Annotated in this window: 49 protein-coding genes, 2 tRNA genes and 1 pseudogene; 29 read left to right on the forward strand and 23 right to left on the reverse strand. The window is 72.2% G+C overall.

The window, feature by feature from the left end; genetic code table 11:
- Positions 1-166: 166 nt before the first annotated feature.
- Complete coding sequence (locus tag PSD17_RS02885; protein ID WP_041763092.1) at positions 167-571, reverse strand: DUF5318 domain-containing protein; 405 nt, start codon at positions 569-571, stop codon at positions 167-169.
- Positions 572-799: 228 nt separating this feature from the next.
- Here PSD17_RS02885 and PSD17_RS02890 point away from each other — a divergent pair, with 228 nt between their 5' ends.
- The 5 genes from PSD17_RS02890 to PSD17_RS02910 all read left to right on the forward strand — a co-directional run bounded on the left by PSD17_RS02890 (position 800) and on the right by PSD17_RS02910 (position 4,850).
- The gene (locus PSD17_RS02890; RefSeq protein ID WP_013678633.1) at positions 800-1,381 is read left to right on the forward strand and encodes a PadR family transcriptional regulator; all 582 of its coding nucleotides are present in this window, start codon (positions 800-802) and stop codon (positions 1,379-1,381) included.
- 14 nt (positions 1,382-1,395) lie between these two features.
- Entirely contained in the window at positions 1,396-2,475 is a 1,080-nt protein-coding gene (locus PSD17_RS02895) for an inositol-3-phosphate synthase (protein WP_339121358.1), read from the forward strand.
- 502 nt (positions 2,476-2,977) lie between these two features.
- Entirely contained in the window at positions 2,978-3,532 is a 555-nt protein-coding gene (locus PSD17_RS35270) for a C40 family peptidase (protein WP_013678635.1), read from the forward strand.
- Positions 3,533-3,672: 140 nt separating this feature from the next.
- Positions 3,673-4,419 carry a UPF0158 family protein gene (locus PSD17_RS02905; protein WP_013678636.1) on the forward strand — a complete coding sequence of 249 codons (747 nt, stop codon included), beginning with the start codon at positions 3,673-3,675 and terminating at the stop codon, positions 4,417-4,419.
- Positions 4,416-4,850 carry a HEPN domain-containing protein gene (locus PSD17_RS02910; RefSeq protein WP_233899239.1) on the forward strand — a complete coding sequence of 145 codons (435 nt, stop codon included), beginning with the start codon at positions 4,416-4,418 and terminating at the stop codon, positions 4,848-4,850. Before PSD17_RS02905 ends, PSD17_RS02910 begins: the two co-directional genes overlap by 4 nt.
- Before the next feature lie 17 nt (positions 4,851-4,867).
- Here PSD17_RS02910 and leuS read toward each other — a convergent pair whose 3' ends face one another.
- Complete coding sequence (gene leuS, locus PSD17_RS02915; protein WP_339121361.1) at positions 4,868-7,738, reverse strand: leucine--tRNA ligase; 2,871 nt, start codon at positions 7,736-7,738, stop codon at positions 4,868-4,870.
- 225 nt (positions 7,739-7,963) lie between these two features.
- Here leuS and PSD17_RS02920 point away from each other — a divergent pair, with 225 nt between their 5' ends.
- Positions 7,964-8,419 carry an SdpI family protein gene (locus tag PSD17_RS02920; RefSeq protein WP_013678639.1) on the forward strand — a complete coding sequence of 152 codons (456 nt, stop codon included), beginning with the start codon at positions 7,964-7,966 and terminating at the stop codon, positions 8,417-8,419.
- Here the strand turns inward: PSD17_RS02920 and PSD17_RS02925 are convergent.
- Positions 8,412-9,017 carry a YqgE/AlgH family protein gene (locus tag PSD17_RS02925; protein WP_339121364.1) on the reverse strand — a complete coding sequence of 202 codons (606 nt, stop codon included), beginning with the start codon at positions 9,015-9,017 and terminating at the stop codon, positions 8,412-8,414. The two genes, PSD17_RS02920 and PSD17_RS02925, sit on opposite strands and share 8 nt — an antisense overlap.
- Positions 9,018-9,052: 35 nt before the next feature.
- Here PSD17_RS02925 and PSD17_RS02930 point away from each other — a divergent pair, with 35 nt between their 5' ends.
- The gene (locus PSD17_RS02930; RefSeq protein ID WP_013678641.1) at positions 9,053-10,411 is read left to right on the forward strand and encodes an MFS transporter; all 1,359 of its coding nucleotides are present in this window, start codon (positions 9,053-9,055) and stop codon (positions 10,409-10,411) included.
- Positions 10,412-10,417: 6 nt separating this feature from the next.
- On the opposite strand, the gene PSD17_RS02935 is transcribed toward PSD17_RS02930, so the two are convergent.
- Entirely contained in the window at positions 10,418-12,055 is a 1,638-nt protein-coding gene (locus PSD17_RS02935) for a CCA tRNA nucleotidyltransferase (RefSeq protein WP_013678642.1), read from the reverse strand.
- Between the two features lie 6 nt (positions 12,056-12,061).
- On the opposite strand from PSD17_RS02935, the gene PSD17_RS02940 reads away from it, so the two are divergent.
- From PSD17_RS02940 to PSD17_RS02975, 8 genes are all read left to right on the forward strand, one after another.
- The gene (locus PSD17_RS02940) at positions 12,062-12,556 is read left to right on the forward strand and encodes an NUDIX hydrolase (RefSeq protein WP_013678643.1); all 495 of its coding nucleotides are present in this window, start codon (positions 12,062-12,064) and stop codon (positions 12,554-12,556) included.
- A complete protein-coding gene (locus PSD17_RS02945; RefSeq protein WP_339121365.1) occupies positions 12,553-14,907 on the forward strand; it encodes a DUF6049 family protein in 2,355 nt (784 codons plus the stop codon). The genes PSD17_RS02940 and PSD17_RS02945 overlap by 4 nt, the downstream gene beginning before the upstream one ends.
- 139 nt (positions 14,908-15,046) lie before the next feature.
- Positions 15,047-16,753 (forward strand): protein kinase family protein, encoded by a 1,707-nt coding sequence (locus PSD17_RS02950; protein ID WP_339121367.1) that lies wholly within the window; start codon positions 15,047-15,049, stop codon positions 16,751-16,753.
- Positions 16,754-16,822: 69 nt separating this feature from the next.
- Positions 16,823-17,371 (forward strand): RNA polymerase sigma factor SigM, encoded by a 549-nt coding sequence (sigM, locus tag PSD17_RS02955; protein WP_013678646.1) that lies wholly within the window; start codon positions 16,823-16,825, stop codon positions 17,369-17,371.
- A 1,331-nt stretch (positions 17,372-18,702) separates the two neighbouring features.
- On the forward strand, positions 18,703-19,074 hold the full coding sequence (locus tag PSD17_RS02960) for a hypothetical protein (RefSeq protein WP_339121369.1): 372 nt from the start codon (positions 18,703-18,705) through the stop codon (positions 19,072-19,074).
- 115 nt (positions 19,075-19,189) lie between these two features.
- Positions 19,190-20,188, forward strand: a complete 999-nt coding sequence (gene trxB / locus PSD17_RS02965) for a thioredoxin-disulfide reductase (RefSeq protein WP_103383152.1) — start codon at positions 19,190-19,192, stop codon at positions 20,186-20,188.
- A 108-nt stretch (positions 20,189-20,296) separates the two neighbouring features.
- Entirely contained in the window at positions 20,297-20,626 is a 330-nt protein-coding gene (gene trxA / locus PSD17_RS02970; RefSeq protein WP_013678649.1) for a thioredoxin, read from the forward strand.
- Between the two features lie 216 nt (positions 20,627-20,842).
- The gene (locus PSD17_RS02975; protein ID WP_013678650.1) at positions 20,843-22,009 is read left to right on the forward strand and encodes an N-acetylmuramoyl-L-alanine amidase; all 1,167 of its coding nucleotides are present in this window, start codon (positions 20,843-20,845) and stop codon (positions 22,007-22,009) included.
- A 49-nt stretch (positions 22,010-22,058) separates the two neighbouring features.
- Here the strand turns inward: PSD17_RS02975 and PSD17_RS02980 are convergent, their stop codons facing one another.
- Positions 22,059-22,703 (reverse strand): GNAT family N-acetyltransferase, encoded by a 645-nt coding sequence (locus PSD17_RS02980; RefSeq protein WP_013678651.1) that lies wholly within the window; start codon positions 22,701-22,703, stop codon positions 22,059-22,061.
- Between the two features lie 29 nt (positions 22,704-22,732).
- Between PSD17_RS02980 and PSD17_RS02985 the strand changes: the two genes are divergently transcribed.
- Both PSD17_RS02985 and PSD17_RS02990 read left to right on the forward strand, forming a co-directional pair.
- A complete protein-coding gene (locus PSD17_RS02985; RefSeq protein ID WP_339121374.1) occupies positions 22,733-24,238 on the forward strand; it encodes an aminotransferase-like domain-containing protein in 1,506 nt (501 codons plus the stop codon).
- 52 nt (positions 24,239-24,290) lie between these two features.
- A complete protein-coding gene (locus tag PSD17_RS02990; RefSeq protein WP_339121376.1) occupies positions 24,291-25,238 on the forward strand; it encodes a D-alanine--D-alanine ligase family protein in 948 nt (315 codons plus the stop codon).
- A gap of 2,769 nt (positions 25,239-28,007) precedes the next feature.
- Here PSD17_RS02990 and PSD17_RS02995 read toward each other — a convergent pair.
- From PSD17_RS02995 to rpmH, 8 genes are all read right to left on the reverse strand, one after another.
- Positions 28,008-28,970: a ParB/RepB/Spo0J family partition protein gene (locus tag PSD17_RS02995; RefSeq protein ID WP_013678655.1), complete on the reverse strand. Its 963-nt coding sequence runs from the start codon at positions 28,968-28,970 to the stop codon at positions 28,008-28,010.
- A 3-nt stretch (positions 28,971-28,973) separates the two neighbouring features.
- A complete protein-coding gene (locus PSD17_RS03000; protein ID WP_013678656.1) occupies positions 28,974-29,834 on the reverse strand; it encodes a ParA family protein in 861 nt (286 codons plus the stop codon).
- Between the two features lie 92 nt (positions 29,835-29,926).
- The gene (rsmG, locus tag PSD17_RS03005; protein WP_041760213.1) at positions 29,927-30,625 is read right to left on the reverse strand and encodes a 16S rRNA (guanine(527)-N(7))-methyltransferase RsmG; all 699 of its coding nucleotides are present in this window, start codon (positions 30,623-30,625) and stop codon (positions 29,927-29,929) included.
- Positions 30,615-31,139 carry a Jag family protein gene (locus PSD17_RS03010; RefSeq protein ID WP_013678658.1) on the reverse strand — a complete coding sequence of 175 codons (525 nt, stop codon included), beginning with the start codon at positions 31,137-31,139 and terminating at the stop codon, positions 30,615-30,617. Before PSD17_RS03010 ends, rsmG begins: the two co-directional genes overlap by 11 nt.
- Before the next feature lie 103 nt (positions 31,140-31,242).
- Positions 31,243-32,340 (reverse strand): membrane protein insertase YidC, encoded by a 1,098-nt coding sequence (yidC, locus tag PSD17_RS03015; protein WP_013678659.1) that lies wholly within the window; start codon positions 32,338-32,340, stop codon positions 31,243-31,245.
- Complete coding sequence (gene yidD, locus PSD17_RS03020) at positions 32,334-32,720, reverse strand: membrane protein insertion efficiency factor YidD (RefSeq protein WP_013678660.1); 387 nt, start codon at positions 32,718-32,720, stop codon at positions 32,334-32,336. The genes yidC and yidD overlap by 7 nt, the downstream gene beginning before the upstream one ends.
- Positions 32,717-33,076 (reverse strand): ribonuclease P protein component, encoded by a 360-nt coding sequence (gene rnpA, locus PSD17_RS03025; protein ID WP_013678661.1) that lies wholly within the window; start codon positions 33,074-33,076, stop codon positions 32,717-32,719. Before rnpA ends, yidD begins: the two co-directional genes overlap by 4 nt.
- 12 nt (positions 33,077-33,088) lie before the next feature.
- Entirely contained in the window at positions 33,089-33,232 is a 144-nt protein-coding gene (gene rpmH / locus PSD17_RS03030; protein ID WP_013678662.1) for a 50S ribosomal protein L34, read from the reverse strand.
- A gap of 552 nt (positions 33,233-33,784) precedes the next feature.
- Here rpmH and dnaA point away from each other — a divergent pair.
- The 11 genes from dnaA (at position 33,785) to PSD17_RS03085 (ending at position 46,836) form a co-directional block, all read left to right on the forward strand.
- On the forward strand, positions 33,785-35,452 hold the full coding sequence (dnaA, locus tag PSD17_RS03035; protein WP_013672228.1) for a chromosomal replication initiator protein DnaA: 1,668 nt from the start codon (positions 33,785-33,787) through the stop codon (positions 35,450-35,452).
- A gap of 983 nt (positions 35,453-36,435) precedes the next feature.
- The gene (gene dnaN, locus PSD17_RS03040) at positions 36,436-37,566 is read left to right on the forward strand and encodes a DNA polymerase III subunit beta (RefSeq protein WP_013672229.1); all 1,131 of its coding nucleotides are present in this window, start codon (positions 36,436-36,438) and stop codon (positions 37,564-37,566) included.
- Between the two features lie 124 nt (positions 37,567-37,690).
- Positions 37,691-38,833: a DNA replication/repair protein RecF gene (recF, locus tag PSD17_RS03045; protein WP_339121385.1), complete on the forward strand. Its 1,143-nt coding sequence runs from the start codon at positions 37,691-37,693 to the stop codon at positions 38,831-38,833.
- Between the two features lie 142 nt (positions 38,834-38,975).
- Positions 38,976-39,572: a DciA family protein gene (locus PSD17_RS03050; RefSeq protein ID WP_013672231.1), complete on the forward strand. Its 597-nt coding sequence runs from the start codon at positions 38,976-38,978 to the stop codon at positions 39,570-39,572.
- Positions 39,573-39,921: 349 nt separating this feature from the next.
- A complete protein-coding gene (gene gyrB / locus PSD17_RS03055) occupies positions 39,922-41,904 on the forward strand; it encodes a DNA topoisomerase (ATP-hydrolyzing) subunit B (RefSeq protein ID WP_103383147.1) in 1,983 nt (660 codons plus the stop codon).
- A gap of 55 nt (positions 41,905-41,959) precedes the next feature.
- Positions 41,960-44,467 carry a DNA gyrase subunit A gene (gyrA, locus tag PSD17_RS03060; RefSeq protein ID WP_379653017.1) on the forward strand — a complete coding sequence of 836 codons (2,508 nt, stop codon included), beginning with the start codon at positions 41,960-41,962 and terminating at the stop codon, positions 44,465-44,467.
- Between the two features lie 58 nt (positions 44,468-44,525).
- Complete coding sequence (locus PSD17_RS35275) at positions 44,526-45,629, forward strand: DUF3566 domain-containing protein (RefSeq protein ID WP_013672234.1); 1,104 nt, start codon at positions 44,526-44,528, stop codon at positions 45,627-45,629.
- A 97-nt stretch (positions 45,630-45,726) separates the two neighbouring features.
- A tRNA-Ile gene (locus PSD17_RS03070) sits at positions 45,727-45,800 on the forward strand.
- A 38-nt stretch (positions 45,801-45,838) separates the two neighbouring features.
- Entirely contained in the window at positions 45,839-45,958 is a 120-nt protein-coding gene (locus PSD17_RS03075; RefSeq protein ID WP_013672235.1) for a DLW-39 family protein, read from the forward strand.
- Positions 45,959-45,999: 41 nt separating this feature from the next.
- Positions 46,000-46,075: transfer RNA gene (locus PSD17_RS03080), tRNA-Ala, on the forward strand.
- A gap of 89 nt (positions 46,076-46,164) precedes the next feature.
- On the forward strand, positions 46,165-46,836 hold the full coding sequence (locus tag PSD17_RS03085; protein ID WP_339121389.1) for a hypothetical protein: 672 nt from the start codon (positions 46,165-46,167) through the stop codon (positions 46,834-46,836).
- Here the strand turns inward: PSD17_RS03085 and PSD17_RS03090 are convergent.
- The 10 genes and pseudogenes from PSD17_RS03090 to PSD17_RS03130 form a co-directional block, all read right to left on the reverse strand.
- Positions 46,808-47,593, reverse strand: coding sequence for a GAF and ANTAR domain-containing protein (locus PSD17_RS03090; RefSeq protein ID WP_339121391.1), 786 nt, complete (start codon positions 47,591-47,593; stop codon positions 46,808-46,810). The genes PSD17_RS03085 and PSD17_RS03090 overlap by 29 nt on opposite strands.
- Positions 47,594-47,598: 5 nt before the next feature.
- Complete coding sequence (locus PSD17_RS03095) at positions 47,599-48,444, reverse strand: GAF and ANTAR domain-containing protein (RefSeq protein ID WP_339121393.1); 846 nt, start codon at positions 48,442-48,444, stop codon at positions 47,599-47,601.
- 264 nt (positions 48,445-48,708) lie between these two features.
- On the reverse strand, positions 48,709-48,843 hold the full coding sequence (locus PSD17_RS03100) for a hypothetical protein (protein ID WP_339121394.1): 135 nt from the start codon (positions 48,841-48,843) through the stop codon (positions 48,709-48,711).
- Positions 48,844-49,212: 369 nt separating this feature from the next.
- Positions 49,213-49,371 (reverse strand): annotated as a pseudogene (locus PSD17_RS35280) (alpha/beta fold hydrolase); the annotation flags it as partial.
- A gap of 207 nt (positions 49,372-49,578) precedes the next feature.
- Positions 49,579-49,857, reverse strand: coding sequence for an alpha/beta fold hydrolase (locus tag PSD17_RS03105; protein WP_339121395.1), 279 nt, complete (start codon positions 49,855-49,857; stop codon positions 49,579-49,581).
- Positions 49,858-49,999: 142 nt separating this feature from the next.
- Positions 50,000-50,938, reverse strand: a complete 939-nt coding sequence (locus tag PSD17_RS03110; protein WP_339121408.1) for an acyl-CoA desaturase — start codon at positions 50,936-50,938, stop codon at positions 50,000-50,002.
- A gap of 505 nt (positions 50,939-51,443) precedes the next feature.
- Positions 51,444-51,917, reverse strand: a complete 474-nt coding sequence (locus PSD17_RS03115) for a DUF6292 family protein (RefSeq protein ID WP_339121396.1) — start codon at positions 51,915-51,917, stop codon at positions 51,444-51,446.
- A gap of 60 nt (positions 51,918-51,977) precedes the next feature.
- On the reverse strand, positions 51,978-52,721 hold the full coding sequence (locus tag PSD17_RS03120; protein ID WP_339121397.1) for an HPF/RaiA family ribosome-associated protein: 744 nt from the start codon (positions 52,719-52,721) through the stop codon (positions 51,978-51,980).
- The gene (locus PSD17_RS03125; RefSeq protein WP_339121399.1) at positions 52,687-52,845 is read right to left on the reverse strand and encodes a DUF6307 family protein; all 159 of its coding nucleotides are present in this window, start codon (positions 52,843-52,845) and stop codon (positions 52,687-52,689) included. The genes PSD17_RS03120 and PSD17_RS03125 overlap by 35 nt, the downstream gene beginning before the upstream one ends.
- A gap of 51 nt (positions 52,846-52,896) precedes the next feature.
- Positions 52,897-53,427 carry a DUF5994 family protein gene (locus PSD17_RS03130; RefSeq protein WP_339121400.1) on the reverse strand — a complete coding sequence of 177 codons (531 nt, stop codon included), beginning with the start codon at positions 53,425-53,427 and terminating at the stop codon, positions 52,897-52,899.
- Between the two features lie 81 nt (positions 53,428-53,508).
- Here PSD17_RS03130 and PSD17_RS03135 point away from each other — a divergent pair.
- On the forward strand, positions 53,509-53,992 hold a 484-nt coding region (locus tag PSD17_RS03135), incomplete at its 3' end, for a hypothetical protein (protein ID WP_339121402.1).

Raw genomic sequence — 53,992 nt, forward strand, 5'->3', positions numbered from 1 at the left:
TCAATGGTCCGGCCCCGTCCGTACGGGTCCCGCTCGGGGGCGGGCGGGCGTCGGGGACATCCCCGTCGCACGTCGCCCGGGGAGCTGGCGACGCACGGACCGGTCACTTCGACTCGTTCGCGCGAGCTCACCGCTCGCTGACGCTCGCTCATCGGGGGGCGCGCGCTCATTCCCCCGCCGACCGCCGCCGGGCCGGCGGGCCGCTGCGGCCCCCGGTACCCAGGACGTACGACTGGACGAGATGGTTCCAGCTGCAGGTTCGGCACACCTCGACGACGTACACCGAGAACTCGGCGTACAGAGTCTCGAGGCGCTCGAGCTCCTCGGGTTTACGGGCGGATCCCGCCGCGTGCTTGAGCTCCTCGCCGAAGATCCACGAGACCAGGGTCAGCCGCTCCTTGCGGCACACCGGGCAGGTGACATCGCTGGGCTGCCCGTGGAAACGGGCCGCGCGCAGCAGGTAGGGACTCGCGTCGCAGACCTCGGCGACCCCGGTCCGGCCGGAGTGCACGTCGGCGAGCAGGGCCCGACGCTGCAGCGCGAAGTCGACGACCTGCCGCTGCGTGAGCACCCGACCAGGGTACGCGCGGACTCCGACGACTCCCGACCACCCGCGCCGACGCCGGTCCGCGGCGCCGCCTCCCGGACCCGCGACCTCGTACGACGCCGGCCGGACCGTGCCCCGGGACCAGGTGATGCCGCTCTCCATCACGAGCGCAGATGTATCGGACCGATATAGTGGTGCGAGTCGCCACCCTTCGCCGGTGTGGTGCGCGCGTCGTGGTCGGGGGGTGGTCCGGTGCTCGAACTCGCGATCCTCGGGCTGCTCAACGAGGCGTCGATGCACGGCTACGAGCTGCGCAAGCAGATCGGTCTGCGCCTCGGCGGCTTCCGCGCCTTCTCCTACGGTTCGCTCTACCCGGCACTGCGTCGGCTGACGCGGGCCGGGCTGATCGTCGAGGACAGCGACCAGCCGGCGGCCGAGACCGCCGCGGGCGCGTGGTCACGGCGGAGCCGGAAGGTCTACCGGATCACCGCCGAGGGTAAGGAGCGCTTCGCGGACCTGCTCGCGGACGCAGGCCCGCAGGCGTGGGACGACGAGACGTTCGGCGTGCACATGGCGTTCTTCTCGCGCACCCCGGCCGAGACCCGGATGCGCATCCTCGAGGGCCGCAGGCGCGCCGTCGAGGAGCGCCGGGAAGGCCTGCGCGCCGCACTCGGTCGTGCGGGCGAGCAGATCGACCGATACACCCGCGACCTGCACCAGCTCGGGCTCGACAGCACCGAGCGGGAGGTCCGGTGGCTCAACGAGCTGATCAGCCGCGAGCAGGCGGAACAACAGGATCCTCCGGCGACGCAGCCGGATCCACGTGAGGAATGAAGGAGGAGCCGGCCATGAGCCAGGTGCGTGTCGCCGTCGTCGGCGTCGGCAACTGTGCGGCGTCGCTGGTACAGGGTGTCCAGTACTACGCGGACGCCGACCCGTCCACCCGGGTCCCGGGCCTGATGCACGTCGACTTCGGCGGCTATCACGTCCGTGACATCACCTTCGTCGCGGCGTTCGACGTCGACGCCAAGAAGGTGGGTCGCGATCTCTCCGAGGCGATCTTCGCCAGCGAGAACAACACGATCAAGATCGCGGACGTGCCCCCGCTCGACGTCCCCGTCCAGCGTGGCCACACCCTCGACGGGCTGGGCCGCTTCTACCGCGAGACGATCACCGAGGCCGACGAGGAGCCGGTCGACGTCGCCCAGGTGCTGCGCGACGTCGAGGCCGACGTCCTGGTCTCCTACCTGCCCGTGGGCAGCGAGGCGGCCGACCGTTTCTACGCGCAGTGCGCCATCGACGCCGGCGTCGCGTTCGTCAACGCGCTGCCCGTCTTCATCGCCTCGGACCCGGTGTGGGCGGAGAAGTTCCGCGCCGCCGGCGTCCCGATCGTCGGGGACGACATCAAGTCGCAGGTGGGCGCGACGATCACGCACCGCGTCCTCGCGAAGCTCTTCGAGGACCGCGGCGTCCAGCTCGACCGCACGATGCAGCTCAACGTCGGCGGCAACATGGACTTCCTGAACATGAAGGAGCTCGAGCGTCTGGAGTCCAAGAAGGTCTCCAAGACACAGTCCGTGACGTCGCAGGTCGACCGGGACATGGGCAAGGACAACGTGCACATCGGCCCGTCGGACTACGTCGCGTGGCTCGACGACCGCAAGTGGGCCTACGTGCGGCTCGAGGGCCGCGCGTTCGGCGACGTGCCGCTGAACCTGGAGTACAAGCTCGAGGTCTGGGACTCGCCCAACTCCGCCGGCATCATCATCGACGCCGTGCGGGCCGCGAAGATCGCCAAGGACCGCGGCATCGAGGGCCCGATCCTGTCCGCGTCGAGCTACTTCATGAAGTCCCCGCCGGAGCAGTACGGCGACGACATCGCCCGTGACGCGGTCGAGCAGTTCATCCGCGGCGAGCGCCAGGACTGACCCGCACCCCGCTCCACCCCGGGAGCCCCGTTCCGCAGCCGCGGAACGGGGCTCCCGTCGTTTCCGGACCGAAACGGTTGGACTTGCTTCCGGACTGCAATTGTTGTCACCCGTCCGAACCAATAACGGGGCTATAACTCACCCTGATGTGACTGGTCACACACCGCTCCCCGGTTTACCACTGCGGAAAGCACCGAATTACACGGTCGCCATTCGACTGTTCGGGTTCCTTTCGGTGACAACGATCACCCGAATACGCGGTATTGAATGAGACATTGGTCATGACTACTTGTCGAAATCTGTTCGTAATTTGGCGAACGGCCGTGTGCGACCGACGCTCACCCGGAGCAGAGGGGCACGCGGTCATCGTCCGGACACACGGGCGGGACCCGGAACGGCCTGCAACCCCCAGCAGACCGCAGACCGGCCCGCCCCACGCTCCCCCCCGCCGTGGAGTGAGGGTCATGCGTGTCCGACGGTGCTACCCCCCGAAGGAACACCCGTGCCCACGCACACCGCCCGCTTCCTCACGATCCGGACGGCCGTCGTCGCGGTCACCGCCGCGGCCGCCGCGTTCGCCGTCGTTCCTGCGGGAACGACCCCCGCCGCCTCCGGAGCCGCGGTCCTGGACTCTCCGGCCGTCGCGACCGCCGAGGCCCCCGCCGTCGTCACCGGGCCGGCCCAGGTCGTGTCGACGCCCGTCGAGAACGTCGCCAGCAAGGCCTCGGTGCTGTCCATCGTCATGAGCAAGATCGGCGCCCCGTACCGCTACGGTGCGGCGGGCCCGAGCGCCTTCGACTGCTCCGGCCTCATGTACTGGGCCTTCAAGCAGGTCGGGATCACCCTGCCGCGCACGAGCCGAGCGCAGTCGACCTTCGGCACGCCGGTCGCCAAGAGCGCTCTGCAGCCCGGTGACCTGGTCTTCTTCTACAAGCCGGTCAGCCACGTCGCCATGTACATCGGCAATGGCCAGGTGGTCCACGCCAGCACCGCGGGCCAGCCGGTGAAGATCAGCAGCCTGGCGTCGATGCCGTTCTCGGGAGCCCGCCGCGTCTGACGCGGGTCGACCGCGGCTCCGGGGCCTCGCTCCCCGCGCAGGGTCCGGCCGGTGTCCCCGGCCGGACCTGCACGCGTCACGGGTGGGTGTCGTCTACATTCGCGACACCCACGGCGATCCGACGGCGTTAGCATCGCGGGATGCTCGACCCGGACGACGTGGACCTCGCCGAGCTCGGCGCTGCCCGCGACGACCGGACGCCCGGCTCGACGTGGTGGATCGATCCGGCGACCGGGCGCATCCGCGCCGTCCCGGCCCACGAGGACGAGCCGGCCGGTTGGCGGCGCATTCCGCCCATGGAGGCCGGCGAGGGCTACGGCGACATGCGCGACTTCGTCGAGGCGGTGCAGCACCGGCGGGCCGCCGAGCTGCTCGACCAGGCCATCGACGGGCGTGGCGCGTTCCGCCGGTTCAAGAACGCGCTGTTCGAGTTCCCCGAGGTCCGCGACGAGTGGTACCGCTTCCGTGACGCCCGCGCGCGCCGCGGGGCCGTCGACTGGCTCCTGGAGGAGGGGCTCATCGACGAGGCGGCGGCGAACCGGGCACGGGCGCGCTACCCCGATCCGTCACCCCGCAACGCCGACGTCCCCGCCGCCGTCGCGGCCGATCTCGCCGACCTCTACGGTCCGCGGCTGCACCGCGTCCTGCTCTACGGGTCGTGGGCCAGCGGTGAGGGCGGTGTGGAGTCCGATCTGGACCTGCTCGTCGTCCTGGACAAGGTGGACTCGACCTGGGCGGAGCTCGACCGGATGGACGCCGTCCTCTGGCAGCACACCGAACGCACCGGCCTGACGATCACCGCGTTGCCCGTCGCCGAGGCGGCCATGGGCCGGCCCACCGAACCCATGATCATCCGGGCCAAGGTCGGGTCGGTGCGGATCACGTGAACTCCGGGATGCAGCGGGCACACGAGGAGATCGACGCCGCGACCCTGTTGCTGGACAACGGTTTCACCACCCAGGCGCTCTCACGCGCGTTCCACGCCGCCTACCACGCGGCCGAGACCGCACTGCTGGTGCTGGGGGAGACGCGCGGCGACTACTCCGACGTCGTGTCGGCATTCGTGCGTCGTGTCGTGCGCGAGCGGGCGCTCGACCCGGAGGCGGGCCGGCTGCTGCGCGCGCTGTTCAACCAGACGCTGCTGGCCGACCACGGCTACGAGCCCGTCCCCGCCGACGAGGCGACCCGCGCCGTCGCGAATGCGTGCACTGTGGTCGCCGAGGTCGAGAAGTGGCTCGCCGATCCCGGGCGCAGTGCGGCGCGGCGCGGCGAGGCGACGCGGCTGCCTGCGAAGCCGCCGCGTCGCCGCCCGCACTGAGGCGCCCCTCGCCGGCGTCAGCCGACGATGTTGACCAGACGGCCCGGCACGACGATGACCTTGCGCGGCTCGCGCCCGTCGAGCAGCGCGGCGATCTTCTCGTCGGCCAGTGCGGCGGCCTGCACGGTCGCGACGTCGGCCGCCGCGGGGACCGTGATCCGGGAGCGCACCTTGCCGTTGAACTGGATCGGGTACTCCGCGGTCTCCGCGACCAGGTAGCGCGCGTCGGCCACCGGGAACGGCTCGTAGGCCAACGAGCCGTCGTGCCCCAGGATCGCCCACAGCTCCTCGGCCACGTGCGGAGCCAGCGGGGCCAGCATCAGCACCAGGGGCTCCGCCACCGCGCGCGGGACCCCCGCCCCGCCGTACACCTTGGTCAGGTGGTTGTTGAGCTCGATCAGCTTGGCCGCGGCGGTGTTGTAGTGCAGGGCCGGGAAGTCCTCGTGGACACCGGCGATCGCCTTGTGCAGGGCACGCAGCGTGTCCTCGTCCAGCGCGTCGTCGGTGACGCGGCACTCACCGGTCTCCTCGTCGACGATGTTGCGCCACACACGCTGCAGGAACCGCTGCGGACCGACCACGTCACGCGTCGACCACGGCCGCGACGCCTCCATCGGGCCCGTGTACATCTCGTACAGCCGGAACGTGTCGGCACCGTAGCGGTCGCACATCTCGTCGGGCGTCACGACGTTCTTCAGCGACTTGCCCATCTTCCCGTACTCACGGGTGACCGGCTCGCCGTTCCACGTGAAACCACCGTCGTCGCCCTCGACGACCTCCTCGGCCGGGACGTACAGCCCGCGCGCGTCGGTGTAGGCGTAGGCCTGGATGTAGCCCTGGTTGAACAGCGTGCGGAACGGCTCCTCGCTGCTCACGTGGCCCAGGTCGAACAGCACCTTGTGCCAGAACCGCGAGTAGAGCAGGTGCAGCACGGCGTGCTCGACGCCGCCGACGTACAGGTCGACACCGCCCGGGTCGGCCGCGGAGCGCTGCAGGTCCTTGCCGACCCAGTACTTCTCGGCCTCCTCGGACACGAACCGCTCGTGGTTGTCCGGGTCCAGATAACGCAGGTAGTACCAGCAGGAGCCGGCCCACTGCGGCATGGTGTTGGTCTCGCGACGGTAGGCGCGCGGCCCGTCGCCCAGGTCCAGCTCCGTCTCGACCCACTCGGTGGCACGCGACAGCGGCGGCTCGGGCTCGGTGTCGGCGTCGTCGGGGTCGTAGGTCTTGGGGGAGTAGTCGTCGACGTCGGGCAGCTCGACGGGCAGCTCCGAGTCGGGCAGGCCGACCGGACCGTGCTCGTCCCACACGATCGGGAACGGCTCACCCCAGTAGCGCTGCCGGGAGAACAGCCAGTCGCGCAGCTTGTACTGCACGACGCTCTCGCCGAACCCCTTGCCCGCCAACCAGTCGATGATCGTCCGCTTGGCGTCGGCGACACCGAGGCCGTTCAGGCTGACCTCGTCGTTGGCCGAGTTGATCGCCGGACCGTCGCCGGTGAACGCCTCGCCGTCCCAGCCCTCCCCGGGATCGACGGTGCGTACGATGGGCAGTCCGAAGGTCGTCGCGAACTCCCAGTCGCGGGTGTCCTGGGCCGGGACCGCCATGATCGCGCCGGTGCCGTAGCCCATGAGCACGTAGTCGGCGACGAAGACCGGGATGCGCTCGCCGTTGACCGGATTGGTCGCGTACGCGCCGGTGAAGACGCCGGTCTTCTCCTTGTTCTCCTGACGGTCCAGCTCCGACTTCCGGGCCGCGGCCTCGCGGTAGCCGGCGACGGCCTCGCCCGGGGTGGCGGCCCCACCGGTCCAGCGGGCGTCGACGTCGCCGGGCCAGCCGGCGGGCACGATCGCGTCGACCAGCGGGTGCTCGGGCGCCAGGACCATGTACGTGGCGCCGAACAGCGTGTCGGGACGAGTGGTGAAGACCTCGATCGGCTCGTCGGAACCCTCGACGGCGAACCGGACGCGGGCCCCCTCCGAGCGGCCGATCCAGTTGCGCTGCATGGCCTTCACCGACTCCGGCCAGTCGAGCCGGTCGAGGTCGGCCACCAGCCGGTCGGAGTAGGCGGTGATCCGCATCATCCACTGCTTGAGGTTGCGCCGGAAGACGGGGAAGTTGCCCCGCTCGCTGCGCCCGTCGGCGGTGACCTCCTCGTTGGCCAGCACCGTGCCCAGCCCCGGGCACCAGTTGACGGGCGCCTCGGAGATGTAGGCCAACCGGAACCCGTCGACGACCGCGCGGCGCTCGACCTCGGAGAGCTCACCCCAGGGCCGGCCGTCGGGGGTGGGACGCGAACCCGACTCGAACTGCGCGACCAGGTCCTCGACGGGGCGGGCGCGGTCGGCGTCGACGTCGTACCAGGAGTTGAAGATCTGCAGGAAGATCCACTGCGTCCAGCGGTAGAACTCGACGTCGGTGGTCGCGACCGACCGCCGGTCGTCGTGGGCCAGGCCCAGCTGGCGCAGCTGCTCGCGGTAGCGCGCGATGTTGGCCTCGGTCGTCGTGCGCGGGTGGGTTCCCGTCTGCACGGCGTACTGCTCCGCGGGCAGGCCGAACGCGTCGAAACCCATGGCGTGCAGCACGTTGTGCCCGGTCATCCGCAGGTAGCGGCCCAGGACGTCGGTGCCGATGAAGCCCAGCGGGTGGCCGACGTGCAGGCCGGCGCCCGAGGGGTAGGGGAACATGTCGAGCAGGTAGACCTTCTTGCGCTCCGACCCGGGCTCGCCGGGGTTGGGCGCGCGGAACGTGCCCTCGGCCTCCCAGCGGTCCTGCCACTTGCGCTCGATGCGGCCGGCGAGCGCCGCGCCGTACCGGAACGGCGGGGTGCCCGCCTCGGCGTCGGTGCGCTCGGCCGTGGTGGTCGCGCCGGTGGTCTCCGTGGTCATGTCCGTCCGCTCAGCTCGATCTCGGTGACGGCCACGGTGAGTCCCCCGCGGACCGGGATCGGTAGCCGCGGGCGAGACGTCGGAGACCCCGGCCGGTGGGACGGGGGCCCGGCGCGACGGCGCCGGATCGCCTCCGACGCGACCGCGTCGACGCGGGCCATCTGCGACGTCAAGCGTAACGCCGCTGGCGGGAGGGCCGCGAACGGGTTGGCTTAGGCTTGACCGGTGCCTGCCACCCTGACCGTCGTCCTCGGCGCCCTGCTGATCGTGAGCGGGGCGGGCCTCGGTGCGCTCGCCGTCGCGGGTGCCCGCGGGGTCCTGCGTCCCAACCGCTTCGCCGGGGTGCGCACCCTTGCCACGCTCTCGTCCGAGCGCGCGTTCGTCACGGCGAACCGCGTGGCCGCGCCGCTGGTCGGGGCCGCGGGCGCCGTCGCGGTCGCCGCCGGCGCCGGGCTCGTCGCGCGGCCGGCGGGTGCGGTCGGGATCGTCCTGCTCGTCGTCGCCGTCGTCGCGGTGCTCGCGCTCGCCGGCATCGGCGGCGCGCTGGGCGACCGGGCGGCGCGGCTCGTCGAGGAGGAGCCCTCGGCGTGCGCCGGGGCGTGTGCGGGGTGCTCGCTCGTCGAGGGCTGCCGGCCCGCGGGCGTGGCCGGCGCGACCGGCTCCGCCACCGGCGTCAGTTGAGGCCGACCTCCGCGGGGAACGTCGCCAGCAGCGCCAGCGGAGTGCCCTGCCGGCGCAGCACCCGGCCCCACAGGTCGGCGTGCCGTTCGGTGATGACGTCGTCGGGCAGCGCGGGCACGACGATCCAGTCGCCGCGCTCGATCTCCCCCGCGAGCTGGCCGGGGCCCCAGCCGGAGTAGCCCGCGAACACGCGCAGCCCCCGCAGCTTCGGGGCCAGCGCCGCCGGGTCGCTGTCGAGGTCGACCAGCGCGACCGGCGCCCGTACCGCGACCACGCCGTCGAGGCCCGATGTCGCGACGCCCGTGCGCAGGGCGGCGAGGCAGAGCGCGGTCCGGGCGTCGACCGGCCCGCCGACGAACACCGACCGTGGCTGTGAGGACAACGCCTCCCAGGCCGGCAGCACGTCGCGGACGTCCGCCTCGCTCGGCCGGTTGAGAACGACGCCGAGGCTGCCGTCGTCGCGGTGCTCGACGATGAACACGACGGTCCGGCGGAAGTTGGGGTCCGACAGCGCCGGCGACGCCACGAGCAGCGTGCCCGGCGCGACCGGCACGGAGGAGCCGGCGGTCCCGGTGCGGTCGTCCCTCACGTCACCCATCGTCGCACCCGCGCCGGGGCAGTAGCCTTCCGGTCGTGTCCTCCTCGTCCGCCGCCACGACGGGGGAGACGACCACCGTCGGCGCCCGCGAGAAGGCGGGGCTGTCGCGGCTGTTGCGGTCCCCCGGGTACGGCCGCCTGCTGGCCGTCCGCTTCGCCACCCAGTTCGGCGACGGGTTGTTCCAGGCCGCGCTCGGCGGGGCCGTCCTGTTCAACCCCGAGCGGCAGGCCGACCCGCTGGCCGTCGCCGCCGGGCTCGCGGTGATCCTGCTGCCGTACTCGGTGATCGGCCCGTTCACGGGCGCGCTGCTCGACCGCTGGGACCGCCGCCGGGTGCTCGTCGTCGCCAACCTGGTCCGCGTGCTGCTGATCGTCGCGGTCGCGGTGCTCGTCGGCACCGGCGCCGGCGGGGTCCCGCTGTACCTCGCCGCGCTCGCCGTGGCCGGGGCCAGCAGGTTCGTCCTCTCGGGGCTGTCGGCGGGGCTGCCGCACGTCGTCGAGCCCCGGCATCTCGTCGAGGCCAACACGATCGCCGCCACCGCCGGGGCCGCCACCGCCGCGCTGGGCGGGGCCACCGCGATCGGCCTGCGCGCCGTCATCGGCTCGGGCAACTCGGGGTCCGCACTGGTCACGGCAATCGCGCTGGCCGGTCCGCTGGTCGCCGCGCTCGTCGCCGCCGGGTTCCGCCGCGGCAGCCTCGGGCCCGACCGCGTCCCGGCCTCCGACGCGAGCGCTCCGGCCACCCCCGCGGCGGAGAGGTCGGCGACCCGCGTCGTGGTCCACGGCATGACCGACGGGCTGCGCGCCGTCGCCGCCACCCCGACCGTCGCGGCCTCGTTCGCCGCGCTGATGGCGCACCGGCTGGCGTTCGGCATCGGCACGCTGGTGTCGTTGCTGCTGTTCCGGTACGCCTTCGCCGACTCCGGCGTCCTGCGGGCGGGGATGACCGGCGTCGGCGAGGCCGTCGTGCTCGCGGCCGCGGGGCTCGGCGTCGCGGCGCTGCTCACGCCGTGGCTGGTGCACCGCATCGGCCGGGCCATGACGGTCCGGCTCGCCCTGGGCGCGTCCGTGCTCACCCAGATCGGGCTGGCCGCGTTCCTGGGCATGCCGGCGGTGCTCGCCGCCGCGTTCCTGCTCGGGGCCACCGGTCAGATCGTCAAGCTGTGCACCGACGCGGCCGTGCAGAGCGAGACCGGCGACGACGTCCGCGGCCGCGTCTTCGCGCTCTACGACGCGCTGTTCAACATCAGCTATGTCGTCGCCGTGGCCGCGGCGGCGCTGCTCAGCCCGCCCGACGGCTGGGCGCCCGGCCTGCTGGGCGCGGCGGCGGGGATCTACGTCATCGGGCTCGTGGCGCACGAGCTGCAGCTGCGCCGCCGCGCCTCCGGCAGCTGACCGGTCTCAGACGCCGTTCTCGGCCGCCCAGGCCCGCAGTTCGGCCTCGGCCTCCTCGTGCGACAGCGGGCCACGCTCCATCCGCAGCGCCAGCAGGTGCTTGTACGCCTTGCCGACGAGCGGCCCCGGCCGCAACCCGAGCAGCTGCATGATCGCGTTGCCGTCGAGGTCGGGCCGGATGGAGTCGAGCTCCTCCTGCTCGCGCAGCGCGGCGATCCGCTCCTCGAGGGAGTCGTAGCTGCGCTGCAGCGCGGCCGCGCGACGCCGGTTGCGCGTCGTGCAGTCGGAGCGGACGAGCTTGTGCAGCCGGTCGAGCAGCGGGCCCGCGTCGGTGACGTAGCGACGCACGGCCGAGTCGGTCCACTCGCCGTTGCCGTAGCCGTGGAAGCGCAGGTGCAGGAACACCAGCTGGGCCACCTCGTCGACGACGACCTTCGGGTAGCGCAGCTCCCGCAGCCGGCGGCGCACCATCTTGGCGCCGACCACCTCGTGGTGGTGGAAGCTCACCCTGCCGTCGGGCTCCTTGCGCCGCGTGTCGGGCTTGCCGACGTCGTGCAGCAGCGCCGCGAGCCGCAGCACCAGGTCGGGCCCGTCCTGCTCACGCTCGATCGCCTGCTCCAGCACCACGAGCGAGTGCGTGTAGACGTCCTTGTGCTGCATGTGCTCGTCGATCGCGAGGCGCATGGCCGGCACCTCCGGCACGACGAGCTCGGCCAACCCGGTGTCGACCATCAGCTCGATCGCCCGCCGCGGGTGCGCGCCCAGGATCAGCTTGGAGAACTCGGCCTGCACCCGCTCCTTGGTGATGCGCGCGAGCTCGCCCGCCATCGCCGTCATCGCCTCGACGACGCGCGGCGCCGGCGCGAAGCCGAGCTGCGAGACGAAGCGGGCTCCGCGCAGCATCCGCAGCGGGTCGTCGGCGAACGACTCCTGCGGGGTCGCGGGGGTGTCGAGGGTCCCGGCGGCCAGCGCGGCGAGACCGCCGTGCGGGTCGACGAAGCGGCGCTGGCCGTCGGGCGCGTGCACCTCGACCGCCATGGCGTTCACCGTGAAGTCGCGGCGGACCAGGTCGCCCTCGATCGAGTCGCCGAAGCGGACGATCGGGTTGCGCCCGACGCGGTCGTAGGCGTCGGCGCGGAACGTCGTGATCTCCAGGACGTGGTCGCCGCGGCGCGCGCCGATCGTGCCGAAGTCGATGCCGGTGTCCCAGACGGTGTCGGCCCAGCCCGCGAGCAGCTCCTGGATCCGCTCGGGGCGCGCGTCCGTCGTGAAGTCCAGGTCCCCGCCGGCAGCGGCACCGCGGCCGAGCAGCGCGTCACGGACGCTGCCGCCGACCAGGTAGAGCACATGGCCCGCCGCGCGGAAGCGCTCGCCGAGCTCGTCGGCGACCGCGGGGATGGCGAGCAGGTCCACGAGGACATTCTCCTGGGCGCGACGCAGGTCCGCGTCGTCCGAGGCGTCGCCCGGCCGGGCGGGCGTGCCCGGGGTCGCCTCGGCGGTCACCGAGGCGGCCGACGAGCCGGGGATCAACAACGGGGAAGACACGGCGGGCCAGTCTAGGCAACGCGTTCCGACGCCCGCGTCCGGATTCCGCTCACGGGCCGCGGCGAGTACCGGGCCGGCCGTGCCCTGGATCGTTACCATCGGGCCATGTCCACCTCGCGCGGTCGCTCAGGAGGGCGCCGCGCGGGTCGACCACCCGAGCGCAGGCGCCGGCTGCGCACCGTCGACGAGACGTCCGCGGGTGGGCTCGTCGTCGACCACGAGCGCGGCAGCGCGGCCATCATCGGCCGGCTCGACCGGCGCGGCCGGCTGCTCTGGTCGCTGCCCAAAGGGCACATCGAGGCTGGTGAGACGGCAGAACAGGCGGCGGTGCGCGAGGTCGAGGAGGAGACCGGCATCATCGGGCGGGTGGTCGCACCTCTGGGCACCATCGACTTCTGGTTCGTCGCCGAGGACCGCCGTGTGCACAAGACCGTGCACCACTTCCTCCTGCGCGCGCTCGGTGGTGAGCTGTCGGATCTCGACGTCGAGGTGTCCGAGGTGGCGTGGGTGCCGCTCGAGGAGCTGGAGTCGCGCCTCGCCTACGCGGACGAACGGCGGCTGATCCGCCGGGCCACCCAGTTGCTGGAGGAGTCGGCGTGAGAGCGGTCGCGACCCTGGTCGCGATCGCGCTGCTGATGCTCGCCGGCCCGCTCGCCGGCCAGGCACTCGCCGCGCCGGCGGAGCCGGACGCCGGGCCCGCCGTGTCGGTGGATCTGGCGCTCGACCAGCTGACCCCGCGGATCGCGACCCTCGACGGCCCCACATTCGTCACTGTGACGGGAACCATTCGCAACAGCGGTGCCCTGCCGGTGTCCCAGCTGGGTGTGCGACTGCAGCGCGGCGACGCCCTGCGCACGGCCTCCGACGTCGAGTCCGCACTCGCCGGCCGCGCGGGCACCGACACGGTCACGCCGGCGTTCGTCGACGTGCCGGGGACGCTCGCGCCCGGGGACACCGTGCACTTCAGCGTCGAGGCACCGCTGCGCGGCACCGGCGGCTCGGGCCTCGCGATCGACCGGCCCGGCACCTATCCGCTGCTGGTCAACGTCAACGGCGAGCCCGACGGTCAGCCGCGGGCCCGGCTCGCCGCGACCCGGATGCTGCTGCCGGTCCTCTCCCTGCCGGCCGACGCGGTCGACGGCGCGCTGGAGCCCGCCGTCCCGGCGACGACCACCGGCCCGGCCCGGCCCTTCACGATGCTCTACCCGATCGTCGACGTGCCGCACCGGCTGCCGGGCGTCCCCGGCGAGACCACCACGTTGACCGACGACGACCTCGCCCGCTCCTTCGCCCCGGGCGGGCGGCTCGACGGGCTCGTCAGCGCACTCGCCCAGCGCGCCCCGTCCGGCTCGGCGCTGCGCTCGGGGATCTGCGTCGCCGTCGACCCCGATCTGCTGCAGACGGCCGAGGCCATGGCCGAGGGCTACCAGGTCCGCGGTGCCGGCGGCGCGCTCACCCCCGGAAGCGGCGCCGACGCCGCCCGGCAGTGGCTCGCCGCGCTGACGTCGACGGTGCGCGGCAGCTGTGTCGTCGCGCTGCCGTTCGCCGACGCCGATCTCGTCGCCCTCGCCCGCGGCGGCCAGGGCACGACCGCGGCAGAGGCCGTCACCGGCGGGCGCGACGTCGCCGCCGACATCCTCGACACCCCGCTGCAGACCGGCATCCTCTGGCCCGCCGACGGGGTCGTCGACGACGAGACCGTCGACGCCCTGGCCGGGTCCGCCCGGCTCACCGGCCTCGTGCTCTCCGCCGACGGCATCGCCGGCTCCGGGCGGTCGGGTGTCGTGCCGCTGCGCGAGGGGCCGAGCGCGTTGCTCACCGACCCCCTGCTCACCGCCGCAGCCACCCCCGGCACCGATGTGCCGACCGGCTCGGGTGCGCCCGTCGCCAGCTCCGCGGTGCCCGTCTCGACGCCCCTGTCCACTCAGGACACCATCGGTACGCTCGCGTTCCGCGCCACCTCCGGCGGCAGCGCCTCGGCCGCAGGGACCTCCGGGACCTCGGGACAGGCGCCCCTGGTCCTCGCCCCGCCGCACCTGTGGGGCGCCGACGGCGCCGGGGCCGACGCGCTGCTGTCGGCGGCGTCGCTGCTCGTCGACAACGGCCTGCTCGTCCCGCGCCCGCTCTCGGCGACCGGCGCGACGGGCCGCGACGCGACGCTGCTCTACCCGCTGCAGGCGGGCGGCGACGAGATTCCGGCGACGACCGTCGATCGGGTCGGCGCGTTGATCGCCGACGTCGACTCGATGTCGGCGGCCGCGATCGAGGAGCCCGGTGCCGACGTCACCCCCGCGGCCGTGTTCGACCCGCTGCGCCGCTCGATGCTGCGGCCGGTGTCGGCGTCGTGGCGCGGCCGGCCCGCCCTCGCGGCGACCGCAGCCGACCTCTCCGCCATCAGGCTCGACGAGCTGCGCGGCACGGTGCGCGTCCTGGAGCCGCCCGGGCCCTACTCGCTGGGCACCTCGGACGCGCCGCTGCTGCTCACGGTGTCCAACGGGCTGCCCGTCGCGCTCGACGTCCGCGTCGTCATCGCGAGTACCGCCGGCCTGCAGGTCAGCCCGATCCCCGACCAGCGGGTGCCCCCGCTCGGCCGGATCCAGGTCCGCGTCAGCGCCCAGGTCGTGCGTGCTGGCCAGTTCGCCGTCGACGCGATCGTCCAGACACCGAAGGGCGACATCCTCGGCCCGCCGACGCGGCTGCAGGTCCGTTCTACGGCCTACGGCACCGTCACCGTGTGGCTGACGGTGATCGCGGGCGGCCTGCTCGTCCTGCTCGTGGCGCGCCGGATCCTGCGTCGCGTCAAGGGGGGCTCCGGACCGCCGTCGGGCCCGCGGACGGGAGCGCCGCCGGGACCCGGCGATCTTCCCGGCCCACCGGGACCCGTCGGCCGGACGCCCGTACGACCCGAGCACGCGGCGACCGCACCCACCGTTCCGATCAGGTCGGACTGACGAGAACCCTCTCACGTGGTCGTTCCCGTCCGACGCGCCCGCATCGTCCTGTCGTCGCGATGCCCGCCGCTGTCGTAGGCTTGCCCGGGGGAGTCGTAACCGGACGTGTGAGCTGCGTCCGCAGGGGGAGGCGGCGCTGGTGAGCGGGCAGACGGAGGAGCAGTCCGCGTCCGCGCGCACCGTGATGGCGACCGTCCCCGCCCAGCCGGGCCGGCCTGCCGCCCCACCGCCCGACGGGCAGCCCGCCACCGACGCGGGGACGACCCTGGCGGGCCGCTACCGCCTCACCGAGAAGCTCGGCACCGAGCCGGCCGCCGGCGCCGAGTTCTGGCTCGCCGAGGACACCGTCCTGCGCCGCGACGTGGCTGTGACCCTCTTGCGCCGGCTCGCCACCGATCCCGAGTCCGACGACCCCGACGGCACCGCCCGCGCCGGCGAGATGATCGTGCGCGCGCTGCGCACCGGCAGCTTCGAGCACCGCGGCGCCGCCCGGCTGCTCGACGTCCTCGCCCCCGGCGGCGCAGCCCTGCCCGCAGACGTGCTCGGCGCGGCCGTGAGCGAGTGGACGGGCGGCCGCAGCCTCGCCGAGGTCCTCGCCGACGGGATGCTGCGCCCGATGACCGCCGCCCGGATGGTCGAGCCGCTCGCCGACGCCGCCGCCGCCGCGCACCGGCACGGCCTCGTCCTCGGCTGCGACCATCCCCAGCGCATCCGCATCAGCTCCGACGGGCGCGCCCAGCTCACCTTCGTGCTCGCTCGCCCCGACGTCACCCCCGCCGACGACGTGCGCGGTATCGGCGCCGTCCTCTACGCACTGCTCACCGGCAGGTGGGCGCTCTCGGGTGCCGACGCGGCGCGCGCGGGCATGGAGGTCGCGGAACGATGCCGGCCGACCGGCTCCGCGGCCGCCACACAGGGCAAGGACGCCGAGCTCACGGGACCGGTCGTCCCGCCCTCCGACGTGCGGCCCGGTGTGCCGGTGGAGCTCGACGCGGTCGCGGTCGGCGCACTGGCTCCCGACTCCGACGGCGACACCACGAGCCTCAAACGTGTCCGGACCGCAGCGGCCGTGCACCGGATGCTGTCCGAGGTCGTCAGCGAGGACGACAAGAACGCCCTCTTCCCGCCGGTGCACGACGGGCTGCCGCCCGCGCCCGGCGACGTCTGGCAGGACTCGTCGCGCGCCCGGCGCCCCCCGGACCCCGACCGCCGCCGCAAGCTGATGATCGGGCTCGTCGTCCTCGGGGTCGGGGTGCTCGTGGTGCTCGGCTACCTCGGGCTGGTGCTCGGGTCTGTCTTCGGCGACTCGTCCGGGGCCCCGAAGATCGTCGTCAGCGCGCCGACGGCGCCCGGCGGCGGGGTCGTGGCCGGTGCTGCGCCGCAACAGGCGCCACCCGCCGCGACCAGCGCCGTCGCCCCCGCGGGCGTCGAGGTCTTCGACACGACGTCCGACCCGGACAACGCCGGCCGCATTTCTCGTGTCATCGACGGGAACCCCACGACGAGCTGGCGGACCTACGAGTACCGGCAGCAGTTCCCCGCGCTCAAGCCCGGGGTCGGCGTCATGGTGTCCTTCGCGTCGGCAGTGCAGCTGTCGAGCCTGTCGATCGAGTCGCCGAGCAACGGCACGATCGTGGAGATCCGGTCGGCCACCAGCGCCGACGCGGACCTCGCCGACACCGTGCCGATCGCGCGGGCGACCCTGCAGTCCGGCGTCACCCAGGTCTCGCTGGCCCAGAGCCAGCCCGTCCAGCACCTGCTGGTCTGGATCACCAAGCTCGGCGGCGACGGCGACACCCACGTCACCGAGATCGACGAGATGACCTTCCAGCGCGCGGGCGTCTGACCGCTCGCGCCTGCGAACACCTCGGCCGAACCCGCTCGACGGCGGGCTCCGCCGACCTAGCGTGCCCGCGTGTCCGCCCCCGCCCTCGACGACGTGGCCCTCGTCGCGGCACACCGCGCGGGGGACCCGCAGGCCTTCGACGAGCTGGTGCGCCGCCACGGCGACCGGCTGTGGGCGGTCGCGTTGGGGGTGCTGCGGGATCGGGAGGAAGCCCGTGACGCGGTGCAGGAATCCCTGCTCACAGCTTTTCGTCGGCTTGACGGTTTTCGCGGCGAGGCCGCACTGAGCACCTGGTTGCACCGGATCCTCGTCAACGTCTGCCTCGACCGGCTCCGGCGCGCGCAACGGCGGCGGACCGTCCCCCTGCCCGAGCACGACGTCCCCGACGGACGCCCCGATCCCGGCCGCGCCGTCGCCACCCGCCTCGACGTGACCCAGGCGCTCGCGACGTTGCCCGTCGACCAACGGCTCGCGATCGAGCTCGTCGACGTGCTGGGCCACCCGGTCGCCGAGGCGGCGCGGATCCTCGACGTGCCCACGGGCACCGTGAAGAGCCGTTGCGCGCGGGGCCGGCTGCGGCTCGCGACCCTGCTCGGCCACCTGCGCGAGGAGTCCTGATGACCTGGTCCGCGCACCTGCGCCTCGCCGAGCTCGACGCCGGATCGTGCTGCGACGGCGACTGCTCCTGCGACCTGCTCGCGGCTGCCGGTACCGACCCGGACGCCGCACGGGTCCTCTCCGCCCTCTCCGCGGTGCGGTCCGAGCTCGGCGCCGTCGTCCGCGACCCGATGCCGGACGACGTCCGCACCGGCATCCTCGACGCCGTTGCCGCGCTGCGAGCCGAGGGCGCGGAACCGTACCCGGCGCCGGCCGATGTCCTGCGGCACTCCGGACGTACACCCGCGGCGCTACGGGCCCCCGGCACCCACCCGGTGGTTCCCGGATCGGCACAGCCCGCGGTGTACGAGCCTGCGGGGTCCGACCCGACGACGCTCCAGCCCGCAGCGTCCACGCCCGCAGCGCCCCAACCCGCGGTGTCCACCCCGGCAACGCCCCAACCCGCAGCGTCCACGCCCGCAGCGCCCCAACCCGCAGCGTCCACCCCGGCAACGCCCCAACCCGCAGCGTCCACCCCCGCAGCGCCCCAACCCGCAGCGTCCACCCCCGCAGCGCCCCAACCCGACGGTTCGCAGCCCGCCGCGGCCCAGCCCGCCGCGTCCCAGCTCGCGGTGTCCCAACCCGGTGTGCCCGAGCCCACCGAGTCGCAGCCCACCGAGTCGCAGCCCACCGAGTCGCAGCCCACCGAGTCGCAGCCCGCGGCCAGGCCCGGACCCGCGGTCCCCAACCCGACACCCGCGGGCCCCACGGCCCGCAACCCGGCAGCGGCCCAACCCGTCGGGCCCCAACCCATCGGGCCCCAACCCGCCGGGCCCCAACCCGCCGCGCCCGCGCCTGCCGCGCCCCCGCCCGTCGTGTCGCAACCTGTCGTGTCGCCAGCCGGGGTGCCCGGGCCCGTCGCGTCCGACTCGGCAGCGCCCCGACCCGGGCTGTCCGACCCGGCGCCAACCCGACCCGCGGTGTCCGACCCAGCAGCGCCCCCACCCGCTCTCTCCCCGTCGGCGGCCTCCCAGCCCGTGGAGGGCCCTTCCGGACGCCCAGTACGCGCGACGACGCGTCCGGGGACGGTGCGGGATCGCGGCGGCCCGGCTCCGTCCGCCCCCGGGAACACACCTCCTGCCGACGGCAGGCCGGACACTCCGGTCGCGCATCGCGACCCGCGGCCGGGACCCGGCTCGACGATCACGACCGGGGCAGCCGCGCCGCGCATGCCGGGCTCGACACGAGCGGCGCGGTTCCTCGGCGGCCGGGGGCGACGTCGTCGGGAAGCCCCCGACCGACCCGGAGGACGCCCGTCGCACCGCGTCCGGGCCGGGACGGGGGTCGCCGCGGTGGTGCTGGCCGTCGTCGGAGGAGTGCTGTGGTGGTCGCCGAGCGGGACGCCGCGGGATCCGGACACGCTCCGGGCGGCCGCGGCGCCCTCGGCCGTACCCGAGGGACCGTTGTCCGACCCCGCACGGCAGGCTGCATGCCTGGCCGCGGTGGGCGTCGCGACGCCCCCGGTGCGCGCACCCTCGGCGTCCACCGCGAGCACGCCACCGGCACCCGCGCTCGCGACGCGCCGGGTGCTGGTCGACGGGGCTCCCGGGGTCCTGCTGGTCCTGCCGACCGGGGAGCTCGGCCGGTTCCGGCTGCTCGTCGTCGATCCGGAGTGCGGTTCCGGCGGCGGGCACGTGCTGGCCGACCGGGTCGTCGCGCGGTGACCACCCCGACGTGACCGGGGCCTCCACGGGGAATGACCACTTCTAGACTCGCGTTGACTCAACCGGATGGCGGGCCGACCGGCTCGCCCCGACGTACGGGGAAGGGACTGCTGCGGTGAGCACCGACGACGTCCGGGAACTGATCATCATCGGGTCGGGCCCGGCCGGCTACACGGCTGCCGTCTACGCCGCGCGCGCCCAGCTCGCGCCGCTCGTGTTCGAGGGGTCCCAGTTCGGCGGCGCCCTCATGACGACGACCGAGGTGGAGAACTACCCGGGCTTCACCGACGGGATCATGGGCCCGGAGCTCATGGAGCAGATGCGCAACCAGGCCAAGCGTTTCGGCGCGGAGCTGCGCTCCGAGGACGTCGACTCCGTCGACCTCACCGGCCCCGTCAAGAGCGTCACCGCTCACGGCGAGACCTACCGGGCCCGCGCCGTCATCCTCGCGATGGGTGCCGCTGCGCGCTACCTGGGCGTCCCCGGCGAGCAGGAGCTCCTCGGCCGCGGCGTCTCGGCCTGTGCCACGTGTGACGGGTTCTTCTTCCGCGAGCAGGACATCGCCGTCATCGGCGGCGGCGACTCCGCGATGGAGGAGGCCACCTTCCTCACCCGATTCGCCCGCTCGGTGACGATCGTGCACCGCCGGGAGGAGTTCCGGGCCTCGCGCATCATGCTCGAGCGCGCCCAGAACGACCCGAAGATCAAGTGGCGCACCAACGCCGAGGTCGTCCGCGTCGACGGCGACGGGTCGGTGGCGCACCTGCGCCTGCGCGACACCGTGACCGGCGAGGAGTCGACGCTCGACGTGACGGGGATGTTCGTCGCGATCGGACACGACCCGCGCAGCGAGCTGGTCCGTGATGTCCTCGACGTGGACGACGACGGGTACGTGAGGGTCGACTCCCCGTCGACGCGCACCGCCGTCGAGGGTGTCTTCGCATGTGGTGACCTCGTCGACCACACCTACCGGCAGGCGATCACGGCGGCGGGCTCGGGCTGTTCCGCGGCGATCGACGCCGAGCGCTGGCTCGCCGAGGCGCCGATCCCGGCCGAGCTGGCGGGCGGCGGCTACGGCACCGCGGCTCCCGAGGCAGCGGCTGCCGCGCACTGACGCGGCACTGACGCGGCACTGACGCGGCACTGACGCGGCACTGACGCGGGCGCCGCTCCCGACCGACAGACCACCTCCGTCGACCATCTCGTGAAGGGCAGAAACACGATGGGCAACAACACCGTGGACGTCACCGACGCCTCGTTCGAGGCGGACGTCCTGAAGAGCGACAAGACGGTCCTCGTGGACTTCTGGGCCACCTGGTGCGGTCCGTGCAAGATGGTCGCCCCGGTTCTCGACGAGATCGCCGGCGAGCACTCCGACAAGCTGACGGTCGCGAAGCTCGACATCGACGTCAACTCGAAGACCGCCGCGGCCTATCAGGTCATGTCGATCCCGACCATGATCCTCTTCAAGGACGGCAAGCCGGTGAAGACGATCGTCGGCGCCCGGCCCAAGGCCGCGCTGCTGTCCGATCTGGCCGATTACATCGGCTGAGGTTCGCGCCACTGTCGACCGAGTCCGGCCGGCCCGCATCGGTGGGCCGGCCGGACTCGTGCGTTGCGCCAGGTGGACGATGGTTGCCCCCACAGGTCACGAGTGGGACACGCCCGTTCACGCCCCGCTGTCCCTCGGTAGGGGTACCGCAGGGCACAATGGGCGCCGTCCGCACGCCGCCGGCGGCGGGGTCTGACGACGATCGAGCGAGGGTGCATGCAGCTGCTCCGCCGCGGAGACAGTGGTCCGGCGGTCGCCGAGATCCGGGGGATGCTGGCCCGCTACGGGCTTCCCGCCGGGCAGCAGGCGCCCCCCGGCGGTCCCGCGGAGCAGCTGTTCGACGAGCACGTCGAGCAGGCGGTACGCGCCTTCCAGCAGCGCCGCGGCCTCATCACCGACGGTGTCGTGGGGCCCGCCACCTACCGCGCGCTGCGCGAGGCCGGCTGGAAGCTCGGCGACCGCATGCTCGCACTCCTCATCTCCGCCCCGATGAGTGGCGACGATGTCGTCACGTTGCAGGAGCGTCTCCTCGAGCTGGGGTACGACGTCGGACGTCCCGGCGGTGTCTTCGACGACCAGACCGAGCGCGGCCTCAAGGGCTTCCAGCGCGACTACGGGCTCGTGCCCGACGGCGTGTGCGGGCCGCAGACGTTGCGCGCCCTGCGCCAGCTGGGCCGCAAGGTCACCGGCGGACGTCCGGGGCTGCTGCGTGAGCAGGAGCTGCTGCGCAGGGCCGGCCCTCGGATGCGCGGCAAACGCATCGTCGTCGACCCGGGTCACGGCGGGCCGGACACCGGTGTCGTCGTCAGCGGGGTCAACGAGGCCGACCTGATGTGGGACCTGGCCCGGCGGCTGGTGGGCCGGATGGCGGCGACGGGCATGGAGGCGATGCTCACGCGTCGCGAGGACACCTGCCCACCCGAGGCGGAGCGGGCCGCGTTCGCCAACAGCGCCAACGCCGATCTCGTGCTCTCCCTGCACACGGACGCGAACCGCAGCATGCACGCCCAGGGGCTCGCGACCTTCCATTTCGGCAGCGGGTCCGGGCCGACGTCGACCGTGGGGGAGGCCCTTGCCGGGCTGATCCAGCGCGAGCTGCTGAGCCGGACGTCGATGCTCGACTGCGGCAGCCAGGGACGGACGTGGGAGCTGCTGCGCCTCACGCGGATGCCGACGGTGCGCGTCGAGGTCGGCTACCTGTCCAACCTGGGCGACCGGCGCAAGCTCCTGCGGCCCGAGTTCCGCGACGTCGTCGCCGAGGGCATCCTCGTCGCGGTGAAGCGGCTCTACCTGTTGGGCCAGGACGACCAGCCGACCGGCACGTTCACCTTCTCCGACGTGCTGGCCCGCGAGATCGGCCGCAACGAGGCCAAGGCGATCTGAGCCGCCCAGGCGGCAGGCCGGCAGCGGGCCCGTCGGCGGTGCCCGGTGTCTAGCGCGCCGGGACGATCTGCTCGACCGGCGGCGCGGACTGCAGCGGGATCGTGACGCTGCCGAGGATCTGCTCGAGGGCGGCCTCGACGTCCTCCTTCCACTCCATCGCCGCGCGCAGCTCCATACGCAGCCGCGGCCACCGCGGGTGGGGACGGATCGTCTTGAAGCCGACGCCCCGCAGGAACTCCGCAGGGATGACGCAGCTCGGCTCGGTGCCGGGCCGGGCGTCGCCGAACACCTCGACGGCCTTGACCCCGCGCCGCGTCAGGTCCTTGACGACGGCCTGCGCCAACATCCGGCCGAGACCCTCGCCCGCGAACTCGGGTAGCACCTGCATGGTCGTGAGCAGGACGGCGTCGGCGCTGACCGGGCCCGTGGGCATCTCGGCCGCGCGGGGGACCGCCGACGGCGGCGCGTACATCACGTAGCCCGCGGGCGCGCCCTTGACGTGGACGATCTTGCCGCAGCTGCCCCATTCGAGCAGGACGCCGGACACCCAGGCCTCCTTCTCGAACTCCGTCGAGCCGAAGTCACGGGCCTGCTTGCCCAGGTGATCCGAGAGCTCCCAGAAGACGCACGTACGGCAGCGCTTGGGAAGCTCGTGCAGATTGTCCAGAGTGATGCTGGCGACGTGCCAGGACAAGTCAACCTCCGGCAGCAGGAGACGAGCGCATGGTGTGCGTCCGGACAGGCCGGGCGCTCCCGAGCTTAGATCGATCCAGTCGGTATCGACAGGGAATGTGCTGCGACCGGACCCCCAGCCTCGCCGAAGGGCAGGGCGTTCCCCCGTCCTGGTTACACTCGGCCGGTCCGATCGTGTTCCGACCCGCCTCCGGGAGGACCCAGGTGCTCGTCCCGTCCGCCGTTCCTGATCCGCGCGACCTCGGGACCGCCGCAGCAGCGGCAGCACCGACCGGTCGTTTCGCGGCACGGACCGCGGGCATGACGGCATCGGAGATCCGGGCCCTGTTCGCGGTCGCGAGCCGGCCGGAGGTCGTCTCGCTCGCCGGCGGGATGCCCAACCTCGCCGCGCTCCCGTTGGACGCCTTGGCCTCCGAGGTCGGCGAGCTCGTCGCGGCCGAGGGACAGACCGCGCTGCAGTACGGCTCGGCGCAGGGCACTCCCGCGCTGCGCGAGCAGATCTGCGAGGTCATGCGCCTCGAGGGCATCAACGCCGACCCGTCCGACGTCGTCGTCACCGTCGGTTCCCAGATGGCGCTCGACCTGATCACCCGGATCTACTGCGACCCGGGCGACGTGGTGCTGGCCGAGGGCCCGTCGTACGTGGGTGCGCTCGGCTCGTTCGCGGCCTACCAGGCGCGCGTCGTCCACATCGAGATGGACGCGCACGGACTCGTGCCCTCGCTCCTGCGGAGTGCGCTCGAATCCCTTGCGCGGCAAGGGATCACACCCAAGTTCCTGTACACGATCCCGAACTTCCACAACCCTGCGGGCGTCACGCTCGCCGTGGAGCGGCGCCCGGAGATCCTGGAGATCTGCGCCTCGTACGGGGTCGCCGTCGTCGAGGACAACCCCTACGGGCTGCTCGGTTTCTCCGGGACGATCTACCCGGCGCTGCGGTCGCTGGACCGCAACGTGGTGTACCTCGGGTCGTTCTCGAAGACCTTCGCCTCGGGTCTGCGGGTCGGCTGGGCGCTCGTGCCGCCGGCGGTGCGGGACCGGCTGGTCCTCGCCGCGGAGTCCGCCACCCTGTGCCCCCCGACGTTCAACCAGATGATCGTCAGCCGCTACCTGCAGACGCAGGACTGGCAGAGCCAGATCAAGACGTTCACCGAGGCCTACCGGGAGCGGCGCGACGCCATGCTCTCCGCCCTCGAGACGTACCTGCCCCCGGGCTGCAGTTGGAACGTGCCCGACGGCGGGTTCTACGTCTGGCTCACCGTGCCCGAGGGGGTGGACACGAAGGCGATGCTCCCGCGCGCCGTCACCGCCCGGGTTGCGTACGCGTCCGGGACCGGCTTCTACGCCGACGGCTACGGCAGCCGCCAGCTCCGGCTCTCGTTCTGCTACCCGACGCCCGAGCGCATCACCGAGGGTGTCCGGCGGCTGGCGGGCGTGCTGACCGCCGAGCTCGACGTCATGAGAACCTTCGGCGTACCGACCCGGGCCGCGAGCCTGAAGCCGGGACCGGGTGCACCGTCGCCCGACACCGCCTGAGGTTGTTTCACGTGAAACGTCGGCGCTCGCGCCCGACGATCGAGGAGCTGTCGTGACGGACCGGATCGTTGCCGTACTGGCCGGCGGGCTCTCGCACGAACGAGAAGTCTCGCTGCGGTCCGGCCGTCGCGTCGCGGGCTCACTGCGTGCCGCGGGGGCGACGGTCTTCGAATGGGACGTCGACTCCTCCCTCGTCGAGCGTCTGCGCGTCGAGCGGCCCGACGCGGTCGTCATCGCACTGCACGGCGGGGAAGGGGAGAACGGCGCGATCCAGGCGGTCCTCGAACTGCTCGGCGTCCCGTTCGTCGGTTCTCGCGCCCCCGCGTGCCGACGCGTCTGGGACAAGCCGACTGCCAAGTCGGAGCTCCGCCGCGCCGGCCTCGACACTCCCGACTGGGTCGCGCTGCCACACGCCACCTTCCGCGAGCTCGGAGCACGCAGCGTGCTCGACGCGATGGTCGACAAGCTCGGGCTGCCGCTCATGCTCAAGCCCGACCAGGGCGGCTCCGCACTCGGGGCACAGGTCGTCACGACGGTGGAAGACCTGCCCTCGGTGATGGTCAGCTGCCTGGCCTACAGCGACACCGTCCTCGCCGAGCGATTCATCGACGGCACCGAGGTCGCCGTCGCGGTCGTCGAGACCGACGGGGAGCCTCAGGTGCTCCCGCCGGTCGAGGTCGAGCCGCTGGGCGGTGTCTACGACTACACCGCTCGCTACACGCCGGGCAGCACCGACTTCCACTGCCCTGCGCGGCTGGCTCCCGACGTCCTCGCCCGGGTTCAGGACGCAGCCCTGGCCGCGCACCGCCTCCTCGGGCTCCGCGACCTGTCCCGCATGGATGCCGTCGTCGACGCCGACGGGAACGTCCAGATCCTCGAGCTGAACGTGTCGCCCGGCCTGACCGACACCTCGCTCCTCCCGATCGCAGCCGCCGCGGCCGACCTCGATCTCGGCGACCTCTTCGCCGCCCTGGTCGACGTCGCCGTCGCCCGCGCCTGATCCCGCGTACTCGGCAAACCCGGCGGGCCTGCGTCCGGGCAAAGCCGGCTGTGGGGGAGAAGGGGTCGCACGAACTGTCGACGCTACGACCGCGCGGCCCGCGGGACTACCGTGGCGAACGAGACCGTCGGGGCCATCTGTGCCTGGCGGCGGGTGCAGATCCATGCGGAGTCGGGGCGCTGCGCCACTCGACCGACGCCGACCTGCACGACGTCCGTCCGGACGTCGTGCTTCCCCCTCGCCGACGACCGGGTCGTCGACGGGTCCGCTGCGCGTGCGGAGATTTCCGCGGTCGCGGGCGGACCACGAGGACGACAGGGCCGCCCCCGCGCCCGTCCCGTGCCAGTCCGCTCTTGGCCGCCGCCGGCGGGTACGGACGCGCCGAGGCCGTCGCGGACCGGAGCCGGCCGATCGCGGCGGCGCTCGGCACCCTGGTCGAGGTCGCCGTCGCTCGCTCTTGGTCCCACGTGGCCGAGGCACCTGCTCAGCTTCCGGATCGCTTGTAGGCACCCGCGGCGCGGTCGTCATCCGCAGCGGCTCGGGGGACGTGTTCGACGAGTGCCCCCGACGGTCGGCTTGACGACGAGGTCGGTCGCAGCGAACCGTCGACGAACGCGGCACTGCGGCTGGCGCATGCAGGTCCGAGGAGGCGATGACGACGTGCGGACCTAGCGCGCTGGGGGACCCGAGGCGAAAGAGCGACTGAGCCGCCTCCGAGGCCAGGAACGCCACGTTTGTGTTTCACGTGAAACGCAGACCGACGTCAACGTTCCTGGCCCCAGAATGCCCCTCCTCACGACGGGGCCCGCGGCGATGCGGCCTTTGCGCGCCGGGGGGCCCGAGACGAAACGAGCGACTGAGCTGCGTCCGAGGCCAGGAGCGCCACGCCTCTGTTTCACGTGAAACGCGGCGGACCGACATCGACGTTGCTGGCCCCACAATGCCCCGCCTCAGGGTGCAGTGCGCTCTGCGCCGGCTGCCGGCACGGCGCGCGGCGGCAGGACCGCCTATCCGCACCGGGCTCCGCGACCGAGAAGCGCGGCTCCGTGTCTGCCGCCGTCGCTCGACCGTCTGCCGGGCGACGCCGTCGACAACGGCCACGGCGTTCGCCCCCAGCCGTCGAGTGCCGAGACCCACCACAGTGACGCGCCGATGCTCGTCCACCCGAACCAGGCGACGCGGTCTGGAAGTGCGGCGAGCGCCTTCTCACGGAGGCGACCGGCTGCGGTGTTTCACGTGAAACGGCGCGGCGTCGAGCAGCGGGTGCCCATTTCGCCACTGACACCGACGAGACCGCCTCGCGGGCCGGCCGCACGATGCCCATCTCCACGGCACGGCGACGACAAGCCGCGCCTGCAGCGAGCGCGTCGAGAGGGAAGGACGTCGGGAGTTCGAACTCCGAAACTCGTCCTCGTCGGCTACGTCGCCCCGCGAGAACACAAGTCTCTGCTCCTGCAGTCGAGTATCCCGTGCCGGCCGGCCTCACTGGTGAGTTCCGCCATCCTCGCCTCGTGCCCACGCTTCACGGCCGACCGGACATCACGTCGAGAAGCCACCCACCAACAGGCACCCCGTGTTTCACGTGAAACCGAGGCCGCCTCACACGCGGTTCGGCGGGCACTACCGAATCGGCGATGGGCTGGCCGGTCTCAACACGCCAGACCCGTCCGCAGCCAACAACGACGACCTCGGCCTCCGATCTGCTGTAGCCGTACTCCACGAAACGCGCTGCGCCAGGCTTCTCGAGTGCAGGAACGGCACTTTCCCGCAGCCCAGTTGCGGGAAGGTGCCGTTCCTGCAAAAGGGTGTCAGCGTGGCGGACCCCGGCGGAGCGCCGTCGGGGACGGCGAGGCCGCGCCTGAAGCGAGCGCGTCAAGAGGCACCGCTCCACGCTCCCCGCCCCGACCCGCCGCCGGGAATGCACCTCGAGGAGAGCGCGGCGACGTCGTCGGCAGCGGCCGTCGCCGCCCGCTGTCCAGGTCAGCATCGGCCCCGTGGTGGAGCCGGCAGGGGGCACCCGACCCATGCGCTGCCCCGGGTCACACCCCCAGGAACGGCGGACGGGAGCAGCGCGTCGCGCTGTCACCACTCCGGTCTCCACCCCGGACGCTGAGGCCCGTCCGGCGACCCGGTCGACTGCTGGGCAGGCACAGGCGTCGATCCCGCATCAGCTGCCGAACAACCCGGTCGTGTGGCCGCACGGTCGAGAGAGCCGCCCTTCGGCGGGCACAGGCGGCGATCACAGGCGAAGTCTCCGGTGGGCTGGTCCGCCTCGGTGGCGCGCCGTACCTCGACTGCACCGGTCATGTGGACCGGAAGCTCTTGAGCCGGCCGGACCCGACGATGGACGAGATCGCCGCCAACTCCACCGAGCGTCGGACCTCCTCTCGGCTGCGGCGCGGCGAGGCCACGTTCGCCAACGGCCCCACGGTCCGTCCGGTGGGCCGCCCGCACGGACCGGCCGGGCGCCATCTCGCTGGAGGGCGTCTTCACTCCCGCTCCTCGACCGCGGCGAGGACAGGGGCCGTAGTCCCGGCCGAGGTCGATCAGATAGACGGACGTTTGATCGACCTGCCCCGCGGCATACCGATTCGCCGAAGAGCCCACACACGGGTGGAACGTGGCCGTTGCTCGCCTCAGGCTCCGGCGCCGAGGCGCCTATCTGTTCGGTACCGCACAGACCATCTCGATCCCCGTGATAATCCGACAGTACGACGGCGATCTTCCGGAGTCCTGGGATGGCCCTTCGCCGACCCGGATCCGGTCACGTCAGCGCGCGTCGCCGGGGTTCATGAGATCGGCGATGCGCTCGAGATCCTCGACCGAGCCGAACTCGACGACGATGCGGCCCTTCCGCTGTCCCAGCTCGACACGGACCCGGGTGTCGAAGCGATCGGCCAGACGCTCGGCGAGACGCTCGGCGCCGGGCGCGTGGATCGTCTTTCGCTTCTTCCGCACGGGCGCGGGCGTCTCGTTGCGAGCGAGGACGACCGCCTCCTCGGTCGCGCGCACCGACATGCCCTCGGCGACGATCCGTGCGGCGAGCTCTTCCTGACGATCGGGGTCGTCGAGCCCGAGGAGCGCGCGGGCGTGCCCGGCGGTCAGGACACCGGCAGCGACGCGACGCTGGACGGCGACGGGCAGCCGCAACAGCCGGATCATGTTGGTGACGACGGGCCGGCTACGGCCGATCCGGTCGGCCAGCTCGCTGTGCGTCACGCCGAACTCGGCGAGCAGCTGCTCGTAGGCGGCGGCCTCCTCGAGTGGGTTGAGCTGCACGCGGTGGATGTTCTCCAGCAGCGCGTCGCGCAGAAGCGCATCGTCGGCCGTGGAACGCACGATCGCAGGGATGCGGTCGAGTCCGGCCCGCTGGGAGGCGCGCCAGCGCCGCTCGCCCATGATGAGCTGGAACCGGCCGGGCCCGGTCTCCCGCACGACGACCGGCTGCAGCAGCCCGAACTCGCGGATCGAGTGCTCGAGCTCGGCGAGGGCCTCGTCGTCGAACGCGGTCCGTGGCTGCTTGGGGTTGGGCTCGATGGCATCGACGTCGACCTCGCGGTACGTCGCGCCGGCGACGGGCATCGGCTCGTCGACCGGGGGCGCCGGGGGACGGGAGCTCCACGAGGTCGGCACGTTCGCCGCGGTCGGCGTCCCAGGCTCGGCCGGGGCCGGGGGGCCGGTCGGGATCAGCGCGGCGAGCCCACGCCCCAGTCCACCCTTGCGCTCGGCCATCGTCTACCGCCCGTTCGTCTCTGCGCCTGCCGTGCCGCCCGGACCCATCTGCGCACCCCGCAACGCGATCTCGCGTGCCGCGTCGACGTAGGACATCGAGCCGCGCGAGCCGGGGTCGTAGGCGAGGACGGTCTGGCTGTAGCCCGGCGCCTCGGAGACCTTCACGCTGCGGGGGATGACGGTCCGCAGCGCGACGTTGCCGAAGTGCTGGCGGACCTCCGACGTGACCTGGTCGGCGAGCTTCGTGCGCCCGTCGTACATCGTCAGCAGGATCGTCGAGACGTGCAGTCGCGGGTTGAGGTGCGACCGGACGAGGTCGATGTTGCTGAGCAGCTGCCCGAGGCCCTCCAGCGCGTAGTACTCACACTGGATCGGGATGAGCACCTCCTCCGCGGCCACCAGCGCGTTGACGGTCAGCAACCCCAGGGACGGCGGGCAGTCGATGAACACGTAGTCGACGCGCAGCTCGTCGAGCACCTCCGGGCTCAGCGCCTGCTTGAGCCGCTGCTCCCGCGCCACCATGCTGACGAGTTCGATCTCCGCGCCGGCCAGGTCGATCGTCGCCGGTACGCACAGCAGATCCGGCGACGCGGTGCTCGGGGCCGCCGCTTCCAGGAGGGAGATCTCCCCGAGCAGCGCCTCGTAGACCGAGGGCGTCCCCGCACGGTGCTCGACCCCGAGCGCCGTGCTCGCGTTGCCCTGCGGGTCGAGATCGACGACGAGCACGCGGACGCCGTGCAGCGCAAGGGCTGCGGCGAGGTTCACCGTGCTCGTCGTCTTGCCGACGCCGCCCTTCTGGTTCGCGACGGTCAGCACCCGGCGGTGTGCGGGTCGGGGCATCGAGTACCGGTCCGGGTGACGCATGCGTGCCGCGCGCTCGGCCTCCTCGGCGATCGGGGTCCAGTTCGGACTCGGCGCCGGACCGCCCGATGTTCTACGTGAAACGTCGGCCTCGGTCACGATCGCTGCTCCCTCCTCCGGCTCGAACGAGCCGCCCGCTGCCGGTCGACCCGTTCGACGAGCACGACCGTGCTCGGCACCTCGACGAGCCCTGCGCCGCAGGTCACGACGCGCGGCTCACCACCACCGGCCTTGCGGACGGCGACCACGTCGCGAGCGACCTCGCGTTCGGCCGAGGCGCCCTTGACGGCCACCAGCCTGCCACCTGTGCGCAGCAGCGGTAACGCCCATCCGGCGAGTCGGGCGAGCGGGGCCACGGCGCGGGCGGTCACCACGTCAGCACCTCCCCATCGCCGGCGGACGTCCGTCTCCTCGGCCCGTCCACGTTCCACCTCGATCGGCAGGCCCAGGTCGTCGAGGACCTCGTTGAGCCAGTCGACCCGCCTCGCGAGCGGCTCGACCAGGACGATCCGCAGGTCGGGCCGCGCCAGTGCCAACGGTATCCCGGGCAGGCCCGCTCCCGAACCCAGGTCGACCAGTCGGGACCCTTCCGGGATGGTTTCGTTCACGACCGCACAGTTGAGGATGTGCCGGTCCCACAGCCGACCCGTCTCACGCGGACCGATGAGGCCGCGATCGACGCCCGACGTCGCCAGGTGCTCCGCATAGCGAACCGCCGCCGGCAGCCGTTCGCCGAAGATCTCGGCGGCCACCGACGGCGGGGACGCGACGGGGGAAGCGGACTCAGCCTCCACTGCGGAAGATGACGACCTGACGGCGGGGCTCCTCGCCCTCGCTCTCGCTGTTGACGCCCTTGATCCGGGAGACGGCGTCGTGGACGACCTTGCGCTCGAACGGGGTCATGGGCCGCAGCTTGGCGGGCTGCCCGGAGTCGAGGACCTCCTTGGCGGTCCGGGTGCCCAGCTCCGTCAACTCGTCGCGACGCCCTTGGCGCCATTGCGCGATGTCGAGCATGAGCCGGCTGCGGTTGCCGGAGGCCTGCTGCACAGCGAGCCGGGTGAGCTCCTGCAACGACTCGAGGACCGCGCCCCGGTCGCCGACGAGCTTGTCCAGGTCCTCGCCGCCGTCGATGCTGACGATGGCGCGGCCGGCCTCGACGTCGAGGTCGATGTCGCCGTCGTAGTCGAGCAGGTCGAGCAGGCGCTCGAGATAGTCGCCCGCGATGTCGCCCTCGCGGATCAGCTGTTCCTCGGCCGACGCGGGCTTCGGGGCGGTGTCGGCAGAACCGTCCTCGGCGGTCTTCGGCACGGTGGGTCTCCCTTCCTGACGTCCGGGCGGCCCGGGACCGCAGCGGGGGAGCTGCGGCCGGACCTCCGGCGCCGGACCCCGACGGGCCCGGCCGTGGCTTCGGTCAGCGGCGCTTTCGGCCCTTGCGGGCCGCGGAGGGCCGTGAGCCTCCGCCTGTGGTGCGGCCGTTGCGCGCGTTGGGCGAGCCGTTGTTGGCCCCGCGCTGCTGGCCCGACGCCGACGGCTTCACCGGCTTCGCGCCCGGCTTCTTGGCCGGGGGAGCATCGGCGGGCGCCGCATCGGCGGAGTCCTTGGTGAGGTTCACCTCGTCCGAGCCGGCCTCGTCCTCGTCGGCGGCCTTCGACCCGTTGCGGACCGGCTTCTGGCCCGGCTTGGGCGCCAGGGCCTGCCGCGTGGCCGTGGCCTTGTCCTTCTTCGCGGCTTCCTCGGCGTCGATCTTCTTGTAGACGATGCGCTGCTGGGCGAGCGTCCAGAGGTTGTTCGACACCCAGTAGAAGAGAATGGCCAACGGCAGGAACGGCGCACCGACGACGACGCCGATGGGAAAGACGTACAGCATCAGCTTGTTCATGATCGCCGACTGCGGGTTCGCCGCCTGCACCTCGGTCTGGCGGGCCACCGAGTGCCGGGCGGTGATGTGCGTGAACACACCCGCCATGATCATCAGCGGGATCATGACGACGAGCATCTGCCCGACCGTCGTGCCGAGGCTCTCCAGGCTGGGTGCGCCCTGCAGCGGGACGATCGAGGCGCCGAGCTTGGCACCGAACAGGTCCGCGTCGACGAAGGACCGGACGTCCTCGGCGTTGAAGATGTAGTTCTCGGTCTTGCCCGGCTTGAACTCACGCAGGACGTGGAACAGGCCGATGAAGACCGGGACCTGGATCAGGACGGGGAGGCAGCCGCCGACAGGGTTGACACCCTGCTCGCTCTGCAGGCGCTGCATCTCCTGCGTCATCTTCTGCTTGTCGTTCGCGTACTTCTTCCGGAGCTTCTGGATCTCCGGCTGGAACTCCTGCATCTTGCGCATCGACCGCACCTGGCCGACGAACGGCTTGTACAGGATCGCGCGCAGCGTGAAGACCAGGAAGACGACCGCCAGCGCCCACGCCACCCCGCTCGTCGGCGAGAACACGAAGCCGAAAGCCTTGTGCCAGAACCACAGGATGGCCGAGACCGGGTAGTAGATGAAGTTCAGCACCGGACTTGCTCCTCGTGGTTCTCACCGTCGTCGGCGCCGTGACGGGCGTCCGCGTCCTCGGCCGGGCGTCGGTCGTCGTCGTGGCGTGGGGGCCGGCGCGGTGGCACCGGGTCCAGTCCGCCAGGGTGCCACGGTCCGCAGCGGAGAAGCCGACGAACCGTCAGAAAACTCCCACGCATCACACCGTGGACCTGCAACGCCTCCACCGCGTAGGCACTGCACGTGGGATGGAAGCGGCACACCGGGGGGAAGGCCGGCGAGATCCACTTCTGGTAGAAGCGCAGGACTGCGATCAGTGCGCGAGCGATCGGCGACGGCCGCGCGTCGGGAACCGTCGCGTCGTCCGGCGTCTCGTCCGGAGAGTGGCTGTGCTCGCTCACCGGCGGGCCGCCGGTTCGGCCAGCCGACGGACCGCGGTGCGCAGGGCGCCGTCGAGATCGGCCGCCAGCTCCGCCGACGACGCGGTCGCCGATGCGGGCAGGGCCCGGACAACGAGCCGTGCGCCGGCGGGCAGCGCGCCGAGCCGCGGGGCCACGACATGGCGAAGCCGCCGGCTCACCCGGTGGCGGACCACCGCGTTGCCGACGGCCTTGCTGACGACGAAACCGGCGCGGGGCGCGTCGGAACCCGACACGTCGAGGTGGACGACCAGCCGCGAGCGACCGCTACGACGGCCGTGCCGCATCGTCGTCGTGAACTCGTCCCGACGGGTGAGCCGGGCCCCGGCCGGCAACACTCCGCAGCCTGATCAGGCCGAGAGCTTGTCGCGCCCCTTGCTGCGGCGCGCAGCGAGGATGGCGCGACCGGCGCGAGTGCGCATACGCAGCCGGAAACCGTGCTTGCGCGCCCGACGGCGGTTGTTCGGCTGGAAGGTGCGCTTGCCCTTGCTCACTTGTCGGCTCTCCTGCTCGACGTCGCCGGAGTCCCGGGCCGTCGTGTCGCTATGGACGTCTGATCGGGTGGTGCGGTCGTGCTGGTTCGCTGGTGGGCCGCCGAGCGGACTGATCCGCCCCGCAGCCTCGCGACCGTGCGACGGCACGCAGAACGTGCCGATCCTCGGACGCGGTTCCGTCAAGCGTACGCAGCGGCCGAAGAGGGGGTCAAACCGCCCCCGACGGCCCGTCGCGAGGACGCGCGCAAGCCGACACGCCGGGCCGACCGGGTAGGTCCCGCGGCCACCTTGTGGCGGCGGCCCGGAGATTGTTACTTTCCCCCTTCACAGTTCGATCCGGGGGGATCGGGAACACCCGCTCCGACACACCGACGTGGGCCCGCCAGGCGCCCACCGATGGCCCCTGCGTACCGTCTTACGCACATGTGTGGATAACTCTGGGGATCGACTGCGGGGATCCACGGGTCCCGGAGTGCGACATCCGGCGACGACCGTCGCGCCCATGCATGGAGAGGCCGGCACGGGCAGGAACTGCAGAGGGGGCGGGGACCGGTGACCGACCAACCAGGGGATCTGGGAGCGGTCTGGAACCGGGTCATCGGCGATCTCTCGGGGTCCTCCGGCGACGGGGACACGCCGCCGCTCTCCGCTCAGCAGCGGGCGTTCCTCCGGCTGACGCGACCGCTCGGGCTCCTCGACGGCACCGCGCTGCTCGCCGCGCCGAGCGAGTTCGCGAAGGACGCGATCGAGCGAATCCTCCGCAAGCCGATCAGCGACGCCCTCGGTCGCCATCTCGGCGTCCAGGTCAACCTCGCCGTCGTCGTCGACGCGTCCGCCGCGTCCGGGGGCACCGAGGTTCCCGACCCGCCCGATCCCCGCGCCGCTGCGCGGGTCGCTCCCGCCGAGCGGTCCGCCGGCCCGTCGGGCCTCGCCGCGTCGGTCGACGTGGTCGGCGATGCGGAGCCGCTGTCCGCCAACGGCTCACACTCGGATCTCGGATCGCTGGGCGAGGCCGCGCCGATCGACGACAGTGCCGGCCGGTTCCGGTCCGGACCCGCTGCCGCCCAGGCGGATCTCCTTCCGCCGCCGGCCTCCGGGATTCCGGGGCCCGACTCGCGCCCCGGCCAGGACGGCTGGCCCACCTATTCCGCGCCGGCGCCGGATGCCCCGCCTGCCGCGCGCTCGCGCTCGATGCTCAACGAGAAGTACACCTTCGACACCTTCGTCATCGGGGCGTCGAACAGGTTCAGCCACGCCGCGGCGGTCGCCGTGGCGGAGGCACCCGCCCGCGCCTACAACCCCTTGTTCATCTGGGGCGAGTCCGGACTGGGCAAGACGCACCTGCTGCATGCCGTCGGGCACTACGCACAGCGGCTCTTCCCGGGCATGCGGGTGCGCTACGTCAGCACCGAGGAGTTCACCAACGACTTCATCAACAGCCTGCGCGACGACCGGAAGGTGGCGTTCCAACGTCGCTACCGCGACGTCGACGTGCTGCTGGTGGACGACGTGCAGTTCTTGGAGGGCAAGGAAGGCACCCAGGAGGAGTTCTTCCACACCTTCAACACCCTCCACAACTCCAACAAGCAGATCGTCGTCTCCTCCGACCGGCCGCCGAAGCGCCTCGAGACCCTCGAGGACCGCATGCGCACCCGGTTCGAGTGGGGCCTGATTACCGACATCCAGCCGCCGGAGCTGGAGACGCGCATCGCCATTCTGCGCAAGAAGGCCGCGCAGGACCGCCTCGCCGTCCCCGGCGACGTCCTCGAGTTCATCGCGGCCCGCATCGAGCGCAACATCCGCGAGCTCGAGGGCGCGCTGATCCGGGTGACGGCGTTCGCGTCGCTCAACCGGCAGCCCGTCGACACCCAGCTCGCCGAGATCGTGTTGCGCGACCTCATCCCCGACTCCGCGGCGTCGGAGATCACCGCGCCGACGATCATGGCCGTCACGGCCGAGTTCTTCGACGTGACGATGGACGAGCTGTGCGGTCCCGGGAAGACCAAGGCGCTCGCGCAGGCCCGGCAGATCGCGATGTACCTGTGTCGCGAGCTGACCGATCTGTCCTTGCCGCGCATCGGCCAGACCTTCGGCGGCCGCGACCACACGACCGTCATGCACGCGGACAAGAAGATCCGCAACGAGATCTCGCTGCGGCGCAAGACGTTCGAACAGGTTCAGGAGCTCACCGCCCGTATCAAGCAGCGCGCCCGGCACTGACCGCGTCCGGAGCACGGAGCTCCGTCGAGGAGCCGTGGTGCCGCACCGGGATGCGCCCCGGACTCGCGCGGCGCACCTCTTCTCCTGGCGCGCCGCCGTCACGAGACGCGTCCTCCATGACGGCGGACGCACGAGCGCGCGCGGGGCGAGCCGGCGCGTGGACCGTGGGGACGTGGACCGTGGGGACGCCGCCCAGGGGCCGACCGGGTGCACGTCACACCTTCCGGTGGTACCGACCGCCGATGCGTGTCGCTCGCCGATGAACCGTTCGGCGTCAGCTAGGTCACGTTCGGCGCAGGCGAAGATCGCGCAGGGGTGGCGGCCGCATCCTCCGCCGTCACGCTCCGTTGACAGTGGTGTGCCGCGCGGGACAAGAGTGGGTTTCGCGCCACTCCCCGCCCCCGCCGCGACCGCGCCGACCGGTCGCGCTGCGTCGGCGCATGGCCTGCTTTTCACCCACATCTGGGGACAACTCTGTGGATTGACGCCCGGGGGGCGGTGGATCGTTGCCGTCGGATCCGTGGACAACCCGCTCGCGGGGCGGGGACGGATCCGGGACAGCGGGGGCGGATCCGGGGTTGTCCACGGCCGGCCGGATCCGTTCACCGGCCGTCCCCGGACGCCGTCCCCACGACGCCGCGCCGTCGGACCTGCGACGACGCGCTCCATCCACACCATCCACAGGCCCTACTCCTACTGCTGGATCTCTCTTCTTCGAAGAACACGAAGAGAAGAGGTGGGTGGACAACCGCGACGCGGTCGCCTCCACGGAGCGCCACCGGGGGACGCACGGCCCGGCGTGACACCCGGGCCGATGAGGCTCTACGGTGGTCCGACCGTCCTGGTCGTCCCCGGCTCTCGTCCGCGCTTCGGTTCTGCTCCGACCGCGAACAGCTCGGAAGGTCCGGTCGGTGCCTGCACGTCCCCGGGTGCCCCGCCATCCGGTCGCAGTCTCGTGACCGTCGGTGAAAGGTCCTCACGTCATGAAGTTCCGGGTCGAACGCGACGTCCTGGCCGATGCCGCGGCCTGGGTGGCCCGCAGCCTGCCTGCGCGGCCGCCGGTCCCGGTCCTGGGCGGCGTCCTGATCGAGGGTGGCGGCGACCCCGGCGCGGAGACGCTCACGGTGTCGGGCTTCGACTACGAGACGTCGGCCCGGGTCGAGCTCGACGCGACGGTCGGCGACCCGGGCCAGGTGCTCGTCTCCGGCCGCCTGCTCGCCGACATCACCCGCGCGCTGCCGTCGAAGCCGGTCGACCTGGTGGTGGACGGGTCCCGCGCGACGATCAACTGCGGCAACAGCCGGTTCAGCCTCCCGACCATGCCGGTCGAGGACTACCCGCAGCTGCCGGCGATGCCGCAGCGGGCGGGCTCGGTCGCGGCCGATGTGTTGGCCTCGGCCGTCGCGCAGGTCGCCGTCGCGGCCGGCCGCGACGACACGCTGCCGATGCTCACCGGCGTGCGACTGGAGATCGAGGGCTCGCGGCTCACGCTCGCGGCGACCGACCGCTTCCGGCTCGCCGTCCGCGAACTCGACTGGGAGCCGGAGGACCCCTCGGCGTCGACCGCCGTGCTGATCCCGGCCCGGACGCTCGCCGACGTCGCCAAGGCGCTCTCCGGCTCCGGCACCGTGGAGATCGCGCTGTCGGCCGGGGACGGCATGCTCGGGATGACCGGCAGCGGCCGGCGGGCGACCACTCGGCTGCTCGACGCGGAGTTCCCGCGCTTCCGCCAGCTGATCCCGGCCGAGAGCACCACGAACGCCGAGATCGAGGTGGCCACGCTCGTCGAGGCGATCAAGCGCGTCGCGCTGGTGGCCGACCGGGTCGCCCAGATCCGGCTCGAGTTCGGCGAGGACGGCCTGCGGCTGGCGGCGGGCGGCGACGACGTCGGAAGCGCCGAGGAGGAGATTCCCTGTGCGCTGCAAGGGGAGCCGCTGACCATCGCGTTCAACCCGTCCTACCTGCTCGACGCGCTCGGCGCGCTGCACACCGAGCGCGTGCAGCTCTCCTTCACCACGCCGAACCGGCCGGCGCTGGCGCGTCCCGTCGTGGCGGACGACGCCGCGAACCCCGGGTACCTGCACCTGCTGATGCCGGTGCGGCTGCCCGGCTGAGGCCGGCGCCGACCGCCGACGGCGCCCGAGGACGTCCTGCGCGACGGCGGCGCCGCGGCACCGTCGTACCCCGCAGCTAGCCTGAAGAGGTTCCGCCGCAGCGATCGACAGGAGTCCGGCCGCCGTGCACCTGCGCCGTCTCGCGGTCACCGACTTCCGTTCCTGGGAGCAGGCCGACCTCGACCTCGACCCGGGCGTGACGGTCCTCGTCGGCTCGAACGGCGAGGGGAAGACGAACCTCGTCGAGGCAGTCGGCTACATCGCGACGCTGGGCTCGCACCGCGTCGCCACCGACGCCCCGCTGATCCGGCGCGGGGCGTCCCGGGCGGTGGTGCGCGGCGTCGTCGTCAACCAGCGGCGCGAGCTGGCTGTCGAGCTGGAGATCACGGCGGGCAAGGCGAACCGAGCGCGGGTCAACCGCTCGCCGGTGCCGCGCACGCGCGACGTGCTGGGCATCCTGCGCACCGTCCTGTTCGCCCCCGAGGACCTCGCACTGGTGCGGGGTGACCCGGGGGAGCGCCGCCGGTTCCTCGACGACCTGCTCGTCGCCCGCTATCCGCGCTACGCCGGCGTGCGGGCCGACTACGAGCGGGTCCTGCGGCAGCGCTCGGCGCTGCTGAAGACTGCCCGCGCGGGCGGCGATCTGCGCACGCTCGACGTCTGGGACGGGCACCTGGCGCGGCACGGCTCGGAGCTGCTCGCGGGCCGGCTGGACCTCGTCGCGGGGCTCGCCCCGCCGGCCACGGCTGCGTTCGCCGACGTCGCGCCGAGCTCGGATCCCGCTGCGCTGCAGTACCGCTCGAGCCTCGAGGGCGAACTGCCGGCCGACGCCGCGGCGCTCGAGGAGCTGCTGCTCGAGGCGCTCGGTCGCGTCCGCAGACAGGAGGTCGACCGGGGGGTGTGCCTGGTCGGCCCGCATCGTGACGACCTGGAGATCCGGCTCGGCGACGGTCCGGCCAAGGGATATGCCAGCCACGGCGAGTCGTGGGCGCTGGCGCTCGCGCTGCGGCTCGGGTCCTACCGGCTGCTGCAGGCCGACGACGTCGAGCCCGTCCTGATCCTCGACGACGTGTTCGCCGAGCTCGACACGCGGCGCCGGCGTGCGCTCGCCGCCGTTGCGCTGCAGGCGGAACAGGTGCTGGTCACCGCGGCGGTCGCCGAGGACGTCCCGGCGGAGCTCGGGGGCGCGCGGATCACGATGAGCGGTGGTACGGCGGTGCGCACGGCAGGGTCGCCCGCGGTCGATCATCCGGTGACGGCGACATGACCTGCGCGGGAACAGTCGATGCCGGAGGACACCGCCGATCACCGGACCTGTGGACAACGCTGTGGATACTGTGGATAACTCGCGGAGATCTGGTGACAGTCGTCGGATTCGGCCGTCTGTCGATGCGAAGGGACCGCCGATCGTGAGTGACGACGGCCACTCTGTCCCCAGCCCTGGGGATGACGGCGACGGTGCCGCTCGTCGCGACGCAGGAGCCGAGGACGGTCTGCGCGGCCCGGATCTCGCCCGCGAGGCGCTGCGCGCCGCGCGCGAGGCCTCGGCTCAGCGCGCGGCCGAGCGCGCCGGCAAGGACGACCCGCGGCGGCGCCGGGGCGCGGGCCGGCGCGGCAGCCGGCGTCGCTGGTCCGGCCCCGGACCCGACGAGCGCGACCCGCAGCCGTTCGGCCGGCTCGTCGCACGGGTCTCGATGGACCGCGGCTGGTCGCCGCGGCTGACCGACGCGACGGTCCTCGGACGTTGGCCGCAGCTCGTCGGGCCCGACATCGCCGACCACTGCACGCCGGTGTCGTTGCGCGACGGCGAGCTCACGCTGCAGGCCGAGTCGACCGCCTGGGCCACCCAGCTGCGGACGCTGCAGCGCCAGCTGCTCGCCCGGCTCGCCGTGGCGGTCGGCAACGACGTCGTGCGCCGGATCCGCGTCGTCGGACCGTCGGGGCCGAGCTGGCGGCACGGCCCACGCCACGTTCGCGGCCGGGGTCCGCGCGACACGTACGGCTGACCGGCCGTTCCGCCCGCGTAGGGAGGAACCGGGCATCCTCGTCGGGCAGCCGTCGTTGAGAGGGTGAACGGTGCGGGATCCACCGTTCGACGCGTTCTCGTGCCGTTCAGCGCGACGTGACTCGCCGAGAGCCTCCCGGAGACCCCGGTTCCGCCGTCGCGACCCGACTTGTGACGCGTTCGTCGTTCTCTGGCGCTTTCAGGGGTGTCCTAGCCGCGTTCCTGTGGGTGCAGACCAGTAGAATCAAGAGTGGTGCTTCGGGCGGACCCCGAATCCGCCCGCTCGACCGTCACCCCGTGTGCACCGAGCACGCGAGGGGCGTGACCTTGTACGAGGAGACCTACAGCCCGTGGCAGCGGAGAAGAAGAACGGCTACAGCGCGTCGTCCATCACCGTCCTCGAAGGCCTGGAAGCCGTCCGCAAGCGCCCCGGCATGTACATCGGCTCCACCGGTGAGCGCGGCCTACACCACCTCATCTGGGAGGTGGTGGACAACGCCGTCGACGAGGCGATGGCCGGCTACGCCGACCGCGTCGAGGTCGTCCTGCGCCCCGACGGCGGCGTCACGGTCGTCGACAACGGGCGCGGCATCCCCGTCGGCATGCACCCGGTGGAGAAGAAGCCCGCCGTCGAGATGGTGCTGACGATGCTGCACGCGGGCGGCAAGTTCGACAGCGACTCCTACGCGGTGTCCGGCGGCTTGCACGGCGTCGGTGTCTCGGTGGTCAACGCGCTGTCGAGCCGGCTCGACGTCGACATCGACACCGACGGCTTCCACTGGTCGCAGAAGTACACGCGGTCGGTGCCCGGCCCGCTGGTCAAGGGCGCCCCCACCCGCGCCACCGGCACCACCGTCACGTTCTGGGCCGACCCCGACATCTTCGAGACGACCACGTACAACGTGGAGACGGTCCGCCGCCGGCTGCAGGAGATGGCCTTCCTCAACAAGGGGTTGACCATCGTGCTGCGCGACGAGCGCAACGGCGACAACGGTGAGGCCGAGGAGCCGGATGCCGAGGGGTACGTCGCCAAGATCAAGGAGTACACCTTCCACTACCCGAACGGGCTGGAGGACTTCGTCGCGCACCTGAACAAGACGAAGGACCCGATCCACAAGAAGCTCGTCTCGTTCTCCGGGGAGGCCCCCGGACACGCGCTCGAGGTCGCGATGCAGTGGAACTCCGGCTACACGGAGTCGGTGTACACGTTCGCGAACACGATCAACACCCACGAGGGCGGCACTCACGAGGAGGGCTTCCGCGCGGCGCTGACCAGCACGGTCAACCGCTACGCGCGCGACAAGAAGCTCCTCAAGGAGAAGGACCCGGCGCTGTCGGGCGACGACATCCGCGAGGGCCTGGCCGCGATCGTCTCGGTCAAGGTCAAGGAGCCCCAGTTCGAGGGCCAGACCAAGACGAAGCTGGGCAACACCGAGGTCAAGTCGTTCGTGCAGCGCGTCAGCAACGAGTGGCTGGCCGACTGGTTCGAGCGCAACCCCACCGAGGCGCGCACGATCGTCAACAAGGCGGTGCAGTCGGCGCAGGCGCGGATGGCGGCCCGCAAGGCGCGAGAGCTGGTGCGCCGCAAGAGCGCCGGCGACATCGGGGGCCTGCCCGGCAAGCTGGCCGACTGCCGCTCGACCGACCCGTCGCGCTCCGAGGTCTACATCGTCGAGGGCGACTCGGCGGGCGGCTCGGCCAAGTCCGGCCGTGACTCGATGTTCCAGGCCATCCTGCCCATCCGCGGCAAGATCATCAACGTCGAGAAGGCCCGGATCGACCGCGTCCTCAAGAACACCGAGGTCCAGTCGATCATCACGGCCCTGGGCACGGGAATCCACGACGAGTTCGACCTGGCCAAGCTGCGCTACCACAAGATCGTGCTGATGGCCGACGCCGACGTCGACGGCCAGCACATCCGCACGCTGCTGCTCACACTGCTGTTCCGCTTCATGCGCCCGCTCGTGGAGCACGGCCACGTCTTCCTCGCGCAGCCTCCGCTGTACAAGATCAAGTGGGGCGGCCGGGGCGCCGAGCCGGAGTTCGCGTACTCCGACGCCGAGCGCGACGGGCTGATCGCCGCGGGCCGCGAGGCCGGGAAGAAGTTGCCCAAGGAGGAAGGCGTCCAGCGCTACAAGGGCCTCGGCGAGATGAACGCCAAGGAGCTCTGGGAGACGACGATGGACCCGGCGCACCGGGTCCTGCTGCGTGTCACGCTGGACGACGCCGCCACGGCCGACGAGCTGTTCTCGGTCCTCATGGGCGAGGACGTCGAGTCCCGCCGCTCCTTCATCACCCGCAACGCGAAGGACGTGCGCTTCCTGGACGTGTGATCCACACATCCGTTCCAGACGCACGTATGGATAAGAGGACCTCGTGACAGACACCTTGGACCCCACGGTCCCGCCCACCGGCGGTGCGGGCGGTGGCGACCGGATCGAGCCGGTCGACATCCAGCAGGAGATGCAGCGCTCCTACATCGACTACGCGATGAGCGTCATCGTCGGGCGCGCGCTGCCGCTCGTCGAGGACGGCCTGAAGCCCGTCCACCGCCGCGTCCTTTACTCGATGGGGGAGAACGGGTTCCGGCCCGACCGCTCCTACGTCAAGTGCGCCCGCGTCGTCGGCGAGGTGATGGGTAACTACCACCCGCACGGCGACTCCGCGATCTACGACGCGCTCGTCCGGCTCGCCCAGCCGTGGTCGATGCGCTACCCGCTGATCGACGGCCAGGGCAACTTCGGCTCGCGCGGCAACGATCCCGCCGCGGCCATGCGCTACACCGAGTGCCGGCTCTCGCCGCTGGCCATGGCGATGCTGCAGGACATCGAGGAAGAGACCGTCGACTTCCTCGACAACTACGACGGCAAGACGCAGGAGCCCGTCGTCCTGCCGTCGCGGGTGCCCAACCTGCTGATCAACGGCAGCGTCGGCATCGCCGTCGGCATGGCCACGAACATCCCGCCGCACAACCTGCGCGAGGTCGGCGCGGGCGTCGTGTGGGCGCTGGAGAACCACGAGGCCTCCGACGAGGAGCTCCTCGAGGCCCTCATGGCCCGCATCCCGGGCCCCGACTTCCCGACGGCCGGCCTCATCGTCGGCCGCGACGGCATCGAGTCCGCCTACCGCACGGGCCGCGGCTCGATCCGCATGCGCTCGGTCGTCGAGGTCGAGGAGGACGCCAAGGGGCGCACCATCCTCGTCGTCACGGAGCTGCCCTACCAGGTCAACCCGGACAACCTCATCGAGTCGATCGCGTCGATGGTCCGCGACGGCAAGCTCACGGGCATCGCCGAGATCAACGACGAGTCGTCCGACCGCATCGGCATGCGCATCGTGTTCACGCTCAAGCGCGACGCGGTGGCCAAGGTCGTCCTCAACAACCTCTACAAGCACACGCAGCTGCAGACCAGCTTCGGCGTGAACATGCTGGCGATCGTCGACGGCGTGCCGCGCACGCTGCGGCTCGACCAGGTGGTGCGCAACTACATCCGCCACCAGATCGAGGTCATCGTCCGGCGCACCCGCTACCGGCTGCGCAAGGCCGAGGAGCGGGCCCACATCCTGCGCGGTCTGGTCAAGGCGCTCGACGCGCTCGACGAGGTCATCGCGCTGATCCGGGCCTCCGAGACGGTCGACGTCGCCCGGCAGGGCCTGATCGACCTGCTCGACGTCGACGACATCCAGGCCCAGGCCATCCTCGACATGCAGCTCCGCCGGCTCGCGGCCCTGGAGCGGCAGAAGATCATCGACGAGCTCGCGGAGATCGAGCGCGAGATCGCCGACTACCAGGACATCCTGGCGCGCCCGGAGCGGCAGCGGCAGATCGTGCGCGACGAGCTGACCGAGATCGTCGACAAGCACGGCGACGAGCGCCGCAGCCGGCTCGTCGCCGACGACGGGGACGTCACCAACGAGGACCTCATCGCCGTCGAGGACGTCGTCGTCACGATCACCGAGACCGGCTACGCCAAGCGCACCAAGACCGATCTGTACCGGGCGCAGAAGCGCGGCGGCAAGGGCGTGCAGGGCGCGACGTTGAAGCAGGACGACATCGTCGCCCACTTCTTCGTGTGCTCCACGCACGACTGGATGCTGTTCTTCACCAACAAGGGACGCGTCTACCGGCTCAAGGCCTACGAGCTCCCCGAGGCCAACCGCAACGCCCGCGGGCAGCACGTCGCGAACCTCCTCGCACTGCAGCCCGACGAGCACATCGCCCAGGTCATGCAGATCAAGGACTACCAGGCGGCGCCGTACCTCGTGCTGGCCACCAGGAGCGGCCTGGTCAAGAAGTCCCGGCTGGAGGACTTCGACTCCAACCGCTCCGGTGGTCTGATCGGCATCAACCTGCGCGACGAGGACGAGCTCGTCGGAGCCGTGCTCTGCTCCGCCGACGACGACCTGCTGCTCGTCTCGGCCGAGGGCCAGTCGATCCGGTTCACCGCCGACGACGCCGCGCTTCGGCCGATGGGCCGGGCGACGTCCGGTGTGCTGGGCATGCGCTTCAACGACGGCGACCGGCTGCTGTCGATCGGCGTGGTGCAGGACGACAAGTTCGTCCTGGTCGCCACCGCGGGCGGCTACGCCAAGCGGACCCCGATCGAGGACTACCCGGTGCAGGGTCGTGGCGGAAAGGGCGTGCTGACCCTTCAGTACGACCGTCGTCGTGGCACGCTGGTCGGCGCACTCATCGTCGGCATCGACGACGAGCTGTACGCGATCACCTCGACCGGAGGGGTGATCCGGACATCGGCCCGCGAAGTGCGCAAGGCCGGCCGGCAGACGAAGGGGGTTCGGCTCATGAACCTTGGCGACAACGCCACTCTGCAGGCCGTCGCGCGCAACGCCGAGGACGATGCCGACGACTCCGAGCTGAACGGTTCGTCGAGCTGATCCCCCCGGGGACCTGCGCGCCGAGCACTCAGCCGAGCACCGAGGAGAGCGTCACCTCGTGAGCGAGAACAGCAAGCAGGCCGACGACAGCGGTCGGGTCGCCACCGGCGGGACGCCCGCCGGGGCCCCGGGGACCAACGGCGACGGAGCCGCACCGGGCCCGGCCGACCCGAACGGGCTCCCCGCCTCCAACGGGGCCGCCGCTGAGAGCGGTGGCCCCGCGGCGAGCGGTGACCCCGGCGAGAAGGGGAGTCCGGGCGGGAACGGGAGTCCTGCCGACGCGACGCCGTCGGCGGTCCCGGGCGACGCGGCGGCCGCGACCGTCCCCGCCACGGGGCCGGTGGCCGGCGGTGCTGCCAACGGAACCCCGCCTGCCGCCGGAGCCGTGAACGGTGCGGTCGCCGGTGCCGACGCCCCGCCGGAGACGGTCGCGGTCGACAAGCCGTCCCCCCGGCCGTCGCCCACCCCGGTCGGCGGCTCCGCATCGGCAGGCAACGGGGCCGCGCGGCCTGCGGAGGCGGCGGCGCGGCCGGTCCCGACGCCCCGGCCCGCCGGGGAGACCCGCCCCGCCGGCGAACCGGTGCCCGCACCCGGGCCGCTCGCCGAGACCCCGCCGCCCTGGCAGCGGATGCCGGGGGCGGAGCCGCCCGTCGCGCGCACCACCGCCGCGCAGGACCGGCCGGTGGGCGGTCTGTTCGACGGCCCGACGACCTACCTCGACCCGGCCGGTGACGACCGCACCGCCGACGGCGCACCCCAGACCGGGGCCGCTGCCGCCGTCACCGCTCGGCCCCGGCGCCCGCGCCAGGCCGCGCTGCAGCTCAAGCGGCTCGATCCCTGGTCGGTGCTCAAGCTGGCGCTCGTACTCGCCGTGGTCATCTTCTTCATCTGGATGGTCGCGATCGGCGTGCTCTACGGCGTCCTCGACGGCATGGGCGTCTGGGACCGGCTCAACGGGACCTACAACGACCTCGTGTCCGGCGAGTCCGCGTCCGGTGGCAGCGCCCTCATCAGTGCCGGCCGGGTGTTCGGGCTGGCCGCTGTCGTCGGGGCGATCAACAGCCTGCTGTTCGCCGTCGCGATGACGATCGGGGCCTTCGTCTACAACGTGTCCGCCGACCTCGTCGGCGGCGTCGAGGTCACGCTCTCGGAGCGCGACTGACCTGCGACGACGTCCGTCGCACCGGGCCGGCAAGGGTGAGGCCGGGCCGGTGCGAGGGTGGTGGTGGGGCTGATGTAGGGTCGTGTCACCGCCGCAGGGGCCTATAGCTCAGTTGGTTAGAGCGCGTCGCTGATAACGACGAGGTCGCTGGTTCAAATCCAGCTAGGCCCACTCCCACGGTTCCTGGTCACACATCTCCTGTCGAGGACGTGATCTCGTTGAAGAAGCTCATCGCACTTGTTGTCGTCGCCGGCGCGGCGCTGCTGGTCGTCACCAAGCTGCGCGGCCGCAACGAGGACGACCTCTGGCATGAGGCCACCACGAACTGACCGGCCTGCTCGGAGCGGGGTACCGTCGTCCCTGCCCGTCCGGGGACGTAGCTCAATTGGCAGAGCACCGCCTTTGCAAGGCGGGGGTTAGGGGTTCGATTCCCCTCGTCTCCACCACCGCTGACCTGCGAAAACGCTTAGGCCTTCCAGGCGGATTCCGGTGACGTGACGCAAAGTGTGACACGAACGCCGTAGCTTCCCGCCCCATGGCGAAGGCGGTCAATCCGCGGAAGCGTCAGCAGGGGAGCATCGATGAGCTGCCGGGCGGTGCTCTGCGCGTGCGCGTCTACGCGGGCGTCGACCCGATCACGAAGCGCCGACACGACCTCGTCGAGGCGGTCTCGCCGGGCCCGAAGGCGTGGGACCGGGCCGGGGAGATCCGGCTCCGCTTCGTGGCCGAGGTCAAGCAGCGCCGCAGTCCGCGCACGACGGCCACCGTCGACCAGCTGCTCGACCGCTACCTGGACCAGCACCAGGGCGGCAGGCGGACCGCCACCGGGTATCGCGAGTATGTCGACAAGCACGTCCGGCCGTTAATTGGTGACCGGAAGGTCGGGAGCGTCGACGCCGACGTCCTGGACTCCCTCTACGCAGAGCTCAGACGGTGCCGGGAGCACTGCACGACGAATCGTGGGACAGATCATCGGGCCCCGCGTCCGCACGACTGCGATGACCGTTGCCGGCCGCACAGGTGCCGGCCGCTGGGCAACGCGACGATCCGGAAGATCCACTACGTCCTCAGCGGCGCGCACAAGACGGCGATCCGCTGGCGATGGGTGGCGACAAGCCCCATGGATCAGCCCGGGTCGGTACCGGACGGCGTCGGTGCTGTCGAATCCGGTGGTGCGGTCAGCGCCGCCGGGCGCCTGCCTCCGTGATCACGGTCCGGGGGTCGAGCCTCCCGTTCACGACGTTGCGCGCGACTTCGGCCAGCCGCAGGTTGTGACGACGGGAGTAGCCGCGGAGCCGCTCGAAGGCCTGGTCCATCGGGACGCCCCCGTACTGGGCGATGACACCCTTGGCCTGCTCGATGATGACCCGGCTGTTCAGCGCCGTCTGCAGCTGCTCGGCGACGACCTCGGTGCGGCGGACCGTGCGCTCGGCGAGGATGCCGATCGTGGCCACGTCGGCCAGGGCCTGCCCCAGTGCCAGGTCGTCCTCGGGCAGCGGGCCCGGGACGCTATGCAGGAGGTTCATCGCCCCGATCGCCTGTCCCCGCAGCCGCAACGGCAGCGCGTGCACGGACCGGAACTCGGTCCGGGCGGCCACCGCGGCCACGAAGCGGGGCCACCGGTCGGTGTCGGACAGGTCGACCACCGCGACCGGGGCCGACGTCCGCACACACTCGACGCACGGCCCCTCTCCGGCCTGGAGCTGCAGCAGCTCCATCAGCTCGGCGTCCTCGCTCGACGCCGCGACCGTGCGCAGCCCGCCGTTCGCGTCGACGAGCATGATCGCCGCGGCGTCGGCGGCGAGGAGCAGCACGCTGTGTGCGACGAGCCGGTCGAGCATGTCGATCATGTCGTAGTCGTCGACCAGGGTGTCCGCGAGCTGCACGAACGCCCGCGAGATCTGCCGCTCCCGCCCGTCCCTGTCGGCGGGGCGCACCGCCGGTACCTCGGCCTCTGAGTGCATCGGTACTACCTCATCTCCTCGGTGAATACCAATCGCCGCTCGACCACGTCCCGGGCGACGTCGATGAGCATCCGTTGTTCGAAGAACGCCCACGCCCGCATCCTGGCCAGCGCGTCCTCCGGGCCGATACCCAGCTGTACCAGCACCATGCCGACGGCCTGGTGGATCTCGGGCCGCCCGAACAGGGCATCGCTCAGCGCCGCGTCCCGGACGCCACTGTCGTCTTGGTGGCCGTCCCCGTGAAGTGCGGGGTTCCCACGACCGTCGCTGTCGACACCGGCTGTACCGCAGCGTCCGCCGTGGCGGGCCTCGTCGTCCCCGACCCCCGTGTCCGAGCGAGGCGGTCCAGGCCGGGTCCGTAGCCGGAGCAGCAGCAGCGCGGCGACTTCCGCGACTCCGATCAGGTCCTGCCACTGCACCGCGGTGAACTCACCCGCCCGGAGCCGGTAGAGGTCCAGCACACCGATCGTCAACGCCCCCCAGTGCAGGGGGAGGGCGTACAGGGCCTTCACCGGCGTCCGCTCGGCCACCTCCGCGGCGAACACCGGCCACCGCGAGTGCTCGCTGGTCCTCGCCAGGTCCGACACGAGTACGGGCTTCCCGCTCGTCGCGGCCTCGACACAGACGCCCTCGTTGAGGGTGAACTGGAGGTCCTCGAGGGCGAGGGCGGTGGCGTCGCTGGCCCACAGCGTGCGTCGTGACGGGTTGGCGGGCAGGACCGAGATCGCCGCGCCGTCGACGTCGAGTTCCTCGACGCACGCCTGACACACCTTGCGCGCGAGCGCCTCCTCGTCCAGGTCCTCGGCGATGAGCGCCGCGATCTGCTTGGTGACTTCGCCGCGTTCAGCCACCGCGGCACCGCGTGCTCCGACGAGCTGATCCGGTACGGCTCACTGGCCTCCCACCTCGACGCGGAGTGGGTGCGGCGGGAACCAGGCCTGACACCGACTTGCTGGCGAACGTACCCGCCCGCGCGCCTCCGCAACCGCCCGGACGCGCCCACATCGCGACCGCGTGGATCCGACGGACCGGATCGGGGCGGGGCCGGGCCGGGCGGTCGTGGTCGGGCGGCAGCGCCGCCGGAGCGGTCGCGTCGCCAGGGTTGCGCGCCGCTGTCACGCGCTCGACAGATCGGCGTCGCCGATGGTGCCGTCGGCGGGCCGGCGCAGATGGCGGCGGAGGGATTCGCCGTCGGTGTGCGTCGGGGGGCTGGTCCGGATGAAATCGAGCACGATGGCGGCGAACCGCACGGGGTGTTCGGAGTGGGGGAAGTGCCCCGTGTCGTCGAAGACCTCCAGCCGGCTGCCCGGCAACCGTCGTGCGCAGCGAGCGTGTGGGAGAACGGGATGACGGAGTCCGCGGCGCCACCGATGAACAGCACGGGGACGTCGGCGAGGAGGTAGAGCCGGTTGGTGCCGTCGAGTCGTTGGCCGGACCAGCTCACGGTGCTGCGGACGGTCTGCACGAACGCGTGCCGGGCGTCCTCGTCGGTGAAGGAGGCCAGTGCAGCGGACACGCCGTCGATGTCGGACGCCGGGATTCCCGGGACCGCGAGGGCGACGCGGCGCAGAACGTCGACCAGCCGTGGCCGCCGGGGCGCTCATGTGCGGGCAGTGGCCGGTGGCGTCGACGGTCACCATGGCACTGCCCGCGATGTGCCGGTGGACGTACTTGCCCATCGCAGGCGGCGCGATCACGTCCCGCGCGCTCTGGATCACCAACGTCGGCACGCTCACCTTCGCGAGGTTCCGCCCGGTTGTCGGCCGGGAACGTCGCACGGGCGACCACCCTTGCCACCAGTGGATCGGTCCGGCAGAAGCTGGCGGTGAGCTCCTGGGTGAGCTCGGGCCGGTCGGGCGCGCCCATGATGACCGGGGCCATGGCGCCCGACCAGCCGAGATACTTGCTGTCGAGCGACTCGAGCAGCTCGTGGACGTCGGCGGCGCTGAACCCGCCGCGGTAGTCGATGTAGCGGGGCGAGGGGGTCAGGAGGACCACACCGGCGAACAGCTCCGGGCCCGGACCGCGGCGAGCACGCCGATCGACGCGCTGACGGACTGCCCCACGAGGACCACGGGACCGCGGTCGAGGGCACGGCAGAGGCCGAGCACGTCCGAGAGGTCCGACCGGCCGGCGCCCACGTGGTCGAACAGCACGACCGCGCACCGGGCGGCCAGGTCGTCGAGGACGAACCGCCACACGTTCTGGTCGCAGCCGAAGCCGTGCGCGAGGACGACCAAGGGTCCCTCGTCGAGGCCCGTCACCACGACGTTGTGGGCGGACGACCTCGGCGGCGTCGTCGGACATCTGCTCGGTTCCCCTCTGCGTGGTCCGAGGTCGCCGCATTCGCGGTGACGGGCGGACGTCGAGCGACCGGACCGCCCGGCGCCGGAGTCCCGACGGCCTTCAGCCGCGGGCCGTGAGCCGCGCGATCCGGCGAGGGGTGGGCCAGCGCACGCTGCGCGCCCAGCCGAGCTGCTCGAACACCCGGATGAGCCGGGCCGTCATGTCGACCTGGCCGCGGCCGATGCCGTGCCGGGCACAGGTCGGGTCGGCGTGATGCAGGTTGTGCCACGACTCGCCCATGGACAGGATCGCGAGCGGCCACACGTTGGTGGCCCGGCCGGGAGCGTCCCACGGGCGGTCTCCGATCATGTGACAGATCGAGTTGATCGACCAGGTCACGTGGTGCAGTACCGCGACCCGGACCAGACCGGCCCAGAAGAATGCGGTCAGCGCACCCCACCACGACAGGGTCGCGAACCCGCCGATCAGGGCCGGTGCCAAGAGGCTGATCACGGTCCAGAGCGGGAACAACCGGCTGATCCGGGCCACGTCGGGGTCGGCGAGCAGGTCGGGAGCGAAGCGTTCGGCGTTGGTGCGGTCACGGGCGAACAGCCAGCCGAGATGGGAGTGGAAGAAGCCCTTGGCAAGCGCCGCCGAGGTGGTGCCGTACAGCCACGGCGAGTGCGGGTCCCCGGCCTTGTCGGTGAACGCGTGATGGCGGCGATGATCGGCGACCCACGTGATCACGTCGCCCTGCATCGCGAGGCTGCCGGCGACGGCGAGCCCGCTGCGCAGACCCCGGCGCGCCTTGAAGGACCGGTGGGTGAACAGACGGTGGAACCCGGCGGTCACGCCCAGCCCGGACAGGAAGTAGAAGCCGACGGCGAGGCCGACGTCCAGCCAGGACAGCCCCCAGCCCCACGCGAGCGGTACTGCCGCGACCAGCGCGAGCATCGGGAGGAGGGTGAAGCCGTAGACGAGCGCTGCCTGACCAGCCGGCCGGCGGCCGGCGAGCAGGGGCTTGGCCACCGGCTCATCCGTCCGGTCGGTGGTCGGCATCGATGCGGCGTCGACGTCCACGACCGGCGTGGACGCGGTGGAACTTGGGGTCATGCGGTTTCCGTTTCGGTCGACGATCACCCGTCGCGGTATGCGCCGAGTGGTTCCGCCGGGGTCCGAAGCGGAGGAGGAGAGCCCTGGCCGCACAGCGGTCCGGGCTTTTACGACGAGAGGGGTTACCCGGAACCCTCGCCGACTACGCGCCGCGGCAATGCGGGCCGGCGTGGTGTCCGTCGCTCGTCGGCCCGGCGCAGACGCGCACCTCCGACGATCGCCGGGAGTCCGGGCCGCAGAACGCGGCCACGCTAGAGGACACGGCCACCGTCGGCCTCCCAGCGCGCCTGCCAGTCGTCCGACGCTCGGGGCGGGACCATCGGCGCATCGTTCGCGGTCGGCGGCGGCGTCGCCGCTCGGGAGCGGCTGCGGGCACGTCGGCGCGTGCGCCGCGATGCGGAGGACCGGATCGGCGTGGCCGGGTCGTGGTCGGCCGGGAGGGACGTGCTCATCACGGTGACGACGGGGTGTGGCCATCGGCCATCGCGAGATCGCTGACGAACTCCGCGATCTGCCCGGGGGCCGGGAACGGGTCCGGGTGCGGGTAGCGGACCGACCGCGCAGTCGGAGCCCGGCCCAGCTCGGCGGACCAGCCGACGCGCTCGTCCCAGACGATGGAGACGGGACGTGCGCGTCCGGGCTGCAGCACGGCCCCCAGGGAAGCCCGGGGGTCTCGTCGCCCGCGGTTCTCCCAGGTGGTGATGCGAAGTGCCGTGCAGTCGATGAGGACGGACCGGGTCAGGCCGCCTGCCTCACCGGTGCGCTGGGGCGGACAGGCCAACACGCCACGCTGCCCGAGGGCGTGTACCACCGCGCCGACGTACTGCTCGACGCAGTGTTCGGCCACCGCGGGGTCGTGGCTCGGGCCCTGCACGTCGGCGCTCAGCAGCTCGAGGGTGTCCGGGCGGGCACTCGTCGTCGACACGGTCTCTCCTGTCCGTTTGCCCCTCACGGGGTGTGCGGTGCGGGGCTGGCGTGCGCGTCGCTAGGCAGTGGTGTTCACGACCGGGTTCTGGTGGCCGCCGCTGTGGTCGCGGGTCAGGCGCCGGTCGCGGTGGCGGTGCAGGCGCGCCTCGAGTTTCACCAGCGCGGCGGCGAACGCGGGATGGAATCCGGAGCCGCGGGCCTGCACGCTGAGGGTGAAGCCCGGACCGAATCCGCTGATCTCGACACGATCGCGAAGCTTCGCCTGCCGCGGGTTGCGCTCGCGGAACACGTGGACCTCGAAGCTGTCGACGGCGTCGTCGTGCCGTTGGAGGTTGCTCATCTTGTCGATCACGTGTGCGCGTTGGCTCGCGCTGACGGTGAGTCCGTGGCCCAGAACCACGACCGGCCGGGCGGCCGGGCGCTGCGGTTCGGGTGCGACCACTCCGTCTCCCACGGTGGGCAGGCTTTCCTCGGCAGTCCCGCCGGCACTCATGAGCCGGTCGCCCGCTCGGATCGATCCGGGGCGGGGGCGGCCCCGGGCGCGCGCGGGCCGGTCGCGGCAGCCAGCAGCCGGAACATCTCGGCCGCATCGGGCCCGTCGTATACGGCGCTCCCGTGCGCGTCGGTGACGTGGTTCTCGCCGCCTGCCGGGGTGTTCCGCCAGGGCAGGGGATGCCGGCGCGAGAGGGCGGCGGCAGGTGCCCCGGTGTCGGCGGGCGTCTGGCCGGGTCGCTGTCGGAACGGCCATCTCCGGGTGGTCGTCACCATCAGCGCACCTTCTCCGGGATGTGGTCCAGAGCATGCAGGATCAGCACGGCGAGCTCGTCCGCCGCGGCCTTCGGCAGCGGCGAGTTCGTCGTCACCACCTCGGCGACGAGGTCGACTCGCTGTTCATAAGGGGTGCGGATGTCGCTAATGGTGCTCATGGTGCCTCTTCGTCCGGGTGTCGCTGCGGCAGACAGGATTGTGAGCTGCGCTCAGGAGGCGGTCGTGGACAGCAGGTCCGCGACCGTGTCCGTGTTGCCGGGTCGTGCCGCGGCAGCCATCGCTGCACGGGCATGCTCGGGAGCCTCGTCGACCGGCACCACGAGCAGTGTGAGGCGGTGCTTCCGCGTGAGGATGTCGATGGTGCAGGTCCGCTGGTGGTGGTAGCCGCCTGTCGCCACCGCGACACCGTCCACGGCGATCCGCCGAGGTGTCTCGTCCCAATCGCCCAGGTGGTAGCCGACTCGTTCGACTGGGCCGAACCGGTCGACAAGCGTCGGGATCAGGCTCGGAAGCTCGCGAGCGAGGTGGTGCGATCGCGGCCACCACGCGCCGTCCACCTGGCCGGTGGGAGTCGGGGTGGGGTCCTTTAGCTCGAATCGAGGCGGTTCGGAGGTGCGAGGCCGCGGGGTGGAGTGGTGATCGAGTGAAGTGGTTGCCGACGACACGTCGGGCTCCCGTTCCCGGGCGATCTCGCGCCCGGTGTCAGAGTTCACCGAGGGCGACGTGGGCCAGATCGCCACGTGCAGAATGCTCTCGGCGCCTCCGAGTCTAGCCCTACCGTCCGCACAGCGTCGTCCGGAAGGTCGAAGCAACGTGGCTAGATGCGTGATCGTCTGATCGGGAAGGGGTGTGGGGTCGCGAAGTCGACCCCGGCACTTGCTGAGCCTTCCGCGCTGCGTTGGGCCCGCGAGTCCATCGCGTACATCCCCGTGACAGCCTCCCGCAAGATCGGTGGGCCGGATGACCGGGTCGAGCAGTTGAGGCGGGAGGCGCGGGAGGCCGCGCGCAGGCGCAGCGCGGACATGCCGTCCGTGGCGGCGCAGGCGGTTGCGTCGCTCGATGCCGAGTCGAGCTGCCGGGATCGCGGCATGAACCGCGCCGGTCCGGGGGGTGGTGCTGCAATCGTCGTTTCCGGGCTCGGCGTCGTGGGATGCGGTGTCAGCGGGCAGCATGGCCCGGAGCGGCTGGAGTCCCGGACTCCCCGGCCAGGTCGCGGCGACCCAGTCCGGCAAGGTTCGCCGCGACTGTCAACGGCCAGCTTGAAATCCCCGCTGGCGGCCAGTAGTTCTCCCCACTGGTGGCCAG

The sequence above is a fragment of the Pseudonocardia sp. D17 genome (genome assembly GCF_036984265.1).
Classification (GTDB): Bacteria; Actinomycetota; Actinomycetes; order Mycobacteriales; family Pseudonocardiaceae; genus Pseudonocardia; species Pseudonocardia benzenivorans.

Coding starts and splice junctions, on each gene's coding strand:
- PSD17_RS02995 (WP_013678655.1), bottom strand. CDS start 28,970: ATGGCCGAGCGCAAGGGTGGACTGGGGCGTGGGCTCGCCGCGCTGATC.
- dnaN (WP_013672229.1), top strand. CDS start 36,436: ATGAAGTTCCGGGTCGAACGCGACGTCCTGGCCGATGCCGCGGCCTGG.
- PSD17_RS02895 (WP_339121358.1), top strand. CDS start 1,396: ATGAGCCAGGTGCGTGTCGCCGTCGTCGGCGTCGGCAACTGTGCGGCG.
- PSD17_RS02975 (WP_013678650.1), top strand. CDS start 20,843: ATGCAGCTGCTCCGCCGCGGAGACAGTGGTCCGGCGGTCGCCGAGATC.
- trxA (WP_013678649.1), top strand. CDS start 20,297: ATGGGCAACAACACCGTGGACGTCACCGACGCCTCGTTCGAGGCGGAC.
- PSD17_RS03085 (WP_339121389.1), top strand. CDS start 46,165: ATGGCGAAGGCGGTCAATCCGCGGAAGCGTCAGCAGGGGAGCATCGAT.
- PSD17_RS03090 (WP_339121391.1), bottom strand. CDS start 47,593: ATGCACTCAGAGGCCGAGGTACCGGCGGTGCGCCCCGCCGACAGGGAC.
- PSD17_RS03000 (WP_013678656.1), bottom strand. CDS start 29,834: ATGCGTCACCCGGACCGGTACTCGATGCCCCGACCCGCACACCGCCGG.
- PSD17_RS02985 (WP_339121374.1), top strand. CDS start 22,733: ATGGTGTGCGTCCGGACAGGCCGGGCGCTCCCGAGCTTAGATCGATCC.
- PSD17_RS02935 (WP_013678642.1), bottom strand. CDS start 12,055: ATGGTAACGATCCAGGGCACGGCCGGCCCGGTACTCGCCGCGGCCCGT.
- PSD17_RS02925 (WP_339121364.1), bottom strand. CDS start 9,017: ATGGGTGACGTGAGGGACGACCGCACCGGGACCGCCGGCTCCTCCGTG.
- PSD17_RS02940 (WP_013678643.1), top strand. CDS start 12,062: ATGTCCACCTCGCGCGGTCGCTCAGGAGGGCGCCGCGCGGGTCGACCA.
- PSD17_RS03125 (WP_339121399.1), bottom strand. CDS start 52,845: ATGAGCACCATTAGCGACATCCGCACCCCTTATGAACAGCGAGTCGAC.
- PSD17_RS02905 (WP_013678636.1), top strand. CDS start 3,673: ATGCTCGACCCGGACGACGTGGACCTCGCCGAGCTCGGCGCTGCCCGC.
- leuS (WP_339121361.1), bottom strand. CDS start 7,738: ATGACCACGGAGACCACCGGCGCGACCACCACGGCCGAGCGCACCGAC.
- PSD17_RS03120 (WP_339121397.1), bottom strand. CDS start 52,721: ATGCTCTGGACCACATCCCGGAGAAGGTGCGCTGATGGTGACGACCAC.
- PSD17_RS03110 (WP_339121408.1), bottom strand. CDS start 50,938: ATGCCGACCACCGACCGGACGGATGAGCCGGTGGCCAAGCCCCTGCTC.